Below are 57,671 nucleotides of genomic sequence, written 5' to 3'. Positions count from 1 at the left end.
CGGCCAGGGCTCCGGGGAGGACGACTGGGGCACGACCAACACCTAGTCCGATTCCCGCCGCAGTACGGGAGACGTTCAGCGGTGCGGCAGAATTCCAGGCATGGGGATAGTCGCAGGGTTGGACAGTTCGCCCGATTTCACGCGCATTGTGGTCTGTGACACGGACACGGGCGCCGTACTCAAGCAGGGGTATGCCCCGCATCCGCTGGAGAGCGCCGAGGGCGGCGGGCGGCCGGTCGATGTCGATCCGCAGGCCTGGCTGCTCTCCCTCGGCGAGGCCGCGGGCGGGGGGCTGCTCGAAGGCGTGCAGGCCATCGGCGTCTCCGCGCAGCAGAACGCGCTCGTGCCACTGGACCAGCACGGCAACACGGTGCGGCCCGCGCTCGTCGGCAACGACCGGCGGGCGCAGGTGGCCGCCGTCGACCTGATCGACGCTCTCGGCGGCCGCGAGGCCTGGGCGCACGCCGTGGGGTGTGTGCCGCAGTCCGCGCAGCCCGTGACGAAGCTGCGCTGGCTGGCCAGGACCGAGCCGGAGGCGGCGCGGCACGTGGCCGCCCTCATGCAGGCCCCCGACTGGCTGGTGTGGCAGCTCCTCGGCCGCCCGGCGCGGCGTACCACGGACCGCGGCGGGGCGTCCGGCACCGGCTACTGGTCGGCGGCGACCGGGGCGTACCGCCCGGACCTGGTCGAACTGGCCCTGGGGCACCAGGTGATGCTGCCCGAGGTGATCGGGCCCGCCGAGCCCTCGGGGACGACGCCCGAGGGGCTGCTGATCTCTGCCGGGACCGGCGAGACGATGGCGGCCGCCTTCGGGCTCGGCGTGCAGCAGGGCGACGCCGTGGTGTCGCTCGGGGCGTCGGGGTCGGTGATGGCGGTGCACCACGAGGCGCTGGTCGACGCGGGCGGGATGATCACCTCGCTCGCGGACGCCACGGGACTGCATCTGCCGGTGGTCCACACGATGAACGCCGTGCGCGTGCTGCGCGGCACCGCCGAGATGCTGGGCGTCGCGGATCTGGAGGAGCTGTCCGCGCTCGCCGTGAAGTCGACGCCGGGGGCGCACGGCCTCGTACTCCTCCCCTATCTGGAGGGCGAGAAGACGCCCAACCTGCCGCATGCCGCGGGGACGTTGACCGGTCTTCGGCGGGAGTCGATGAAGCCCGAGCATCTGGCGCGGGCCGCGTTCGAGGGCATGCTGTGCGGGCTCGGGGACGCGCTCGACGTGCTGCGCGGGCGGGGGGTGGAGGTGCGGCGGGTGTTCCTGCTGGGCGCCGCCGCCGAGCTGCCCGCCGTACAGGCGGTGGCTCCCATGCTCTTCGGTACGCAGGTCGTGGTGCCGCAGCCCGCGGACTACGCCGCGATCGGTGCCGCGCGCCAGGCCGCGTGGGCGCTGACCGGTCAACTGCCGTACTGGCAGGGGGCCGCGGCCCAGGTATTTGAGCCGGGCGAGGAGCTGGCGGTGGGTCAGGCGGTGCGGCAGCAGTACGCGACGGTGCGGGAGCAGTCGCACCCCGGGGCGTTCTCCTGATCACCCGGGGGCGTTCTCCTGACCTTTGCCTCGACCGGGCTCACACGCTCACACGACCCTTGAGTGAGCCCACTTCTTTACCCGGGCTGATTTTTGACCCGGTCATGGGTTAATCGGTTGCATCCCGAGGGGTCGGGTGCCGCAGGATAGGGGCGACCTCGCCAACTTGCCGACACCCGACTCCTCGAGAGACCGAGCGTGCTCATACGACTCCTGCGGACGTACCTGCGTCCGTACAAGAAACCGATCGCCCTGCTGGTGCTCCTGCAGTTCCTGCAGACCTGCGCCTCGCTCTATCTGCCCACCTTGAACGCGGACATCATCGACAACGGTGTCGTCGAGGGGGACACGGGCCACATCCTCACCTTCGGCGGCATCATGATCGCCGTCACCATCGTGCAGATGGTCTGCAACATCGGCGCCGTCTTCTACGGCGCGCGGACCGCTTCCGCGCTCGGGCGCGACGTCCGCGCCGCCGTCTTCGACCGCGTGCAGTCCTTCTCCGCGCGCGAGGTCGGGCAGTTCGGCGCGCCCTCGCTGATCACGCGGACCACCAATGACGTCCAGCAGGTGCAGATGCTGGTCCTGATGTCGTTCACGCTGATGGTGTCCGCGCCCATCATGTGCGTCGGCGGCATCGTGATGGCGCTTGGTCTGGACGTACCGCTCTCCGGTGTCCTGATCGCCGTCGTGCCCGTCCTCGGTATCAGCGTCAGCGTGATCGTGCGGCGTCTGCGGCCGCTGTTCCGCACCATGCAGGTGCGGCTCGACACGGTCAACCGCGTGCTGCGCGAGCAGATCACCGGCAACCGCGTCATCCGCGCCTTCGTCCGTGACGCGTACGAGAAGGAGCGCTTCCGGGAGGCCAATGCCGACCTGACCGACGTGTCGCTCGGCACCGGCAAGCTGCTCGCGCTGATGTTCCCGATCGTCATGACCGTCGTGAACATCTCCTCGATCGCGGTGGTGTGGTTCGGCGCGCACCGCATCGACGACGGCGGCATGGAGATCGGCGCGCTCACCGCGTTCCTCGCCTATCTGATGCAGATCGTGATGTCCGTGATGATGGCCACCTTCATGTTCATGATGGTGCCGCGCGCGGAGGTCTGTGCCGAGCGGATCGAGGAGGTTCTCGACACCGAGAGCAGCGTGGTGCCCCCGGCCGCCCCCGTGCGCGAACTGCGCAGCCACGGGCACCTGGAGATCCGGGCGGCGGGCTTCCGCTACCCCGGCGCCGAGGAGCCCGTCCTGAAGGCCATCGACCTGGTCGCCCGGCCCGGCGAGACGACCGCCGTGATCGGCTCGACCGGCAGCGGCAAGTCGACGCTGCTCGGCCTCGTGCCGCGGCTCATCGACGCGACCGAGGGGCAGGTGCTCGTCGGCGGCGTGGACGTGGGGACCGTCGAGCCGGCGCTGCTCGCCAAGACGGTGAGCCTCGTCCCGCAGAAGCCGTACCTCTTCGCCGGCACGGTCGCGACGAATCTGCGCTACGGCAATCCGGACGCGACGGACGAGGAGCTCTGGCACGCCCTTGAGGTGGCCCAGGCCAAGGGGTTCGTCGAGGGCCTGGAGGAGGGCCTCGACGCGCCCATCTCCCAGGGCGGCACGAACGTATCCGGTGGTCAGCGCCAGCGTCTGTCCATCGCGCGCACCCTCGTACAGCGCCCGGAGATCTATCTCTTCGACGACTCGTTCTCCGCGCTCGACTACGCCACCGACGCGGCGCTGCGCAGAGCCCTGTCCCAGGAGACCGCGGAGGCGACCGTCGTCATCGTCGCCCAGCGCGTCTCCACCATCCGGGACGCCGACCGCATCGTGGTCCTCGACGAGGGCCGGGTCGTGGGCACCGGGCGCCATCACGAGCTGATGGAGAGCAATGAGACCTACCGGGAGATCGTCCTCTCCCAGCTGACGGAAGCGGAGGCCGCGTAATGGCTGGTCCTGGCGGACCGATGATGGGCCCCGACTCCCGGTCGATGGACTTCAAGGGCTCCGGCAAGCGGCTGCTCGCGCAGTTCAAGCCGGAGCGCGCCACGATGTACGGGATGATCGCGGCCGGAATCCTGAGCGTCGCGCTCTCCGTGCTCGGCCCGAAGATCCTCGGCAAGGCGACCGATCTGCTCTTCGCGGGCATCGTCGGGCGTGACATGCCCGACGACCTGTCGAAGGAACAGGTCATCGAGGGCATGCGCGACAAGGGCGACGGCGGCACGGCGGACATGCTCACCGGCGTCGACTTCACGCCCGGCGAGGGCATCGACTTCGGCGCGATGGGCGAGGTCCTGCTGCTCGCGCTCGGCACGTTCGTGGTCGCCGGTCTGCTGATGGCCGTGGCGACCCGGCTCTCCAACCGCGCCATCAACAGGACCGTCTTCCGGATCCGTGGCGACGTACAGGAGAAGCTGTCGCGGCTTCCGCTGGCGTACTTCGACAAGCGGCAGCGCGGCGAGGTCCTGAGCCGCGCCACGAACGACATCGACAACATCAACCAGACGCTCCAGCAGACGATGGGCCAGCTCATCAACTCGCTGCTGACGATCGTCGGCGTCCTGGTGATGATGTTCTGGGTGTCACCGCTGCTCGCGCTGGTGGCGCTGGTCACCGTGCCGCTGTCGTTCTTCGTGGCGACGAAGGTCGGCAAGCGGTCGCAGCCGCAGTTCGTGCAGCAGTGGAAGACCACCGGCAAGCTGAACGCGCACATCGAGGAGATGTACACCGGGCACGCCCTGGTGAAGGTGTTCGGCCGGCAGGAGGAGTCGGCGAAGGCGTTCGCCGAGCAGAACGAGCAGCTGTACGAGGCCGGGTTCAAGGCGCAGTTCAACAGCGGTGTCATGCAGCCGCTGATGTTCTTCATCTCGAACCTCAACTACGTGCTCGTCGCCGTGGTCGGTGGCCTTCGGGTCGCGTCCGGGTCGCTGTCCATCGGTGACGTGCAGGCCTTCATCCAGTACTCGCGGCAGTTCTCCATGCCGCTCACGCAGGTCGCCTCAATGGCCAACCTCGTGCAGTCGGGCGTCGCCTCCGCCGAGCGGATCTTCGAAATCCTCGACGCGGAGGAGCAGGAGGCCGACCCGGTCCCCGGCGAGCGGCCGGAGAAGCTGCGCGGGCGGGTCGAGATGGAGCACGTGTCCTTCCGCTACGCCAAGGACAAGCCGCTCATCGAGGACCTCTCCCTGGTCGTGGACCCGGGCCACACGGTCGCCATCGTCGGGCCGACCGGCGCGGGCAAGACGACGCTCGTCAACCTGCTCATGCGGTTCTACGAGGTGACGGGCGGCCGCATCGCCCTGGACGGGGTCGACATCGCGAAGATGTCACGGGACGAGCTGCGGGCCGGGATCGGCATGGTCCTCCAGGACACCTGGCTGTTCGGCGGCACCATCGCGGAGAACATCGCGTACGGCGCGACGAAGGACGTCACGCGCGAGGAGATCGAGGAGGCGGCGCGCGCCGCCCACGCCGACCGCTTCGTGCGCACGCTCCCCGACGGGTACGACACGGTGATCGACGACGACGGCACGGGGGTGAGCGCGGGCGAGAAGCAGCTCATCACCATCGCGCGGGCGTTCCTGTCCGACCCGGTGATCCTGGTGCTCGACGAGGCGACCAGCTCCGTCGACACACGGACCGAGGTGCTCATCCAGAAGGCGATGGCTCGCCTCGCGCACGGGCGCACTTCTTTCGTCATCGCGCACCGGCTCTCCACGATTCGGGACGCCGACACGATTCTGGTCATGGAGGACGGGGCGATCGTGGAGCAGGGTACACATGACGCCCTGCTGGCGGCGGACGGGGCGTATGCGCGGTTGTACGCGGCCCAGTTCGCTGAGGCGGTGGCTGAGGTCGACTAGCGCCGTCGGTCAGTCCAGGTAACCCCTCAGCTGGTCCGCGAACGCGTGGTCGCGGAGTTTGTTGAGGGTCTTGGACTCGATCTGGCGGATGCGTTCGCGCGTCACGCCGAAGATGCGGCCGATCTCCTCCAGGGTGCGGGGCCTGCCGTCCGCGAGGCCGTAGCGCAGTTGTACGACCTTGCGTTCGCGCTCGCCGAGCGTGGAGAGGACCGCCTCCAGGTGCTCGCGGAGCAGCAGGAACGCGGCCGATTCCACGGGGGAGGTCGCGTCGCCGTCCTCGATGAGGTCGCCGAGCGCCACGTCGTCCTCCTCGCCGACGGGGGCGTGCAGCGAGACCGGCTCCTGCGCCAGGCGCAGCACCTCGCTGACCCGCTCGTGGGGCAGGTCGAGCTGGGCGGCCACTTCCTGGGGCGTGGGCTCGTACCCGCGCTCCTGGAGCATGCGGCGCTGGACGCGCACGACGCGGTTGATGAGCTCCACGACGTGCACGGGCACGCGGATCGTACGGGCCTGGTCCGCGAGGGCGCGGGACATGGCCTGCCTGATCCACCAGGTCGCGTACGTCGAGAACTTGTAGCCCCGGGCGTAGTCGAACTTCTCGACGGCCCTGATCAGGCCGAGGTTTCCCTCCTGGACGAGGTCGAGCATGGTGAGCCCGCGGCCCACGTAGCGCTTGGCGACGGAGACGACCAGGCGGAGGTTCGCCTCGATGAGGCGGCGCTTGGCCATCCGGCCCATGACGACCAGTTTGTCGAGGTCCAGGGCGAGTTGGGAGTCCAGGTCGGGGGTGTTGCTCAGCTTCTCCTCGGCGAAGAGGCCGGCCTCCACGCCGCGGGCGAGTTCGACCTCCTCCGCCGCGGTGAGCAGGGGGATCCGCCCGATCTCGCGCAGGTACTGGCGGAACAGGTCGGAGGACGGGCCGCCGGTGTCGGCGCGGCTGCGGGGGGCGGGCAGCTCGCTCGTCTCCGGTTCCAGGGTCAGGACCTCGGGGGCTTCGGCGGCCTCAGGGGCTTCAGGGGTTGCGGGGGCCTCGGGGGTGGGCCGTGCGCCCGGTGCTCCGGGGGCCTCGACCACCTCCTGCGTGGCCAGTGTCTCCGGGTGGCGGGGGGCGCGGCTCTGCTGAGGGACCGCTTCCAGGACGTCCGTATCCGTTTCCGTATCCGTATCCGCTTCGGCGCGCACGGCGGTTTCGGTCTGGGTGAGGGTCTGGGTCTGCACGGGGGCGACCTCCAGGGTGATCGCTGCTGAGGCGTGCGGCAACGGGAGAGGGACCACGGCCTCGCCGCTGTCCGTCCCGGACACGATGGGTGGAACCGCGGGGGTGTCGGGCCCGCTGTCTGCGGGCCGGCCGCGCTCCGAGGACTCAGGCACCGGAACCCAGTGTGGGGTACGACACACGGCCGCCACGAGGGGCGTGCGGTGACTTTTTGCGTCCAGTCCGTAACCGCCTGGTTACCCGCCGGGTAACCCTTGGCCCCAGGGCCACGCCTCTGGATGGCCTCCAGAAGGCGCGTAGAGCCCGCCTAGAGGGCGTCGACTCCGCGGTCGCGGAGCGCTTGGCCGTACTGCTGGAGGACCCACAACTCATTCTGCACGGCGGTCAGTTGCTGAGGGTCACCGCCCGCGCCCAGCCGGGCGAGGCTGCCCTGGACGTCGCGGATGCGGCGGTCGACGGCGCGCAGCCGGACCTGGACGAGTTGCACGCCCGCGTACACCTCGTCGACGGTCTTGCGCAGGATCGCCTCGACGGCCAGCTCGGTGACCATGCGCCGCACCGTGTCGTCGGGCGCCGCGTCGAGCACGCGCGCGAGGTAGGCCTGCGGCTCGGCGATGCCCGCGTCGGCGCCGCCCGCCTCCTCGATGCACTGGCGCACGGCGGCGTAGGGCGGGGCGGTGAACTCGTCCGCCCCATAGGCGTCGAAGGCCGGGGAGACCAACTGGGGGTACTGCAGGGCCAGTTTGAGCAGCTCGCGCTCCGTGCGGTGGGCGGGGCTGCGCAGGGTGAGCGCGGGGCCGCTGGGCGCGGGCGGTCCCTGCGCGTATGTCTGCTGGGGTCTGCCCTGCGGCTGCGCGGGGCCCCTGCCGCCGCGGTCGCGGGCCCAGCGGGCCAGCTGCGACACGCGCTTGACGACGAACTGGGTGTCCAGGATGCCGAGCATGCCGGCGAGCTGGACGGCCACTTCGTGCTGCGCGCCGCTGTTCTTGATGCGGGCCACGACGGGCGCCGCCTCGTCCAGGGCCGCGGCGCGCCCGGCGGGGGTCTCCAGGTCGTACCGGCCGACGATCTGGCGCAGCGCGAACTCGAAGAGCGGGGTGCGGGGCTGGACGAGGTCGGCGACCGCCTCGTCGCCCTTGGCGAGGCGCAGCTCGCAGGGGTCCATGCCTTCGGGGGCGATGGCGATGTACGTCTCGGCGGCGAACTTCTGATCGTCCTCGAAGGCGCGCAGGGCGGCCTTCTGGCCCGCCGCGTCACCGTCGAAGGTGAAGATCACCCGGGCGCTTCCGTTGTCCATGAGAAGGCGGCGGAGGATCTTGATGTGGTCGCCGCCGAAGGCCGTGCCGCAGGTCGCGATGGCGGTGGTGACGCCGGCGAGGTGGCAGGCCATGACGTCCGTGTACCCCTCGACGACGACCGCGCGGGAGGCCTTGGCGATCTCCTTCTTGGCCAGGTCGACGCCGTACAGCACCTGGCCCTTCTTGTAGATCGGGGTCTCGGGGGTGTTCAGGTACTTCGGGCCGTTGTCGTCGTCGCGCAGCTTGCGGGCGCCGAAGCCGACGACCTCGCCGCCGATGTCGCGGATGGGCCACATCAGGCGGCCGCGGAAGCGGTCGATGGGGCCGCGGCGGCCTTCCTGGGAGATGCCGGAGAGGGTCAGCTCCTTGTCGGTGAAGCCCTTGCCGCGCAGATAGCGCGTGAGGTGGTCCCAGCCCGCGGGGCTGTAGCCCACGCCGAAGTGCGCGGCGGCGGCCTGGTCGAAGCCGCGCTCGGCGAGGAACTTGCGGCCGATCCCGGCCTCGGGGCTCTCCAGCTGTTCCATGTAGAACCGGGCGGCGGCCTGGTGGGCCTCGACCAGGCGGATGCGCTCGCCGCGCTGGTGGCTGGGGTTGTACCCGCCCTCCTCGTACCGCAGCGTGATGCCCGCCTTGGCGGCGAGGCGCTCGACCGTCTCCGAGAACGTGAGGTGGTCGATCTTCATCACGAAGGCGATCGTGTCGCCGCCTTCCTGGCAGCCGAAGCAGTGGAAGAGACCCTTACTCGGGCTGACCTGGAAGGACGGGGACTTCTCGTCGTGGAAGGGGCACAGGCCCTTGAGGTTTCCACCCCCGGCGCTGCGCAGCTGGAGGTAGTCGGAGACCACGGCGTCGATCGGGACCGCGTCCCGAACCGCCTTCACGTCCTCGTCATTGATCCTGCCTGCCACGTAGGAATACTACGGCTCGCCTGTGACACTCCCTCCCGACCACCGCCCGGACCACCGTCCGGCCCGTCACACCAGGAGCGACTCCAGGGGGACGGACGGGTCCGCGAGGCGCTCGACGTCCGGCCGCGCGCCCGTGCGGATCAGCTCCTGGAGGGTCTCCGTGACGTCCCACACATTCACGTTCATCCCGGCGAGCACCCGCCCCTCGCGCAGCCAGAACGCGATGAACTCCCGCTTCCCCACGTCGCCGCGGGCCACCACCTGGTCGTACGTCCCCGGGGGCGCCCAGCCCGAGTACTCCAGGCCCACGTCGTACTGGTCGGAGAAGAAGTAGGGCACCCGGTCGTAGCGGACGTCCTGGCCGAGCATGGCGCGGGCCGCCGCCGGGCCGCCGTTCAGGGCGTTCGCCCAGTGCTCGACGCGCAGCCTGGTGTCGAAGAGCGGGTGGTGCAGGGCGGCCACGTCGCCGGCGGCGTAGATGTCTGGGTCCGAGGTCCGCAGGGAGGCGTCGACCACGATGCCGCCGCCGTGCGCGCGCTCGACGAGGTCGAGGCCCGCGGCCTCGGCGAGCGCCGTGCGCGGGGCCGCTCCGATCGCGGCGAGCACGTCGTGCGCGGGGTGCTCCTCGCCGTCGTCCGTGTGGACGGCGAGGACCATGCCGTCCTGGCCGATGATCTCGGTCAGTGACGCCCCGAAGTGGAAGCGCACCCCGTGCTCGGCGTGCAGGTCGGTGAAGACCTGGCCGAACTCGGGGCCGAGGACGGCGTGCAGCGGGGTCGGCTCGCGCTCGACGACGGTGACCTCCGCGCCGTACTCCCTGGCGGCCGCCGCGATCTCCAGGCCGATCCAGCCCGCGCCCGCGATCACCAGGTGGCCGTTGTCCCTGCCGAGTGCCGTGAGGACCTGCCGGAGGCGGTCGGCGTGGGCGAGGCGGCGCAGATGGTGCACGCCCGCGAGGCCCGTGCCCGGGATGTCGAGGCGGCGCGGCTCGGCGCCGGTGGCGAGCAGCAGCTTGTCGTAGTGGACGACCGTGCCGTCGCCCAGGCGCACGCTCCTGGCCTCGCGGTCGATGGCGACGACGGGCTGGCCCAGGTGCAGTTCCACGTCCGCCTGCGCGTACCACCCCGGTTCGTGGACGAAGACGCTGTCGCGCTCCTCCTTGCCGAGGAGGTAGCCCTTGGACAGGGGAGGGCGCTCGTAGGGGTGGTCACGCTCGTCACCGACGAGGATCACCCGGCCGGTGAAGCCCTCGGAGCGGAGGGTCTCGGCCGCCTTGGCGCCGGCCAGACCTCCTCCCACAATGACGAACGTCTGATGCGCGTCGACCACTTGTTGCCTCCTTGTCGCCTTGCCAACACAGGGAGCGTCCCGCACGGAGCGTGATGGCGGAAGGGGTCATGGCTCAATCCGGCCACTTTCCGTCACCCCCTGTGGTCACTTATCGGTCACTCACCGTCGCGCGCCGGGTGTCTGGCGTGCCGTGAGCCGCGCGTGCAGGGCGCGGGCCGCCGCGTCCGTGAGCGACGCGATCTGGTCGACCACGACGCGCTGCGCGGCCCGGTCGTCGGGCGCCGTGTCGTACAGCGCGCGGAACTGCGGGTCGAGCCCGTCGGGGGCGCGCGTGGTGAGCGCCTCGGCGAGCTCGGCGACCACGATGCGCTGGTCCGCGCGGATCCGCTCCTGTGCGGGGCGCTGCATCACATAGCGGTCGGCGACGGCCTTGAGCACCGCGCACTCGTGCCGTGCCTCGCGGGGCACGACGAGCTCGGCGGCGTACCGCGTGAGGGGGCCGTCGCCGTGGCGCACGCGCGTGGCGGTCTCCGCGGCCAGACAGAAGCGGCCGATGAGCTGGCTGGCGGCGTCCTTCAGCCGGGCCTGGGCGACGGCCGACCCGTCGTATCCATTCGGCCACCACTCCTGCTCCAGGAGGCGGTCGAGGGCTTGGGCGAGCTCTTCGGGGTCGGTGTCCTTGGGTACGTAGCGTCCGAGGGCCACGGCGTAGATGTCCTGCCGCTCGGGCTCGGCGTGCAGTGCGTTCGGGTCGATGTGCCCGGCGTGCAGGCCGTCCTCGAAGTCGTGGACCGAGTACGCGACGTCGTCCGACCAGTCCATGACCTGTGCCTCGAAACAGATGCGCTGCCCCGGGGCCTCCTTGCGGACCCAGTCGAAGACCGGCCGGTCGTCCTCGTAGACACCGAACTTCATGGACTCCGGGTCGGTGGGGTGGGCGCCGCGGGGCCAGGGGTACTTGGTGGCGGCGTCCAGGGCGGCGCGGGTGAGGTTGAGGCCGACGCTGACCAGGTCGCCGGTGGCCTCGGAGCGGACGAAGCGCTTCGGCTCGATGCGGGTGAGCAGGCGCAGCGACTGGGCGTTGCCCTCGAAGCCGCCGCAGTCCGCCGCCACCTCGTTCAGCGCCTGCTCGCCGTTGTGGCCGAAGGGCGGGTGGCCGAGGTCGTGGGAGAGGCAGGCGGTCTCCACCAGGTCGGGGTCGCAGCCGAGGGCGGCGCCCAGCTCGCGGCCCACCTGGGCGCACTCCAGGGAGTGCGTCAGCCGCGTACGGGCGCTGGCGTCCCAGGCCTGGCTCCTGGTGCCGGGCGTGACGACCTGGGTCTTCCCGGCGAGGCGGCGCAGCGCGGCGGAGTGCAGCACGCGCGCGCGGTCGCGCTGGAAGGCCGTACGCCCCGGCCTCTTGTCGGGCTCGGCGGCCCACCGCTCGACGGCGGCGTCGTCGTAGGCCTCGTGAGCCTCGTATCGAGCGTTCGGTGCGGTGCCGTTCGGTGCTGCGCCGTTCGGTGCTGTGCCTTCCATGCACCGACAGTAGACGCAAGCAGTGACAGAAAGGGACCTGGCTTTTCGTCAGACCGCGGTCAGCCGACGGGGTTCGGCCACGGGCGGGGCGGTGCGGGCCTGGTCGTAGCGGTGCAGGACGAGGCGGGCGAGCGCCGGGTGGGCGCCGAGCGGGGCCGCGGCGATCCAGGGCGCGGCGGCCGCGCTCTGGCCGGCGAAGCGGCCCGGGGCGGTGAAGTACGCGGCGACGGCGGCCCGGGTCCGGCCCTCGGCGGCCAGCGCTTCGAGCGCCTCGGGCACGGTACGGGTGCACGCCGCGGTGGGCGCGGCGTAGGCGGGAACGACGGGGACACCCAGCCGGTCGGCGAGCAGAGCGGCGGCGGTCTCGGTGTCGGCGGCCGACTCCGGGTCCCGGGAGCCGGCGGCGGCGAGGACGACCGCGTGGCGGCGGCGTGCGGCGGCGCCCAGGGGCCGCGCGGGCCAGCCCGCCTGGACGAGCCGGGTGTGCAGGGCCTCGGCGAGCAGCGGGTGCGGGCCGAGCGGGGCGGCCACGCGGGTATCGAGGTGGGGCGCGTCGGCGGCGGCCGCCGGGATGTCACGCTTCACATGCTGGCCGCGGCTCAGAAGCAGGGGCACGAGAACGGCCCGGCCCCCTCGCTGCGCGGCGAGGGTGTCGCCGAGCAGCGGCTCGTTCAGCTCGATGTGCCCGAGGCGGACGACGAGCCCGGGACGCTGCTCGCGTATCCGCTCGGCGAGGGTCGTGACAGTGGCGAGGGCGCGGGGGTCGCGGCTGCCGTGGCCGACGAGGACGAGCGCGGGGCGGCGGGCGGCGGGGCGGAGGCCGGGGCGGCGCGGGCCGGGGCGGCGTCTGCCGTCGGGTGAGACGAGGCCGAGCTGGCTGCCGAGCTGGCTGGTGATGCGGTCCATGAGTTGCGCCGTACTGTCGAGGTGAGTGCTGCCGGACTCGTCGCGGAGAGGGTTCGACGGCGTCATGGACCGAGGATGACCGGGCCAGATTGCGTAGGCGTTGCGCGGCCGTGACGAGTGTTTTCGCGGGGCTCACGGAGGGGGGTGGGGCGTGGTCAGGGGGCGGGCGTGAGGGGTGCGTGTAGGGGATGGGGTCAGGGGGGTTTCAGGGTTGCTTCCGGGGTGCGGGGCACGTTCGGCGGCGGCGGGGGCGTTTACCGTTGTGGCAGTGATCGGATCGGGGGAGATCCGGGGGCACGGGGGGCGGAACGCATATGGACCGGATGCACCAGACGGGTCGGATGGATCGGACGGGGTGGAGGGGGTGGGCACGGCTGCGAGGCCGGGGGGCGACGTGGCTGCGGCGGCCCGCTTGGCTGCGGCTTCCGCGTACACGCAAGGGACAGCGGCGGACCGTCCAGGCAGCGATGGCGCTCTGCGTGCTCGCGCTGCTGCCCGCGACCTGGCTGTTCGTCACGACGGACCGTGAGATCGGCACGGTCGCGGACGCGCCGCGCGCACCGGTCGCGGTGGTCTTCGGCGCCGGACTGTGGGAGGGCGAGCCCTCGCCGTATCTCGCGCACCGGCTGGACGCGGCGGCAGAGTTGTACCGGGCGGGTCGGATAGAGGTCGTGCTCGTCACGGGGGACAACAGCCGCGAGGAGTACGACGAACCGGACGCGATGCGCGCCTATCTGAACAAGCACGGCGTGCCGGACCGGCGGATCGTGAGCGACTACGCCGGGTTCGACACGTGGGACTCCTGCGTCCGCGCCAAGAAGATCTTCGGCGTGGACCGAGCGGTGCTGATCAGCCAGGGCTTCCATATACGCAGAGCGGTCGCGCTGTGCGATGCGGCGGGCGTCTCGTCGTACGGCGTCGGCGTGGACGCCGTGCACGACTCGACCTGGTACTACGGCGGCGCGCGGGAGGTGTTCGCGGCGGGCAAGGCGGCGCTGGACGCGGTGTTCCGGCCCGATCCAAGGTTCCTCGGCCAGCGGGAGCCGGGCGTGGAGCGGGCGCTGGCGTCACGGCGCTGAGCCCTGGGTGGCTCGGCCCCGGACCTCACAGCGAGGCGCGGCCATGGCTGAGATCGGCTTACCGCGTGCGTAACGCGAGCACGTCGGGGCACGTAACAAGCACGGCGGACGCTGGGCGGCATGCACTCCACGGCGACACCCGCGACACCGGCGACCTCCGCGACACCCGCGGCCACGGCGGTGACAGCGGCCACGGCGGTGACGGCGACCCACTGCCCGTACTGCGCGCTGCAGTGCGGGATGGGACTGACGACGGGCACCGGTGGCGGTGTGGAGGTCGTGGAGCGCGCGGCGTTCCCCGTGAACAAGGGCGCCCTGTGCGGAAAGGGACGTACGGCGCCCGCTCTGCTCTCCTCCCGGGTGCGCCTGACCGAGCCCCTCGTCCGATCCCACGCCACGGGCAAGCTCGCGCCGGCCACCTGGGAGGAGGCTCTCGACCGGATCGCCGGCGCGCTGTCCCGCGCGCGTACGGAACATGGCGCGGACGCGTGCGGGGTGTTCGGCGGTGGTGGGCTGACCAACGAGAAGGCGTATGCGCTGGGCAAGTTCGCGCGGGTGGTGCTCGGCACGTCGCAGATCGACTACAACGGACGGTTCTGCATGTCGTCGGCGGCGGCGGCCGGGCAGCGGGCGTTCGGGCTCGACCGGGGGCTGCCGTTCCCGCTGGAGGACATCCCGCGCACGGGCTGCGTGATCCTCGTCGGGTCGAACCTCGCCGAGACGATGCCGCCCGCCCTGCGGTACCTCACGGAGCTGAGGGAGAACGGCGGCACGCTGATCGTCGTGGACCCGCGGCGGACGCGGACCGCCGAGCAGGCCGACCTGCATCTGGCGCCGCGCCCCGGCACGGACCTCGCCCTGGCGCTCGGTCTGCTGCACCTGGTCGTGGCGGAGGGCCGCACGGACGAGGCGTTCATCGAGGAACGGACGAGCGGATGGAAGGAGGCACGGGCGGCGGCGATGGCGCACTGGCCCGAGCATGTCGAGCGGATCACCGGCGTGCCCGTGCCCCAACTGCGCGAAACCGTCCGTATGTTCTGCGACGCGGAGACCTCGATGGTGCTCACCGCGCGGGGGCCCGAGCAGCAGTCCAAGGGCACGGACACCGTCGGGGCGTGGATCAATCTGTGCCTCGCCACGGGCCGGGCCGGGCGGCCGCTGTCCGGGTACGGCTGCCTGACCGGGCAGGGCAATGGGCAGGGCGGGCGCGAACACGGGCAGAAGGCGGACCAGTTGCCCGGGTACCGCAAGCTGACGGACCCGGCGGCGCGGGCGCATGTGGCGGCGGTCTGGGGTGTGGACCCGGATGCGCTGCCGGGGCCCGGCAGGTCGGCGTACGAGCTGCTCGACGCGCTCGGCGGGGACGTCAAGACGCTGCTCCTGATGGGTTCCAACCCGGTGGTGTCGGCGCCGCGGGCCGCGCATGTGGAGGAGCGGCTGCGTTCGCTGGACTTCCTGGCGGTGGCGGACGTGGTGCTGTCGGAGACGGCCGAGTTGGCGGACGTGGTGCTGCCGGTGACGCAGTGGGCCGAGGAGACCGGGACGGTGACGAACCTGGAGGGGCGGGTGCTGCTGCGCCGCCAGGCGGTGTCCGCGCCCGCAGGGGTCAGAAGCGACCTGGAGGTGCTGCACGGACTCGCGGCGCGGCTCGGCCACGGTAAGGGTTTCCCCGTCGATCCGGAGGAGGTCTTCGAGGAACTACGACGAGCGAGCGCGGGCGGACCAGCGGACTACTCGGGGATCTCGTACGAGCGGCTGAGGGAGGGCGAGGGAGAGGGCGTGTTCTGGCCGTGCCCCGGCGGGGACGCCGATACGGGCACCGGTGCTGAGTCCGGGGAAGACGCCGGTAAGGGCGGCGCAACTGCGTCTCCGCATCCCGGGACGCCGCGGCTGTTCCTGGAGCGGTTCGCGACGCGGGACGGGCGGGCGCGGTTCGTGCCGGTTGTGCATCGGGCCGCCGCCGAGGAGCCGGACGAGGAGTATCCCGTGCTGCTCACCACCGGGCGGGTGCTCGCGCAGTATCAGTCGGGGGCGCAGACGCGGCGGGTCGAGGAGCTCAATTCCGCGGCGCCCGGCCCCTTCGTGGAGCTGCATCCGCGGCTCGCGGCGCGGCTCGGGATAACCGAGGGCGAGGCGGTCGCCGTGGTGTCGCGGCGTGGCCGGGCGGTGGCTCCGGCGCGGGTCACGTCGTCGATCCGTTCCGACACGGTGTTCATGCCGTTCCACTGGCCGGGCGAGGGGCGGGCCAATTCGCTGACGCATCCGGCGCTGGACCCCGTGTCGCGGATGCCGGAGTTCAAGGTGTGCGCGGTGCGGCTCGAACACGCGGACAGGGCCCGGGACGCGGTGCGCCCGGGCCCGTCAGGACAGGACTAGGAGGGGATCAGCAGGTGCGCCCGATGTACCAGGCGCCGTCCACGTTTCCGGCTTCGTCGAGCCAGGTGACGCCGGGGCCGACACACTTGATCGTGTTGGGACCCCAGTCGTCGATCTCGATCAGGACCTTCGAGCCGTCGCTCGTGCAGTGGTTGTAGTAGGCGTCGCTGTGGGTCTCGTAGAACCCGCAGGGGTTCTGGATGGCCGGCGAGGCGGCGGTGGCGGAGGCGCCGGCCGCCATCGACATGCCGAGGGCGAGCGTGACGGCTCCGACGAAAGCCGGCAGAGAACGACGGACTCGCATGAAGCGGCTCCTTCTTGGGGACAAGGTGCGCACGCACCGGTCGTGTGCTCCGTGCGGGGCACACGCAGAGCTTCGCGTTCGTGACTCCGGGTGGTCGCGCGATGTAGTCCGTATGAGTGATGGAGTACGTCAGATCGAGTGCGTCGGCGTTTGAGCTGCGGTTTTCGTCTTCTGGGCCGGGGGCCGGGTGTTGAAGGGGCGGACTCAACTTCCGTACGGGCGCGTCGCCTTGGCGCTGCGCAGGGCCCAGCCCCACCACGCCAGCTGGTCGAGCATGGCCTTCGCGGCGGCGTCGGCGCCCGCCGGGTCGCGGTGGTTGCCGTCGTCGTCGAAGAGGGCGCCGGCGTTGTGGAAGGAGACGGTGTCGCGGATGGTCACGGTGTGCAGCTCGGCGAAGACCGGGCGCAGGTGCTCGACGGCGCGCAGGCCGCCGGAGAGCCCGCCGTACGAGACGAAGGCCAGGGGCTTGGCCTCCCACTCGGCCTTGTGCCAGTCGATGAGGCCCTTCAGGGACGCCGGGTAGGAGTGGTTGTACTCGGGAGTGAGCACGATGAACGCGTCGGCGGCGGCCAGCTTCGGGGTCACCTTGGCGAGTTCGGCGGCGACGGCGGAGGACGGGTTGAAGGAGAGGGAGGTCGGCAGGTCGGACTCGGCCAGGTCGACGACGTCGACGGTGAGGTCGGAGCGTTCGCGGACCCGGGCGAGCAGCCACTCGGCGACGATCGGCCCGAAGCGGCCCTCGCGGTTGCTGCCCACGATGACGGCGACGCGCAGCGGCGCGTCACCCTCGACACCGCCACCAAAGGCAGCGGAGGTGGCGGAAGGGGTGGGCAGGGAGGGCGTGGTCTCAGTCATGGGGCAAGCCTCTTAGTTAAACCTTGGTTCAGGTCAAGCCCGTTCCGTGGCTAACCTGACCGCATGACCGCCCATCTCGCACCGGACGCCAAGGAAGCCACCGTCGGAGAGCTCGCCGCGCGCAGCGGAGTCTCCGCCTCCGCCCTGCGGTTCTACGAGCGCGAGGGGCTCATCAAGTCCCGCCGCACGACGGGCAACCAGCGCCGCTACAGCCGCGACACCCTGCGCAGGGTCGCCTTCATCCGCACCTCGCAGCGGCTCGGCATCCCGCTGGCCACCATCCGTGAGGTGCTCGGCCTGCTCCCCGAGGACCGCACGCCGACCCGCGAGGACTGGGCGAGGATCTCCGAGTGCTGGCGCGCGGACCTCGACACCCGTATCCGCATCCTCCAGCGGCTGCGCGACAACCTCACCGACTGCATCGGCTGCGGTTGCCTCTCGCTCGCCAAGTGCGCGCTGGCCAACCCGTGGGACGAGCTGGGCGAGCGCGGACCGGGGCCGCGCCGTCTGCTGGAGGAAGAGGACCCGTGCGCCACCGGGAGCCCGCCGGAACCTGAAGCCGTCTCGTAGCGTGTCCGCATGACAAAACCGGCGCTGGTGCAGCGTATTGAGATCGACGGACGTCCGGCCACCGCGGAGAGCCTGCTCTGGCCGGCCCTCGTCACCACCGGGCACTTCACCGCGATGCAGGTCAGGGGCGGCAAGGTGCGCGGCATCGACCGGCATCTGGCGCGGCTCGACGCGGCCACGCGCGAGCTGTTCGGGCGGGAGCTCGACGGGGAGCGGGTGCGCGGCGCGGTCCGGCACATTTTGCGCGGCGGCAGCGGCGGCAGCGACGGCCTCGGGGTCCTCGATGACGCGTCCGTACGTGTTTACGTCCACGCCCCCGACGGGGAGCCGTCCCTCATGGTCACCGTGCGGCCGCCCATCGAGCTGCCCGTCGGCATGGAGGGCCGGGCGCAGTCGCTGATGTCCGTGCCGTACCAGCGGCCGTTCGCCCACATCAAGCATCTGGGCGGCTTCGGGCAGGCCCGCCACGGCGAGCTGGCGCGGGGCGCCGGGTTCGACGACGCGCTGCTCACCGGCCCCGGCGGGGAGATCAGCGAGGGCGCCGTCACCAACGTCGCCTTCTTCGACGGCGCGCGGATCGTGTGGCCGGACGCGCCTCATCTGTCCGGCATCACGATGCAGCTGATCGAGGCGCGTCTGCCGGGCGCCGGGCTGCCCTCCCGGCACGCGCCCGTCACCCTCGCGGACCTGCCGTCGTACACGGCGGCCTTCGTCACGAACGCGTGGGGGGTCAGCCCGGTGCGGCGCGTGGACGACATCGCGTACGGCGTCGACGAGAAGCTGATGGCGACGGTGGCGGACATCTACGAGCAGGTGCCCTGGTCCACGATCTGAGCGCGCCACCGAGCGGCCCCCCGCCCACAGCCGCCACGCGGGGTCACGTACTCGCAGGCGCCGCGCGGGGTCACCCCTTCACAGCCGCCACGCGGGGTCACCCGCTCGCAGCCCCTGAGCGGGGTCGGCCGCTTACAGCCGCCGCACAGGATCACCTTTCACGGCTGCCGCATGGGGGCGCCCCTTCACAGCCGCCACGCGTGGCCGCCCACTCGCAGCCACCGCCCGGGGCCGCCCACTTACGCCCGCCGCGCCAAGGCACCCCCTTCACAGCCGCCACGCAGGGTCACCCACTCGCAGCCACCGCCCGGGGCCGCCCACTCGCAGCCGCCGCGCGGGGTCACCCATTCACAGCCGCCGTGCCCGCTCTTCGGATTCTTGCCGTCGGAAGCCGGTGACCTGCTGGAACGTAAGGCTCGCCGGGTTGAAAGGCGGCCATTCGGCAGCATTCTGGCGCTTCATCAGGAGGCGTGCGCCGTCGAGTGCCACTTACCTCGGTAAAGCGGGGTTCGACCGACGCAGCGGCACTTGGGGGTGTCGCGGGCCGTGTCCCGCGAAGGCCTCGGAGGAACAAGCACCATGCGCAACGCCCGCCTGCTGTCCGGTACCGCGCTCGCCGTAGCGGTGACGGGCGCCCTGGCCGCCCCCGCCACCGCCGCGCCGGCCGCACCAACCGTGCCCGCCGCGCCCGTCGGGGGCCTGGAGATCCAGCCGTCCACCGTCACCCCCGGCTCCGCCGTCACCGTGAACACCACCGCCTGCGGCCCCGGAGGGACCGCGACGGGCGACGCGAGCGCGGTCGGGGCGGGGACGTTCACCCTGGCGCCGGGCGCGCGCCCCGAGGACGCGGCGGGGCGGTTCGAGGTGCCGCCCTCCGCGCAGCCGGGGACGTACGAGATCGTCGTGAAGTGCTCCGGGGCCGGTGGCGCCGCCGTGAAGGACAAGCAGGTCGCGGGCGATCTGGTGGTGACGATCACCTCCACCGCGGCCGCCGGGGAGCGACCGCAGCCGCATCCCAAGGGACATGTGAAGACGGGGGTCGGCGGCGCGCTCGGTCCCGACCCCGTGCAGACCGCGGCGGGAGTGGCGGCCCTGGCCGTCGCCGCCGCGGGCGGTACCTGGCTCCTGCATCGCCGGGCGAGAGGCGACAGGATCTGACGGACACCCTCCGCTGTCCACCGGTACCGCCGCCCCTGCCCCCTCCCGGCCCGTGTCCCCTCGTGGGCGGGGAGGGGGACGAGGGACCCGGCCCGACCGACCCCGAGGGGGACATATGCGCGAGTCCGGTACGAGCAAGAGGACCGGCAACGCCGTCATAGCGACCGTCACCGTCGTGGCGCTCTGCTCCGGCGCGTGGCTCCTGAGCAGCGGCACCGCGTCGCACCCGCCGCCGCAGCCCTCCTCGGCGCAGGCCGCGCGGACCGGGCAGGAGGAGCAGGCCGGGCGGGAGGAGCAGGCCGGGCAGGAGGAGCAGGCCGCCCCTACTCGGCCCGGTGCCCAGCGCCCCGACCCGGGCACCGCGCCGCTCCCGCCGTCCCCGCCCGACCGGGTGCGGATCCCCGCGATCGGCGTCGACGCGCCCCTGATGGGGCTCGGCCTGACCCGGCAGGGCAGCCTCGACGTGCCGCCGCCCGAGCGGAAGAACCTCGCGGGCTGGTACGAGGCGGGCACCACGCCCGGCGAGCGGGGCACCGCGATCCTGGCGGGCCACGTCGACAACCAGGAGGGCCCCGCCGTCTTCTACGAGCTGGGCGCGCTGCGCAAGGGCCGCACGATCGAGGTCGAACGCAGGGACGGCAGCGTGGCCGTCTTCACGGTCGACGCGAACGAGGTGTACGACGCCAAGGACTTCCCCGACGAGAAGGTGTACGGCGCCGCTCCCCGGCCCGAGCTGCGGGTGATCACCTGCGGCGGGAAGTACTCGAAGCGGACCGGCTACCAGGGCAACGTGGTGGTCTTCGCGCATCTGACGGCGGTGCGCTGAAAAAGCTGCTCACTCACGCCACCCACTGCTCGTACGCCATCTTCACCACGAGCCCGAAGACGGTGGTCAGGAGCACGACCCGGACGAAACCGCTGCCCTTCTTCAGCGCGGTGCGCGCGCCGAACATGCCGCCCGCGAGGTTGAAGACGGCCATCAGTGCGGCCAGTCGCCACAGGATCGCGCCCTGCCAGGCGAACATCGCGAGGGCACCGGCGTTGGTGCAGCAGTTGACGATCTTGGCGGTGGCCGAGGCGGAGACCATGTCGAGATGGAGCACGGCGGTCAGGGCGAGCACGAGGAACGTGCCCGTGCCGGGTCCGATCAGACCGTCGTAGAAGCCGATGCCGAGCCCCGCGAGGCCGATCGCGGCGAGGATCCGCTTCGGCGAGGCCGGTTCGGCGGAGGGCGCGGTGCCGAAGGCGGGCCGCAGGATGACGAAGGCGCCGACGGAGACCAGCACCACCATGATCACGGGCTTCAGTACGTCGGTGCTCATCCCCGCCGCGAAGAAGGCGCCGACCATCGACCCGGCGAGCGCGGCGAGACCGATTCGTACGGCGATGGCCACGTCGACCGGGGTCTTCCTGACGTACGTCACGGCGGCGCCCGCCGTCCCGACGATCGCCACGGCCTTGTTGGTGCCGAGGGCGTGCGCGGCCGGGGTGCCGCCCGGCAGCCCGAGCAGCAGAGCGGGAAGCAGCAGCAGTCCGCCACCGCCGACCACGGCGTCGATCCAGCCGGCCGCGAGGGCGGCGAGGCAGAGGACGACGACCGTGGTCAGGGATATGTCAGGCATGATCGCGACCTTATGGAGGCGGAGAGCGCGCCGTCCACGAAAGCCCGGAGAGTTGAGGATCTCCTGAGACTTCCGAACGGGCGGGTGGGAGAGCATCCGCCCACGAAGCGGCGGCACAGGCACAGGCCAGGCCCAGGCCCAGCCCCCTCACACCACCACCCGGCGGACGCTGAGCGCTCCGTTCCAGCAGAGAAACAACCCGGCCCCGACCGGGAAACACCCACCCCGCAGGCTGCTGAACATGACAGACACGGCAGTGGTGATCGGCGCGGGCCTGGCCGGCACCCGCGTAGCGGAACGCCTCGTCGCCGACGGTGGTGCCGACGGTGCCAAGGGCACCGACACCGTACTCATCGGCGAGGAGGACCACGCCCCGTACAACCGCGTCCTGCTCGCGGAGGTCCTCGCGGGCCGCTACGGCGCGGACGTGATCACCCTGCCGAGCCCCCGGGCCACCACCCTCCGCACCCGAGTGGTCCGCGTCGACCGCGCGGAGCGCCGCGTGCACTGCGAGGACGGCACCGTCGTCCCGTACGGCACCCTGATCCTCGCGACCGGCTCCAACCCCGTCCTGCCGCCCCTGCGCGGCCTCTTCGCGCCCGGCGCCCGCGAGCTGCCGGGCGGGGTGCACGCCTTCCGGACGATGGACGACTGCCTGGCCCTGTCCGCCGCCGTGACGCCGGGCACCCGCGTCGTCGTCATCGGCGGCGGGCTCCTCGGTGTCTCGGCGGCCCGCGCCCTGGCCCGGCGGGGCGCGCAGGTCGTCCTCACCCAGCAGGCCGAGCGGCTCATGGAGCGCCAGCTCGACCCGGCCTCCTCGGAGCTGGTGCGGGCGCACCTCACCGGCCTGGGCGTCGAGGTGCACACCGAGTGCCGGGTGCGCGGCGTCGGCGTCACGGACGGCGCCGTACGCCACGTGGAGCTGGCCGACGGCTACGCGCTGGACACCGACGTGACCGTCCTGGCCTGCGGCGTACGCCCCCGCACCGGTCTGGCGCTGGCCGCCGGTCTCGACGTACGCAAGGGCATCGTCGTGGACGACCGGCTGTGTACGTCGGATCCGCACATCAGGGCGATCGGCGACTGCGCGGAGCACGCGGGCCGCGTCTACGGCCTGGCGACCCCGGCGCTCGAACAGGCCGACGCGCTCGCCGACGCCCTCACCGACAAGAGCACCAACAAGAGCACCAACAAGAGCACCGACGGGACCACGGGCACGAGCACCGGCAAGAGCACGGGCACGAGCACCGGCAAGAGCGCCGCCCCCTACACCGGCAGCCGCATGCTCACCCGTCTCACCCTGGCGGGGCCAGGACCCCTGGACCTCGCCGCGTTCGGCGACCCCGAGCCGCAACCCGACGACGACGTCATCCAGCTCGCCGACGCCACCCGCGGCACCTACCGCAAGGTCGTCGTCCGCGGCGACCGCCTCGTCGGCGGCGTCCTGCTGGGCGACCTCGCCTCGGTGGGCGCGCTGGCCCGCGCCTGGGAGGCCGACGACCCGCTGCCCGACGACGACAGTCCCCTGCTCCACCTGCTCACCCATCCCCAAGCTCTCGACTCCGTTCGAGCAGGGCAGACCCCCATCGGAGGCCGCTGACATGCCGACACCCCAGCCGAACACCGCACAGACCCAGCACCGCCCCACGATCGTGCTCGTCGGCCACGGCATGGTCGGCCAGCGCTTCCTGGAGGCCGCCGTCGAGCGCGGCCTCGCGGCGAGCCACCGGATCGTGGTGCTGTGCGAGGAGCCCCGCCCCGCCTACGACCGCGTCCAGCTGACCTCGTACTTCTCGGGCCGCACCCCCGACGAACTCTCCCTCACCGACCATGACTTCCTCGATCTGCACGGCATCGAGCTGTACGTCGACGAGCCCGCCGAGAGCTTCGACCGCGAGGCGAAGACGGTCACGGCCCGCTCCGGCCGCACACTCACGTACGACACGCTCGTGCTGGCCACCGGCTCCTACCCGTTCGTGCCGCCCGTGCCGGGCAAGGACGCGACGGGCTGCTTCGTGTACCGCACCATCGAGGACCTGCTGGCGATCGAGGAGTACGCGAAGCAGCGCGCCACGACCGGCGCGGTGGTCGGCGGCGGTCTGCTGGGCCTGGAGGCGGCGGGCGCGCTGCGCGGTCTCGGCCTCGCCACGCACGTCGTGGAGTTCGCGCCGCGGCTGATGCCGGTCCAGGTCGACGAGGGCGGCGGCGCGGCGCTCCTCCGCACCATCACCGGCATGGGCCTGACCGTGCACACGGGCACCGGCACGCAGGAGATCGTGACGGGCGAGGACGGCGCGGTCAGCGCCATGAAGCTGTCCGACGGCAACGAACTCGCCACCGACCTCGTGGTGTTCTCCGCGGGTGTCCGCCCGCGCGACCAGCTCGCCCGCGAGCACGGCCTCACGGTCGGCGAGCGCGGCGGCATCACCGTCGACGAGCGGTGCCGCACCAGCGACCCGGACGTGTACGCGATCGGCGAGTGCGCGCAGGCGGCGGACGGCCGCGTGTACGGCCTGGTCGCACCCGGATACGAGATGGCGCAGACAGCGGCCGCCGCCATCGCCGCCGAGGAGGGCAGCTTCACCGGCGCCGACCTGTCCACCAAGCTGAAGCTGCTCGGTGTCGACGTCGCGTCCTTCGGCGACGCGCACGGCACGGCGGACGGCTGCCTCGACGTCGTCTACTCCGACTCGCGCTCGGGAACGTACAAGAAGCTGGTGATGGGCGCGGGCGGTGAGCTGCTCGGCGGCATCCTGGTCGGTGACGCGGATTCGTACGGTCTGCTGCGCCCCCTCACCGGGACCGTGCCGCCGCTGCCCGCCGAGCAGTTGGTGCTGCCCGAGGGCGCGGGTGCCCCCGTCGCGCTCGGCCCGGAGTCGCTGCCCGGTTCGGCGGTGATCTGCAGCTGCCACAACGTCACCAAGGACGCCATCCAGGCGTGCGCCACGCTGCCCGAGGTGAAGAAGTGCACCAAGGCGGGTACGGGGTGCGGAAGTTGCGTGAAGGTCATCGGGCAGCTGCTTCCCCAGTCCGGCGACAAGGGGCTGTGCGGCTGCTTCGCCCAGACCCGCCAGGAGCTGTACGAGATCGTGCGCGCCCTGCGGATCACGTCGTTCCGCGCGCTGCTCGACGGGCACGGCCGTGAGGCGGCGCGCGGCGGCGAGGGCTGTGAGGTGTGCAAGCCGACGGTCGGCTCGATCATCGCCTCGCTGGCCCCGACGATCGGCGCCGAGGGATACGTCCTCGACGGTGAACAGGCGGCCCTCCAGGACACCAACGACCACTTCCTCGCCAACCTCCAGAAGAACGGCTCGTACTCGGTGGTGCCCCGCATCCCCGGCGGCGAGATCACCCCCGAGAAGCTCATCGTCATCGGCGAGGTGGCGCGCGACTTCGGCCTCTACACGAAGATCACCGGCGGTCAGCGCATCGACCTCTTCGGAGCCCGGGTCGAGCAACTCCCGATGATCTGGACGCGGTTGGTGGACGCGGGCTTCGAGTCCGGACACGCGTACGGCAAGGCGCTGCGCACGGTGAAGTCGTGCGTCGGCCAGACCTGGTGCCGCTACGGCGTGCAGGACTCCGTGCGCATGGCCATCGACCTGGAGCTGCGCTACCGGGGACTCAGGGCACCCCACAAGCTGAAGTCGGCGGTCTCCGGCTGCGCCCGCGAGTGCGCCGAGGCGCAGTCCAAGGACTTCGGGGTGATCGCCACGGCGAGCGGCTGGAACCTGTACGTCGGCGGCAACGGCGGCGCCACGCCGCGCCACGCCGATCTGCTCGCGCAGGACCTGAGCGACGCCGAACTGGTCCGCCTCATCGACCGGTTCCTGATGTTCTACATCCGCACCGCCGACCGCCTGGAGCGCACCGCCGCCTGGTTGGAGCGGATCGACGGCGGCCTCGACCACGTACGCGACGTGGTCGTCCACGACTCGCTCGGCATCTGCGCCGAATTGGAGGCGCTGATGGCCGACCACGTCACGCACTACCGCGACGAGTGGGCCGAGACCCTCGACGACCCGGAGCGCCTCGCCCGCTTCGTCTCCTTCGTGAACGCGCCGGGCGTGCCGGACCCGACGGTCGGCTTCGTCCCGGAGCGGGACCAGATCAAGCCGGACCTGCCCCTGCTCTCCATCAGCCCGCGGCCCCTGGAAGGAGCCTCCCGATGAGCGCCATGCCCTCCACCCCCGACACCCGTGTGCAACTCCGTGTGTCCGACGACTGGTTCGAGGTCTGCGAGCGCGCCCGGCTGACGCCCGGCCGGGGCCTCGCGGCCCTGCTGCCCGACGGCAGCCAGGCCGCGCTCTTCCTCGACCGGGAGGGGCGCGCGTACGCGATCGACAACCGCGACCCGTTCACGGGCGCCGCGGTGCTCTCCCGGGGCCTGCTCGGCTCCCAGGGCGGCCGGCCGTTCGTCGCCTCGCCGCTTCTCAAGCAGCGGTTCGACCTGGAGACGGGGCGGTGCCTGGACGACGACGAGGTGGCGGTCACCGTCCATCCCGTACGCATCGCTTGACCCGTACGCATCGCTTGACCCGTACGCATTACTTGATCGTACGTATTACTTGACCCGTACGCATTGCTTGACCGATCGTTCCAGAAAACCGTAGAGTCTCGTTCGTGGCCAGGACCAAGGAATTCGACCCGGACGCCGCGCTGCAGTCAGCCCTGGAGCTGTTCTGGCGGCGCGGCTACGAGGCGACGTCGATGGCGGACCTCGTCGAGGCGCTCGGCATCGGGCGCGCCAGCATCTACGCGACCTTCGGCAACAAGCACGAGCTGTATCTGAAGGCCCTTGAGCGGTACGCCGAGATCCAGAATCCCCGCCTGCTGGCCGCGCTGTCCCAGCCGGGCCCCGCACTGCCCGCGGTGCGCGAGGTCGTGCGCCGCTTCGGCGGCGAGGCATCCTCGGAGGAGGACCGCCGCTGCGGCTGCTTCATCACCAACACCGCGGCCGAACTCGGCCCCCACGACGACGCGGCCCTGCGCCGCGTCGAGCGGAACTGGGAGCACATCGAGACCCTGCTGCACTCCGCGCTGGTCCGGGCGCGGGCCCAGGGCGAGCTGCCCGAGGACCGCGATCCGCTGACGCTCGCCCGCATGCTGCTCGTCCTGATGCAGGGGCTGCGCGTGGTCGGCAAGGTGTCCGGGGATCCGGCGCGGGTGCGGGACGCGGTGGAGCAGGCGCTGAAGCTCCTTGAGTAGAGGAGCGGTTCCACCCCCTTCTCCTCCATGCCCGGCTTCCTTCCCTCTCCATGCCCTACTGCCCAATTTTCCATGGCCTGATAATTGACCGACCGGTCAAGAAAAGAGCGCTCTGTCATGACTGAAGCAACCCGTATCCGCTTCACCGGCCGCACCGCCCTCGTCACCGGCGGCGGCTCCGGCCTGGGCCGTGCCACCGCCCTCGCGTTCGCCGCCGAGGGGGCGAACGTGGTCGTGGCCGGGCGCACCGAAGCCTCCCTGAAGGAGACCGTCGCGCTCATCGAGGGCGCCGGCGGCACCGCCCTCGCCGTCACCGCCGACGTCTCGCGCTCGGCGGACCTCGCCGGCCTGGTCGCCGCGGCCGTGGACCGCTTCGGCTCCCTGGACGTGGCCGTCAACAACGCGGGCGTCCTGCGTGCCGGGCAGCCGGTCGCCGAGCTGCCCGAGGAGGACTGGCGCACGATGCTCGACATCAACGTCACCGGCGTCCTGCTGGCCCTCCAGGCCGAGGTCCGGCAGATGCGCACGCAGGCCGCGGGCGGCGCGATCGTCAACATCGGCTCGACCCTGGGCGCCCACACGAGCGTCCCCGGCACGGCCGCCTACGGGGCGACCAAGGCGGCCGTCTCCGCGCTGAGCCGCGCGGCCGCCGCGGAGCACATCCGGGACGGGGTCCGCATCAACACCGTCAGCCCGGGCTCCTCCGACACCTCCATGTCGTTCCGCCCCGGCGAGACCGAGGCCGACCGGGCGGCGCGTATGAAGGAGCAGACGCCGCTGGGCCGGGTCTCGACGACCGAGGAGGTCGCCGCGGCCGTGCTGTACCTGGCGTCGGACGAATCCGGCTCCGTGGTCGGCGCGGACCTGGTCATAGACGGAGGCGCGGCGGCCTGATCCGGTCCGTACGCGGCCCTATGCGGCCCTATGCGGCTGTACGCAGTTCCACCGCCGCCAGCGGGACGAAGCCGGGGCCGTCCCCGGCGGTGGACGCGTCCTTGCCGCCGACGCGCCGCAGCATGGCGAGCGCGATCCGCTCCCCCTGCGCCTTCGCGCGGTCCGCGTCCGGGCCGTGGTGCAGCCCGTCGACCGCGGCGTGCCACAGCTGCACCCAGCGGCCGAAGTGCTCGGCGGTGAGCGGGCGCGCCGCGTGCAGGGCGGCGTGCGGGGCGAAGGCGTCGCGGCGGTAGTCGGCGGTGCGCCAGAGCGCGCGCTCCCAGAAGTCGGTGATGCGCGGCAGGTGGACATCAAGGTCGGTCCCGGCGATCTCCGTGAAGAACGGCCCGATCAGCGGGTCGGCGAACGCGGCCGCGTAGAAGCGGCGGAGCAGTACGTCGAGGTCGGCGCGGGTGGCGATGTCCATAGCCCCAGTCTTCCCACCCGCCCCACCCTCATCCAGAGCCGAAGGTCCCCCTGGCCTGTGTTCACCGCCATGGGCGGCCCGCGTTCGCCGCCACGAGCGACCCACGCCACCGCCCCGCCGGCGGCAGCCCGGACGCCCACCCACCACGAGCCGCTCCTCCGCACCCGCCTCGTCCGGCGCCTCGTCCAGCGCCTCGTCCAGCGCCTCGACCAGCGCCTCGACCGGGAGCCGGTGCCGCCCTCCCCCTACCGCAGGCCCCGCTCCCCTCGCCTACCGCAGATCCGACGCCTCGAACACGCCCCGCGCCGCCGCCCCGTCCACACGTGTCGTCAGTCGCCGCAGTTCGGCGCAGCCCGTTCTGAGCAGTCCCGCCTCGCGCGCGTAGCGGGCGCCGCGGTCAAGGCGGTGGAGCAGCAGCGGGTTGTCGATGAGGATCTGCGGGTCGAGTTCGACGCGGTTGCCGAGTGAGTCGCACAGGACCAGGCGCGCGGCGACGCCCTCGCTGTAGCGCACGGCGGTCAGCAGACCGGTGCAGACGTGCCTGCGGCGCCCGAGGCCCTGGACGGCGAGCCAGCCGGGGCCCGCCGTCACCCGTACGGGGTGCAGCACCACGTACAGCAGCGTGGCGAGCCCCGCCCACAGGGCGAGTCCGGCCACGCCGACGCTGCGGTCGTCGGCCAGGTCGAGGAGGATCAGGAGCACGAAGAGCGCCGCCGCGCAGAAGACGGCGGTCCGCACGTGCGCCGCCCGGCTCCGGTCGGTCACCGTGTCGTCCGCCCCCGCCCCCGTCCCCGCCCCCGGCGCGACGCCGCCGCGCCGGGCGGCGCCCCATGTCGTCCTGTTGTGTCCCATGTGCGGCACCGTAAGGCGGCCCGCGCGGTCGCGGCGTCGGCGTTGACGCGTCGCATACACGGAAGAAGCGGACCTTGACGAGGCGCTGACGGAGACACCCGGCGCTGACGGCGACACTCGGCCGCAACACGTCTGTCGTAATCACCGCGCATGGTTGATCGTTGGGCCGACACGTCGACACGTACAGGAACACCGACACACGCAGGGGGACGACCAGTATGACCATCAGCCGCAGGACACTGCTCGGGACCGGCGCGTCGCTGGGGCTGCTCACCGCGTGCGGGTCCAACACCGGCCGCGGCGGCGGAGGTTCGGGCGGCAAGGGCCCGCGGCTCGCGCAGTGGTACCACCAGTACGGCGAGGCGGGCACCGAGCAGGCCGTGAAGCGGTACGCCGCCGCGTACGAGAAGGCGGACGTCAGCGTGCAGTGGCGGCCCGGGAACTACGACGAGCAGACCGCCGCGGCCCTGCTGACCGACTCCGGACCCGACGTCTTCGAGGTCAACGGCCCGACACTGGACCAGATCCGGGGCGGGCAGGTCGTCGATCTGACCGACCTCTTCGACGGTGTGAAGGACGACTTCAACCCGGTGGCGCTCGCCCCGAAGACGTACGACGGGAAGATCTGGGCGGTCCCCCAGGTCGTCGACATGCACCTGCTCTACTACCGCAGGAGCCTGCTCGACGACGCGGGCGTGCGGCCGCCGCGGAGCCTGGACGAGCTGGTCGACGCGGCGAAGGCGCTGACGACGAAGACGGTCAAGGGTCTCTTCCTCGGCAACGACGGTGGGGCGGGGGCGCTCGGCATCACCCCGCTGTACGCGGCGGGCCTCTCCTCCGTCACACAGGACGGCGAGGTCGGCTTCGACGACCCGGCGGCCGCCCGCACCCTCGGCAAGCTGCGCCAGCTGTACGCCGACAAGTCGCTGCTGCTCGGCGCGCCCGCCGACTGGTCGGACCCGTCGGCGTTCACGCAGGAGCTGACCGCCATGCAGTGGTGCGGCCTGTGGGCGCTGCCCGCCGTACGCAAGGAGTTCGGTGACGACTTCGGCGTCCTCGCGCTGCCCGCCGACGGGCCCGGCGGGAAGCCCGCGCTGCCCGTCGGGGCGTACGGCGCCGCCGTGAGCGCCCGCAGCGATCACAAGAAGGAGGCGAAGGACTTCCTGAAGTGGCTGTGGATCGACAGGACGGAGTACCAGGAGGACTTCGCGCTCTCCTACGGCTTCCACATCCCGGCCAGGCTCTCCCTCGCGAAGAAGGCCGGCAAGTTGAAGGAGGGCCCGGCCGCGGACGCCGTGCGCTACTCCACCGAGTACGGCTACGCCGAGCCGCTGCTGTGGACACCCGCGAGCCGCACCACGTACCAGGACGCGCTGAGCCGGATCATCAAGTCCGGCGCGAATCCGGAGAGCGAGCTGAAGTCGGTGGTGCGCGAGGTGCGGGCGGAGCTCGACCGCGTCAAGAAGAAGCCGTGAGGCGGGTGCTCGGCACCCAGAACCGCACCCTGTGGTTCTGGGTCTTCGTCGGTCCCTTCGCGCTCGGCCTGGTCCTCTTCACGTACGTACCGCTCGCCTGGAGCGTGTACCTCAGCTTCTTCGACGCCCACAACACGGTCTCGCCCGACGCATTCGTCGGTCTCGACAACTACACGTCGATGCTGCGGAACGACGCGTTCACCGACAGCCTCGTCACCTTCGCGGTCTTCTCGGCGTTCATCGTCCCGACGACCTTCGTGCTGTCGCTCGCGCTCGCCTTGATGGTGAACCGCGTCCGCCGCGCGCAGGCGTTCTTCCGGTCGGTCTTCTTCCTCCCGGCGGCGTGCAGCTACGTCGTGGCGGCGATGGTCTGGAAGCTGTCGATCTTCAACGGGGTGCGGTTCGGGCTCGCCAACACCGTCCTCGGCTGGTTCGGCGCCGAGCAGATCGCCTGGCTCTCGACCACGGAACCGCCCTGGTACTGGCTGGTCATCGTCACCGTACGGCTCTGGCTGCAGGCGGGCTTCTACATGATCCTGTTCCTTGCGGGCCTCCAGAGGATCTCCCCGACCCTCTACGAGGCGGCGGCCGTGGACGGGGCGCGGCCGGGCTGGCAGGTCCTGCGCCACATCACGCTTCCGCAGCTGCGCGCGACCTCGATCGCCGTGACGCTGCTGCTCGTCATCAACGCCTTCCAGGCCTTCGACGAGTTCTACAACCTGCTCTCCGACTCCCGCGGCTATCCGCCCTACGCCCGCCCGCCGCTCGTCTACCTCTACTACACGGCGCTCGGCCAGGGGCAGAACCTCGGGCTCGGCAGCGCGGGCGCGGTGATCCTCGCGCTGATCATCGCGGTGGTGACGGTCGGCCAGGCGCGCTGGTTCGGCCTCGGCAGGAAGGAGGACTGAGAAGGATGGACGACGCCCTGGTCCGGGTGGGCCGCGCGCTGCGGGTCGTACTGCTCATCGCCCTCGCGCTGCTGTTCCTGATCCCCTTCTACCTCCTCGTACGCAACGGCCTCGCGTCCGAGGACGACATCACGTCCCCCGACTGGACCTTCTTCCCCTCCACCCTGCACTGGTCGAACCTCTCCGAGCTCTTCGACGACCCGACCGTGCCGATGGCGCGCGCCCTGCTCAACTCGACGCTGATCGCGGTCGCGACGACCCTCGGCACGCTCGTCCTCGCCTCGCTCGCCGGATACGGTCTTGCGCGCATCCCCTACCGCCACGCCGACCGCGTCTTCTACGCGATCCTCGGCACGATGATGGTCCCGGCCGCCGTCACCTTCGTACCGAGCTTCGTCCTGGTCTCGTCGCTCGGCTGGGTCTCGACCCTGCGCGGCCTGATCGTCCCGACGCTCTTCTCGGCCTTCGCGTGCTTCATCTTCCGGCAGTACTTCCTGGGCTTCCCCCGGGAGCTGGAGGACGCGGCGCGCGTGGACGGGCTCGGCTACTGGCGTACGTACTGGCGTGTGGTCGTCCCGAACTCCCGGCCCGTCTTCGCGGCCGTCGGCACGATCGTGTTCATCGGCGCGTGGAACTCCTTCCTGTGGCCGCTGGTGATCGGCCAGGACCGCGATGCGTGGACGGTCCAGGTGGCGCTGGCCACCTTCACCACGTCGCAGGTCATCCGCCTGCACGAGCTGTTCGTGGCGGCTGCCGTGTCGATCGTGCCGCTGCTGGTGGTCTTCCTGTTCTTCCAGCGGTGGATCGTGGCGGGGGTGGAGAGGTCGGGGATCGACGACTGAGGTCGGGCCGTCACCCGCCAACCGCCGTGAGCAACGCCAGCGGCGCCGCCGCCGAGCGGGATTCCAGGACGCAGGCGTGCGGGTACGGGACCGGTACCGGATACGCCGCCCTGTCGTAGCCCGCGAGGACCTCCGGGAGGCGGCCGCCGGCGGTGGTGGCGGCGGAGAGCAGGCCGTGGGCGACGGTGCGGGCCTCGTCGTGCAGGCCGTAGCGGGCGAGGCCCAGCGCGATCAGCGCGTTGTCGTGCGGCCACACCGAACCGCGGTGGTACGACAGCGGATGGAACGCCGCCTGCCCGGCCGCGACCGTCCGTACGCCCCAGCCCGAGAAGAAGTCCGGCTCCAGGAGCCGCCGGCCCACCGCCTCGCCGTACTCCTTGTCGAGCAGCCCGGACCACAACAGGTGCCCGGCGTCCGAGGCCAGCGCGTCGACCTGGCGGCCCTCGCCGTCCAGGGCGAGCGCGGGAAAGCCCTGCCCCGGCATCCAGAAGTCCCGCTGGAAGCGGTCCCGCAGATCGCCCGCCGCCTGGGCGAGCAGATCCGCGTACACCTCGTCGTGCCAGACGGTCCGCGCGAGCCGGGCGGTGCGGCACAGGGCGTCGTACGCGTAGCCCTGCGCGCCCGCCGCCATGACGGGCCCGCTCGCGCGGCTGCCGTCGGCGGAGCAGATCGCGCCGGGTGAGTCCTTCCAGTTCTGGTTGGCGAGGCCGCCCTTGTCCGCGCGGTAGACGAGGTAGCCGCGCGAGGTGAGTCCGCCGTGGTCGAGCATCCAGCCGACGGCGGCGCGCGCGGCCGGCTCCAGGCGGCGGGCGAGCGCGAGGTCCGCCGTCTGCTCCGTGTACGCGCCGAGCAGCACGAGGAAGAGCGGCGTCGCGTCGACCGAGCCGTAGTAGCGGCCGAACGGCACCTGCCCGAAGTGCGCAAGCTCGCCGTGCCGCACCTCGTGGACGATCTTGCCGGGCTGGGCGACCGCGCCCCCGTGGATCCGGGTGGCCTGCGTCGCGGCGAGCGCGGGCAGCGTCGCGGCGGCCAGGCCCGGTACGTACGGCAGCGCGAAGAGCGAGGTCAGCAGGGCGTCGCGGCCAAGGAGCGTGAGGTACCAGGGCACTCCCGCGCCCGGCACGCTCAGCTCCTCGCCGTCCGGGCCCGTCGCCGGGACCTGGAGCACCGCGAGGTCCGCGAGGCCCCGCGCGCAGGCGTCGGCGAGCGCGGGCCACCGGGTGGGCAGGGTGACGCCGGGCGCGAAGTCCGCCTGCAACGCCTCCAGTTGACGTACCGCCTCGGCGGGCGAGTCGGGCAGGTCGGGCCCGGCCGCCCCATGCGGATACGCGGCGGCACGCAGTGCCACCTCGGTCGAGCCGTGCGGATCGACCTCCAGCGTCCATACGAGGCGACGCGCGCCGCCGCCGGTCTCCTCGACGGCGTCCGGAGCGGGGTCGGCGGTCACCGTCGTCCGCGCCGACCATTCACCCCGCCGGTAGCCGAACTCGACACCCCGCACGCCCTCGCCGTCGCCGCTGTCACCGCCGCCGTCGCCGCCGCCGAGCGGCCGCCGGGACCTGACGGCGCCCGGCTTGGCGTACGTACGGTGATCGGCGCGCAGTTCGAACTGATCGGTGAAGTCGGCGTCCACGGTCAGCGCGAGCCGCACCCGGGTCGGCACCGGGCGGTTGCTCACGACCCGCAGCGACTCGACGAACGCGCCGTCACAGACCGCCTGTTCGCGTACGAGCGTGTACGCGGGCGGCTCCTGGCGGCCGCCGCGCGGTACGAGCACGCAGCGCGCCGCTCCGGTCACGGCGGCCGCGGTCTCCACCGGGGCGAGGACCTCGGGCACGGCCCCGTCGACGGTCAGCTGCCAGCGGCTCAGATGACGCGCGTCCCGTACGAAGAGGCCGTCCGGGCCCGCGCCGCCGCCGCGCGCCCCGCCGACCCCGCTGATGTCGCCGCCCGTGCCGACGGCCACGAATGTCCGTCCCCGCACCAGCAGCCGATGCCGTTCACTCATGCCCCCACCCCTTCTCCCGCGAGCCCCCTGCGGAGAACCCGCCGCGCCGGTCGTGCAGCAGGTCCAGCGTCAGCGCGGCCGTCCAGCCGAAGCCGCGTGCGCCGCATCCCGCGCCGGTGTACGGATCCACGTACTCGGCGAAGCCGGACGCGCCCGCCACGTCGAGCAGGGACTCGCGCAACCCGTCCGCCAAGCTCTCCTCCCCGTGCAGCCGGAGCCCTCTCTCCACAAGCCAGTTGGTGTTGAACCACGCCGGGCCGCGCCAGTAGCGCCGCGGGTCGAAGGCGGGTGCGGTCAGGTCGTGGCTCGGCACGAGCCGGGTCGCGCCGCCGAGCCCGAAGTGCGGGCCGCGGACGGTGCGCACCAGGGCGGCGGCGATGCCGGGCGGCAGCGCGGGCAGCACGAGGGGGATCAGGCCGGTGACGCCGCGTTCGGTGATGAGTTCGCCGGAGCGCAGGTCGCGGCAGAGGAACAGCTCCCTGGCCGGGTCCCACAGGCGGGCCACGAGGGTCTCCGTCAGCTCCCGGGCCCGCTCCTTCCTCGCCCGCGCCCGCTCCGGCGGCTCGCCCAGCTCGTCCCCGATCAGGGCAAGGGCGTACTCCGAGGCGATCAGCAGGGCGTTGAAGGAAGGGTCCTCCACGGAGAACGCGCCGGGGTCGGCGGTGTCGGCATACCCCCGGTCGCGGTACTCCGCGGCGAGCCGCACATACCGCCCGTAGTCCGCGTCGGTCGGCCGGTCCTCGGGCGCCCCGTGGTCCAGGTCGGCGCGGCGGAAGGCACCGGGTGCCGCGGGCTCGACGCGGCCCAACGGTCCGTCCCAGCACGGGCTGTTGTCCATGCCCTGCTCCCACGGGTGCAGCACGGCGGCGAGTCCCGCGCCGCCCGCGTCCCTGGCGTCCAGCAGATAGCGGTGCCAGGCGGTGAGGCGGGGCCGGACGCGGGCGAGGAAGGAGCGGGCCCGGGACAGTCCGGGGTCGGCGCGGTGCACGAGCCAGGCGGCGAGCGCGTGCACCGGGGACTGCACGATGCCGGAGGTCTGCACGCCGCCGGGGGCGCCGGCCGGGCGGCCGGCGGTGGTCGAGCGCCAGAAGTCGGGGCTCGGGAAGTAGGCGTCGAGGGGGACGGCGTCGTTGAACACGATGTGCGGGACGCGGCCGTCGCCCCACTGGGCCGACAGCAGCGTCTCCAGCTCCAACTGGGCGCGCAGCGGGGAGAGATGGCGCAGCCCGATCGCGATGAACGCGGAGTCCCAGGACCACTGGTGCGGATAGAGCGCCCGCGACGGCACGGTCGACGTCCCCGTCCAGTTGGCCCACAGCACCTCGGCCGCGCGCTCCCGCAGCGGATCGGTGGTGCGGCGTGCGGGCGGGTGCGCGGGCGGATGTGCGGGCGGGCGAGTGGTCGTGCTGCGGTCCACGCGGATCTCCCCGAGGGCTGTCGACGTCCCGTCAGTTCCAGGTCGGCCACCATAGAGTTACGCCTACTTAGTACGCAAAACCCAATATGTAACGCTGAGTTGACGAGCACAAGGGGTGCGGGTAAGGAGTGCGGGTGCGGGGCCCGTCGGGCGACCTGAGGTACGGCTCGGGGCGGGACCGCCCGTACGGTGAGCGCCGGACGGATACACGTTCGAACGGGGAGGGGTACATGGGAGGCAGGGGAGACGGCGTCGCCGACAGGGAGCGCGCCATGGCCGCGCAAGGCCCGGCGTCGGCCGCCGCTGAATCGGCGCCCTCCGCCCCCACCACCTCCGCCTCCCGCTCCCGGCCCCGGGCCGCCGCCGGTCAGCCCGGCGCCGGGGAGTTGCTGGAGCTCATACGCACGGGGCGGGCCACCACGCGCGGGGCGCTGCAGGAGGTCACCGGGCTGTCGCGGGCCACGGTGGGGCAGCGGCTCGGGCGGTTGTTCCGGGCCGGGTGGGTGCGGGAGGGCGGCGGGGGGCCGGTGGATTCGCCGCTCGGGGGGCGGCCCGCGATCCGGCTGGAGTTCGACGAGGCGCATGCCGTCGTGCTCGCCGCCGACCTGGAGACCCGGCACGCCCGTACCGCCCTGCTCACCCTCGGCGGCGAGATCATCGCCGAGCGGGCCGGTCCCCTCGCCGTCGAGGACGGGCCCGACGCGGTCCTCGACGAGCTGGGCGCCCGCTTCGGCGAGCTGCTGCGCGAGACCGGGCACCCCGCCGCGTCGGTCTGCGGCATCGGGCTCGCCGTACCTGGTCCGGTCGACACCGGGACGGGCCGCGTCGTCCAGCCGCCGATCATGCCGGGCTGGGACGGCTACGACATACGGGGCCGCCTGCGCCGGGCGGTCGCCGAGCACACGCGACCGGGTACGCGCATGGGCGGCACCCCTGCCACCGAACACGCTCAGCCGAGCACGCGCATGGGCGCCGCCCCTGCCGCCGAGCACGCTCAGCCGGGCACACCCACGCGAGCCGCCCCCGCCACCACACGCACTCAGCCGGGCACACCCACGGAAGCCGCCCCCGCCGCCGAACACACGCCCGCGGGCACACCCACGGGCGGCGCCCCCACCACCACACACACTCAGCCGGACACACCCACGGAAGCCACCCCCGCCACCGAACACGCTCAACCGGGCACACCCACGCGAGCCGCCCCCGCCACCACACACACTCAGCCGGACACACCCACGAAAGCCACCCCCACCGCCGAACACGCTCAGCCGGGCACACCCACGCGAGCCGCCCCCGCCGCCGAACACACGCCCGCGGGCACACCCACGGGCGGCACCCCCGCCACCACACACGCTCAACCGGGCACACCCACGAAAGCCACCCCCGCCACCACACACACTCAGCCGAGTACACCCACCGGAGCCGCCCCCGCCGCCGAACACACGCCCGCGGGCACACCCACGGGCGGCGTCCCCACCAGCCTCCCCATCCCTGCCGACCTCCCCGGCCTCCCCGCTCTCGCCGGGCTTCCCGACCTCCCCGACCTCCCCGACCTCGCCGAGCTTCCCGTCCTCGTCGACAACGACGCCAACCTCATGGCGTACGCCGAACAGCACGCCCACTACCCGGACTGCGCCGCCTTCGCCCTGGTCAAGGTCTCGACGGGGATCGGCGCGGGCGTCGTGGTGGACGGCGCGGTCTACCGCGGCATCGACGGCGGCGCCGGCGACATCGGCCACATCCGGGTGCCCGAGGGAGCGGACGCACTGTGCAAGTGCGGCTCCTACGGCTGTCTCGCCGCCGTCGCCAGCGGCCGCGCCGTGGCCCGCAGACTGACGGAGGCGGGCATACCGGCGGCCTCCGGCTCAGATGTGCGGGCACTCCTCGAGGCGGGGAACCCGGAGGCCGTGGGGTTTGCGCGCGAGGCGGGACGGCAGGTCGGCGAGGTCCTGGCGACCGTGGTGACGCTCCTCAACCCGGGCGTTCTGATGATCGCCGGAGATCTGGCCGGAACTCCCTTCCTCACCGGCGTCCGTGAACTGCTCTACCAGCGGGCGCTGCCCCGCTCCACCGCCCACCTGGACGTCGTCACCTCGCGCCTGGGCGAGCGCGCGGCGCTGATCGGCGCGGGAACACTCGTGGTGGAGCACTTGTACGCCCCGCGGCGGGCGGAGGAGAGGCTCGCCGCGCTGGGCCTGTGACGCGACCCCGAAGCCCGCCTCGCCGCATCTCCCCCAGTGACCGGGAGCGTCCGGATGGTGACATGGAGACGCTTCGGACAGCGTGATTCTCGCCACCCCTGATAGACCTTGCGCTCACATGAGCACTCAAAGCGCGGCTGCACTTCTCCAAGGAGTGGCACTCAGTGCCAATGCTCGATCATTCAGGACGTGAACTCACATCTGAGATCTTTCCGCTCGTTTGAGCGTTTCGCAGGTTCTACGGGGGTTGCGTCTTCAAGAGTTGAAGGCACGCGCCCACGTCCCCCTACCGCTGAGTCACTTTCGATCTAGCGGCGGACGGGTGGTTACGGCCGCATGACGCGCAAGTGGACGTACCCACACGCCTTCGATCTGGGTATGTTCCTCGCCGTCAGGGCAGCCACCGAGTCCTCGAGGAGTCGAGACCCGTGTCGGAAAACAAAGATCTCCACGTAGCTCACACGAGTGAGACGACCGAGGCGACCGAGGGGGTGAAGTTCGTTTACGACTTCACCGAGGGCAACAAGGAACTCAAGGACCTTCTCGGCGGCAAGGGCGCGAACCTCGCCGAGATGACCAACCTCGGGCTGCCCGTCCCTCCGGGCTTCACCATCACCACCGAGGCGTGCAAGACGTACCTCGACAGCGGTGAGGAGCCGGCGGCGCTGCGCGACGAGGTCAGTGCGCACCTCGACGCCCTGGAGAAGAAGATGGGCAAGAAGCTGGGTCAGGCCGACGACCCGCTGCTCGTCTCCGTCCGCTCGGGCGCCAAGTTCTCGATGCCCGGCATGATGGACACGGTCCTGAACATCGGGCTCTCCGACAAGTCCGTCACCGGGCTCACCAAGCAGTCCGGCGACGACCGCTTCGCGTGGGACTCCTACCGCCGGCTCATCCAGATGTTCGGCAAGACCGTCCTCGGCGTCGACGGCGACCTGTTCGAGGACGCGCTGGAGAAGGCCAAGGAGGCCAAGAAGGTCACCGTCGACACGGACCTCGAAGCGGCCGATCTGAAGAAGCTGGTCACCAAGTTCAAGAAGATCGTCAAGACGGAGGCCGGGCGGGACTTCCCGCAGGACCCGCGCGAGCAGATGGACCTCGCGATCCGTTCGGTCTTCGAGTCGTGGAACACCGACCGCGCCAAGCTCTACCGCCGCCAGGAGCGCATCCCGCACGACCTCGGCACGGCCGTCAACGTCTGCTCGATGGTCTTCGGCAACCTCGGCCCCGACTCCGGCACGGGCGTCGCGTTCACCCGCGACCCGGCCAGCGGCCACCAGGGCGTGTACGGCGACTACCTGCAGAACGCGCAGGGCGAGGACGTCGTGGCGGGCATCCGCAACACCGTGCCGCTCGCCGATCTGGAGCAGATCGACAAGAAGTCGTACGACCAGCTCATGCAGATCATGGAGACCCTTGAGACGCACTACAAGGATCTCTGCGACATCGAGTTCACCATCGAGCGCGGCCAGCTGTGGATGCTCCAGACCCGCGTCGGCAAGCGCACCGCCGGTGCCGCCTTCCGCATCGCGACGCAGCTCGTGGACCAGGGTCTGATCGACGAGGCCGAGGCGCTGCAGCGCGTCAACGGCGCGCAGCTCGCCCAGCTGATGTTCCCGCGCTTCGACGACGGCGCCAAGGTCGAGCAGCTCGGGCGCGGGATCGCCGCGTCGCCGGGTGCCGCGGTCGGCAAGGCGGTCTTCGACTCGTACACCGCGATCAAGTGGTCGCGCTCCGGCGAGAAGGTCATCCTGATCCGCCGCGAGACCAACCCCGACGACCTCGACGGCATGATCGCCGCCGAGGGGATCCTGACCTCCCGCGGCGGCAAGACCTCGCACGCCGCCGTGGTGGCGCGCGGCATGGGCAAGACGTGTGTCTGCGGCGCGGAGGACCTGGAGGTCGACACCAAGCGGCGCCGGATGACGGTCGGCACGACCGTCGTCGAGGAGGGCGACGTCGTCTCCATCGACGGCTCGACGGGCAAGGTCTACCTCGGCGAGGTGCCGGTGGTCCCCTCCCCCGTCGTCGAGTACTTCGAGGGCCGCATGCACGCGGGCGCCGACGACGCCGACGAGCTGGTCGCCGCCGTGCACCGGATCATGGCGTACGCGGACCGTGTACGGCGCCTGCGGGTGCGCGCCAACGCCGACAACGCCGAGGACGCGCTGCGCGCCCGCCGCTTCGGCGCGCAGGGCATCGGCCTGTGCCGCACCGAGCACATGTTCCTCGGTGAGCGCCGCGAGATGGTCGAGCGGCTGATCCTCGCCGACGCGGACGACGAGCGCGAGGACGCGCTGAAGGAGCTGCTGCCGCTCCAGAAGCGGGACTTCGTCGAGCTGTTCGAGGCGATGGACGGCCTGCCGGTCACCGTCCGCCTGCTGGACCCGCCGCTGCACGAGTTCCTCCCGGACATCACGGAGCTGTCCGTGCGCGTCGCCCTCGCCGAGTCCCGCAAGGACGCCAACGAGAACGACCTGCGCCTGCTCCAGGCGGTCCACCGTCTGCACGAGCAGAACCCGATGCTGGGCCTGCGCGGTGTGCGCCTCGGCCTCGTCATCCCCGGCCTGTTCACCATGCAGGTGCGGGCCATCGCCGAGGCGGCCGCCGAGCGGAAGAACGCCAAGGGCGACCCGCGCGCGGAGATCATGATTCCGCTCGTCGGCACGGTCCAGGAGCTGGAGATCGTCCGCGAGGAGGCCGAGCAGGTCATCGCGGAGGTGATCGAGTCCACCGGCGTCGACCTGAAGCTCGCGCTCGGCACGATGATCGAGCTGCCGCGCGCCGCGCTGACGGCCGACCAGATCGCGGAGGCCGCCGAGTTCTTCTCCTTCGGTACGAACGACCTCACGCAGACCGTCTGGGGCTTCTCGCGGGATGACGTGGAGGCTTCGTTCTTCACCGCGTACCTGGAGAAGGGCATCTTCGGGGTCTCCCCCTTCGAGACCATCGACAAGGACGGCGTCGGCAAGCTGGTGCGGGACGCGGTCGAGGCCGGCCGCCGGACCCGCCCCGACCTGAAGCTCGGCGTCTGCGGCGAGCACGGCGGCGACCCGGAGTCCGTGCACTTCTTCCACGAGGTGGGCCTGGACTACGTCTCCTGCTCGCCGTTCCGCATCCCGGTGGCCCGCCTGGAAGCGGGCCGCGCGGCCTCACACTCGACGGGCAGCGACCACCGGTAGGCGTTCGGCGCCGGTAGATGCTCCGGGGCTGTCGCCGTGTCCCCGACCCTCAACCGATGCGGCGGCGGCTCCGGTCCACGATGAAGGGGCGGCACCCTGTGCGGGGGTGCCGCCCCTTCGGTGCGGTTGGACCTCAACGCATTCCGGGCAGGCGACGCAATTCGTCGACCTTCATCAGCCGGGCGAGAAGGAGATACCCCAGGGCTGTCACGAGCACTCCGGCAGCCAGTGCCACGGCCGTAGGCCACGTTCCACCACCCAGGTCCGCGCACGCACGCGCTACGACCCAGCCCAGCCCGGCAGCCGGGCCCGCGGCGCAGAACACCTTTGCGTAGGTGCGGCGCAGGCCGCCGTCGTCGATGCGGCCCCCGAGCCGTCTGCGCAGCAGATACGCGGTGAGGGCGAGACCGGCCACGTAGGAGAGGGTGTAGGCCGCGGCCATGCCGACCACCGCCCACCGGGCAGGCAGCAGCAGATGGCAGGCCGTGGCCAGGGCAATGTTCACCCCCGCGATCCAAGCCGCCATGAAGAACGGAGTGCGGGTGTCCTCGAACGCGTAAAAGCCGCGCAGCAGAAGGTACTGGGCAGAGAACGGGATGAGCCCGAGCCCGAACGCCTGCAGCATGTAGCCCAACGGGCGGACCGAGTCGGCGTCCGCCGCTCCGTGGGCGAACAGCAGTGACGCGATCTGCGGCCCCAAGGCGAGGAAGAGGAAGGCAGCCGGCACGATGACCACGCCGCTGATCCGCAGCACCCGGGAGAGGTCCGCGCGCAGATCCGGGATGCGCCCCTCGGCGGCGGCCCGGCTCATACGTGGCAGCAGCGCCGTCACCAGGGACACCGTCACGATCGACTGCGGCAGCATCCAGATGGTCTGCGCGTAGGTGTAGGCCGAGTAGCCCGCGCCGGCCTGCGGCAGCTCCTGGTCGGCGGCGTTGGCGTAGTTCGTGACGACGGTCAGGGCGACCTGGTTGGCCAGGACGAACAGCAGCGTCCACTTCGCCGCGTGGACGCTCTTGCCCAGGCCGGTGCCCCGCCAGTCGAATCGCGGGCGGAACCGGAAACCGGCCGCCCGGGCGAACGGGATCAGCGCCAGGGCCTGTACGGCGATGCCCGTCGTCGTCCCGATCCCCAGCAACCACACCTGGTCGGCGGTGATGTCCTCCACCCGGTCGGGCACCGCCATCAGCCCCAGATAGGCGGCGAACATGCCGACCAGCACGACATTGTTCAGCACCGGGGTCCACATCATCGCGCCGAACTTCTCGCGGGCGTTCAACACCTGCCCATAGATGCTGAACAGGCCGTAGAAGAAGATCTGCGGCAACAGGAACCGGGCGAACGTCACCGTCAGCTGGAACGCCTCATGGCTGTCCGGGGTGTCCCGCATGTACAGGCCCACGATCTGCGGCGCCGCCCACACTGCCAGCGCCGTCCCCACACCCAGCACGCACACCACGAGCGTGACCAACCGCTGCTCGTAGGCCCGACCGCCGTCGGGCTGCGTCGTCCTGGCCCGCACCAGTTGCGGCACCAGCACGGCATTGAGCGCGCCGCCGATCAGCAGCGTGTACAGACTCGTCGGCACCGTGTTCGCCGTGTTGTACGTACTGGCCAGCAAGCCCGTGCCCAGCGCCGCGGCCTGCAGCACCTGACGGATCAGCCCCGTCGCTCGTGACACCACGGTGCCAACGGCCATCAGTAAGGACGAACGAGCCAGCCCGCCCTTGTCCTTCTTCCGCCGGGCGGCATGCCGCCCCCTTCTCTGCTGCTCCTGCGGCATGGTCTGCACCGCGGAGTTCTCCCCCTGCACCATGCCGTCAACTTATGTCCTCGAAGTTCCACGGCCCCAATCTGCCCGCTTCTGCCCAACGGAGCACTCAGGTCAGGTGGCGCTACGTGCGTTACGTGCGTTACGCGATCTCCCGCATCGTCGCCAGTGCGTGGCTGGAGGATTCCACCATGTCGCGGACCATGTCGTCCGGGTGCCTGGGGGCGTGGGGGGAGAGGGAGTTGAGGCTGTAGCCGTCCGGGGCCAGGGTGGTGAGGGTTGTGGCGATGACGTGGCGCAGGTCCGGGAAGGCGGGGGCGGCGGCCAGGGACTTGGCGAGTCCGTCGGTGGGCGTGCCCGTCGCCTCCAGGATCGCGTGCGCCGAGACCGCCTCCACCTCGGCGAGCGCCGCCAGCCTTCGCTCAAGGGTGGGGTTCGGGAGGGCCTTTCGGGCCTTGGCCGCCTCGCGCAGATAGCGGTGCAGGAGCAGGTGGAGCGTGGCGCCCGGCGGTGGGGGCGCGGGGTCGAGCGCCTGGAGGATCGACGTCAGCCAGTCGGCCAGGCCCCGTCCCGCCAGGCCCAGTTCGGGCCAGGTGGTGGCGCGGAGCTGCTCGCCGAGGTAGTGGGCCCGTTCGAAGGCGTTGCGGCCCGATGTCATGGGGTGCGGAGCGTCGACCGGCCCGTATGTGCTCTCCAGTGCGGGGGCGCGGCGTTCCGCGAGGGTGCAGAAGAGCGACAGATGGACGTACACGTGGAAGGCCGCGATGGAGCGGTGCGGGTCCCATCGGTTGGTTCCGGCCAGGCCCGGTGAATTCCAGAGCGAGGTCAACTGCCGTACCTCGTCGGGGAGTCCGTGGTCGTTTTCCACATCGCGTACGAGCAAGGAGTGCGCGTGCCGGAAGTCGTAGAGCTTCTGGTGCAGCGATTCGTGCAGAATATGCTCCGCGACCCACCACGGGTTCGTGAGCAGTTTCTGGTTCAGGAAGAAAATTCCGGCCATTCGGAACTGGGACGTGGAGGATTTCCTCGTCCAGGCACCGACACCAGGGGAAATACCGATCACATGGGTGTGGTGCAGGGCGCTGCGGGACGTCTCGGGAAGGATTTCCCGGAGCAGTTCCGCGGATTTCCGCAGTACCGCGACATCGGCGGGAGTGGGTGCGCAGATCTGGTCGGTGAACTCCCTTGCGATCAGCATCCGGAAAGCCTGCGCGAAGACGTCGTCGCGGCGCTCCGGATGCCAGAACCAGGCCGGGCCCGCCGCCGGGTCGAGGCGCTGCGCCTCGGTGGCGCCCGCCTCCGACGGCCCGTCGGCGGCCCCGGTGTCGAGGTGGTGTGCGGTCGCGTCGAGGATCTCCTCGCAGAGCGCGAGGGGCAGCACGACCTCGGCACCCACCGTGACGCGGGCCAGCGACTGCTGGATGACACAGCGGACGACGGGATCGCCCAGGGCACGGTACTCCTGATGCCGGTCGGCGCCGGCGAGTGCGTCGAGGAGGCGCCGGGCGGCGGGGAGCCGGTCGGCGATCTTCTTCAGACGGTGCAGGTGGGCGCCGCGCATCTGTTCGTGCACATAGGAGCTGTCGCCGAACGGTCGACCCTGCGACAGAACGGCATCGAACGCGGACATCTCTGTCATGGGAATCGACCTCTGCCCTGATCGGTGAACGGTGCGTGATCGGTGCGTGATCGGTGATCGGTGCGTGGAAGGGTCAGACTTCCGCGGCGTGGTCGTGGTCGTGGTGGTCCGGCAACTGCGGCTGGACGACGGCGCGCAGTGCGTCGTGCTGCGCTTGCATCTCCTGGGCTTCCTCCTCCGAGATCTCACGGCCGAAGACGAGGGTCACCGCGGTGAGAGCCTGCGCGGTTTCCGGCTCTTGGGGGGATTCCGGTTCCTGGGGGGATTCCGATTCGCTCATGACGACTCCGTTCAAACGGAAAGGAAGAGTCTCCTTCGACAGGCAATCTACGAGCGGAGTTCGGGGTGGTCAACGAGAACAGGTGGTTCGAATTCTGGTCGCCCGCCGGAACAAGCCACGCGATTTTAATGGCCAAAGCTCATCACGGGTGGGCCGCCAGGGGATGGTGTGCGCCATGGTTCGGCTGAGCACGGTGCCGACGCCGAGCTATACCTTGAAATCGTCCCAAAATGTACGGCGCCTCTGCCTGTGGAGATCGTTTCCCTTCCTGTTCCGGTCTGTCGTTAACGGCACGATTACGAAAGGTGATAGTTCCGGCCCATGGGCTACGGTCCTCATGACTGAGCGGGAGGAAAGGAGAAAGAGGCCATCATGACTCAATTCGATTTTCCGCAGGGCCAAGGCGAACAGGCGCGAAGGACCGCGCGTCCGAGCCGGGTCACCCTGACCTTCGACCACCCTCTGACCACGGCCGAGGTGGACCGGCTCCAGCGGAGCACCGACGCACAGGCCGCCGTGCGGGTGCCGCCCGGCGTCGCCCTGGCCCACGACCGCGAACGGGAACTGGGGTTCGACAAGTCGTCGGACCCCGAGGTCGGCGCGCTCCTCGCCGTACTCGCGGCGGCGGTGCCCGCGGGCGGGCGCATCCTGGAGACGGGGACCGGGGCGGGGATGGGCCTGGCCTGGATCGCGCACGGGCTCGGGGCGCGCGAGGACGTCGAGGTGCTCAGCGTGGAGCTGGACGCCGAGCGGGCCGCGGCGGTGCGCGCCGCGGGGCTGCCGCCCGGGGTGTCCGTCCTGGTGGGCGACGCCCTTGAACTCATCGCCGACCAGGGCACGTTCGATCTCGTCTTCGCCGACACCCCGAGCGCCAAGACGACGGGCCTCGCCGACGTCGTCGACGCTGTGCGGCCCGGCGGCACGCTGCTGATCGACGACATCGCCGACGCCACCCACCCCGAGAGCTACACCCGGATCACCGCCCTGCGCGAGCGGCTCTTCGGCGACCCCCGCCTGGTCGTCGCCGAACTCACCTGCGCCACCGGCATGTTCCTGGCCACGCGACGCCGACCGAACTGACGCCTACGCGCCGGTCGGCCCACCGGCGGCGCACCGAGCGGACCACCGGCCGCGCGCCGAGCAGCCCGACGGCCACGCGCCGGGCGGACCGCCAGCCACGCGCCGGTCGGATCGATGGTCGCGCACCGGACGGACCACCGGTCGCACGCCGAGCGGACCGACGGCCGCGCACCGGACGGACCACCAGCCACGCGCCGGACGGACCACCAGCCACACGCCAGACGGACCACCAGCCGCGCGCCGAGCGGACCGACGGCCGCGCACCGGACGGACCGGCAGCCACGCGTCGGGCTGATCAGCCCCCCGACGTGTCCAGCTCCGCTTCCTCGCTCACGCCCGCGCAGTCGTACGGGTCCTTCAGCCAGCCGTCCGGCAGGACCACGCGGTTGTTGCCGGACGTACGGCCGCGTGGGCCGTCCGCGCCCGTCGGCCACTCCTGGTCGAGGTCGAGCTCACCGAGCCCGTCCTCCAGTTCGGCCAGCGAGGAGGTGATCGCGAGACGCTTGCGCATCTCCGAGCCGACCGCGAAGCCCTTCAGATACCAGGCCACATGCTTGCGGAAGTCGATGACGCCGCGCGACTCGTCGCCGATCCACTCGCCGAGCAGCGTCGCGTGGCGGAGCATCACGGCCGCGACCTCGCGCAGGCCCGGCGCCTCGGGCGCGCCCGTGCCCTCGAAGGCCGCCACCAGGTCACCGAAGAGCCAGGGGCGGCCGAGGCAGCCGCGGCCGACGACGACGCCGTCGCAGCCCGTCTCGTCCATCATGCGGACCGCGTCGGCGGCCGACCAGATGTCGCCGTTGCCGAGCACCGGGATCTCCGGCACATGCTCCTTGAGGCGGGCGATGGCGTCCCAGTCGGCCGTGCCGCCGTAGTGCTGGGCGGCCGTGCGGCCGTGCAGGGCGATCGCCGTGACGCCCTCCTCGACCGCGATGCGGCCCGCGTCCAGGAACGTGATGTGGTCGTCGTCGATGCCCTTGCGCATCTTCATGGTCACGGGGAGGTCCCCGGCGCCGCTGACGGCCTCACGGAGGATGGCGCGGAGCAGAGGACGCTTGTACGGAAGCGCCGAGCCGCCGCCCTTGCGGGTCACCTTGGGGACCGGGCAGCCGAAGTTCAGGTCGATGTGATCGGCCAGGTCCTCCTCCGCGATCATGCGGACGGCCTTGCCGACGGTCGCCGGGTCGACGCCGTACAGCTGGATCGAGCGCGGCTTCTCCGTCGCGTCGAAGTGGACCAGCTGCATCGTCTTCTCGTTGCGCTCCACCAGGGCGCGCGTCGTGATCATCTCGCTCACGAAGAGACCCTTGCCGCCGGAGAACTCCCGGCACAACGTCCTGAACGGCGCGTTCGTGATGCCCGCCATGGGGGCGAGCACGACGGGCGGCTGCACGGTGTGCGGGCCGATGGACAGGGGCTGGGACGGCATCGCGGCTCTCCGGGACGGACGACGGGACCCTCCATTGTCCCTCACTCCCGCGACAGCTCCGCCAGCCGTCCTCCCTGTGCCGGCTCCGCCAGCCAACCTGAGCGGCCGGGCCGGGCCGGGCCGAAATCCTTCCGGAAAGCTACCGTCGAATACATGCCCGATGAACTTACCCACCGCCGACGGCTGCTCGTCCTCGCGATCTGCTGCATGAGCCTGCTGATCGTCAGCCTCGACAACACCGTCCTGAACGTCGCCCTCCCCACCATGCGCGAGGAGTTCGACGCGAGCGTCTCGGGCATGCAGTGGACCATCGACGCGTACACGCTCGTCCTCGCCTCGCTCCTCATGCTCGCCGGCTCCACCGCCGACCGCATCGGCCGCCGCAAGGTCTTCCAGGCGGGCCTGATCGTCTTCACCCTCGGTTCGGTGCTCTGCTCACTCGCACCCAACCTCGAATCCCTCGTGGCGTTCCGCATGATCCAGGCGGTGGGCGGCTCGATGCTCAACCCCGTCGCCATGTCGATCATCACCAACACCTTCACCGAACCGCGCGAGCGCGCCCGCGCCATCGGCGTCTGGGGCGGCGTCGTCGGCATCTCCATGGCGGCGGGCCCGCTGATCGGCGGGCTCCTCGTGGACACGGTCGGCTGGCGCTCGATCTTCTGGATCAACCTGCCGGTCGGCCTCGCCGCGCTCTTCCTGACCATGCGGTACGTCCCCGAGTCCCGCGCCCCTCGGCCCCGCCGCCCCGACCCGATCGGGCAGCTCCTGGTGATCGTGCTGCTCGGCGCGCTGACGTACGCGATCATCGAGGCGCCCACCATCGGCTGGACGTCACCGCTGATCCTCGCCTTCGCCGGCGCGGCGCTGCTCGCCCTGCTCGGCCTGCTCGCCTACGAACCGCGCCGCGCCGATCCCCTCATCGACCTGCGTTTCTTCCGGTCGGCGCCGTTCAGCGGGGCCACGGTGATCGCGGTGTGCGCCTTCGCGTCGCTGGGCGGCTTCCTCTTCCTGTCGACGCTGTTCCTCCAGGACGTACATGGCCTCGACGCGCTGCACGCGGGGCTGTGGATGCTGCCGATGGCGGCCATGACATTGGTCTGCGCGCCGCTCTCGGGCCGCCTGGTCGGCAGCCGCGGGCCGCGCCTGCCGCTGCTCGTCGCGGGGGTGGCGATGACGGTCTCGGGCGTCCTCTTCGCCGCGTTCGAGGCGGAGAACGAGGTCGGCACGCGCTTCGTCGGCTACGTCCTCTTCGGTCTCGGCTTCGGCTTCGTCAACGCCCCTATCACCGACACCGCGGTCGCCGGAATGCCCCGCGCCCAGGCGGGCGTCGCCGCGGCGGTCGCCTCCACCAGCCGCCAGATCGGCCAGACGCTGGGCGTCGCGGTGATCGGCGCGGTCCTGGCGTCGGGCGTCGCGTCGTCCTCGTACGCGACCGACTTCACCGAGGCGAGCCGCCCCGGCTGGTGGATCATCGCGGGCTGCGGCTTCGCGGTACTGGTGCTCGGGGCGCTGACGAGCGGACGGTGGGCGCGGGGGACCGCCGAGCGGACGGCGGAGCGGCTGGCAGGGGCGGACACGGGACCGGACCGGGCGTCACAAACGGCCTGACCATCCGCGGTCCGCCGTCTGCCATCCGCCGTCCGCCATCTGCCAACCGCCGTGGCAGGGCCAGTGGCCGTCAGCCCTTTTCCTGTGCGGCGCTCCTGGCGATCTCCAGTGCACGGGACTGCGTGAGGTGGGCATCACCGACCGATCTCGGATAGGCGGTTCCGACGATCCGCAGGTGATTCTCCACCAGTGCGACGAGTTGGCTTTCGGTGGCTTCTCCGGGAACGTCCAGGAGCTTCATCAGGTACGCCTGGAGATACCCACGCTGTAGCGGAACAGAGCCGTCTTCGTGTTTCCGCAGGTCCTTCCTGACGGTACCTTCCCCCTTACCTCCCGTGTCCGCGGACTCCAGGGTCGCTCCGGGGATGTAATTGATATAGGTGAGGAGCGCGTTGATCGCTTTCTGGAGAACCAGCGGCTGCCGCCTCATGGAGATCTCGTCACCCTGGGAGGCCGCGCGCGAGACATTCCCCAGGGCTGCCGCGAGCGCCTGGAAGTCGGCCTTGGCCGTTGCCAGCCGTTGCAGCTGATGTCTGCCTTGATCGTCATCGGCAGGCCGGAACGCCTGGCCTACGGTGCTCTCCATGTGCTGGGCCTCGTTGAAGGCATGCGTGACGATGAAGTACGCCGCCTCATCGAGGGTGCGTCCGATGAGTCCCTTGCGGATGCTGTCCATGTGGGCGATCCACGCAGTGGTGTGCGCCCCCATGGTGCTGGAGAAGGGGGAAGGACTACGACCCTCGGAATGAAGTGCACTGATCCGGCCGCCCTCCACCTCGATCTGAGAGGTGAGATATTGCCTCTCGGAATCCTGTTCCGGCTGTGCGGCATTCCCCTGGGGGGTGGCCTGTGCCGAGGAGCCCGTACGGGATGAACTGGTCGGTCCGGCGGCGCCTCCCAGGGTCGCCGCCTCCATCATTTCGGCCAGATCGGTCATGGTCGCGCTCAGTTTGGCCGTGCTCCGGCTGACCCGTCCCTGCGTAGGGGCAGGGGGCTGCGGAACGGGCGGCACCTTCCCTCCGTTGAACTCCAGAGCCCGCGCCAGCTGCGACCACGTGTCGCATTCGGTCTTGAGAGTGCCGGAGGAGTGCTTGTCGTTGTGCGCTCCTCTCGCGTAGAGACCTTCGATGTTCTGGGTACTGGATGCCAACCGGTCAAGGTAGAAATACCTGTTCTCCTGCCTCCGGCCCTCTATTACGGGACCGATTTCCGTATTGAATGCGGTCACTGCCGCTTCCTGACTTCCGAGGACGCTCGCGATCCCGCCCGGGTAGGCCATTTCCACAGACATCAGGTGCTGCCCGATGATGGTCTCCGCCCGTGCCGCCGGGGGCAGATCCGGGTTCATCCCTGGCGCGAGCCTGGCCAGGACGGCCGGATCGTGCTCGGTGGCGACGATCGCGACCCCGTCCCGGTCCATGAGTTTCCATATCGCTTCCTTGACAGCTTCCGGATTCGACGCATTACCGGAGAAGGCCGCAGACAGGACCTGGTTTGATCCGGCCTCCGCCTTCCCTTTTCCTGCGGCTCCTTGCGAGACTGCCGCCACATTCATCGTGGTGAACGGGATGAGCTCACGGAAGTGCAGAAATTCCCCCACCATCTTCTGGACGAGGGGGAACTGCCGCGCCGGTGAATCATTCCCGGCCAGCAGAGAAGCGATGGTCGCCTCCAAGGCCGCGTACGCACTCTGACATTCAGCCCTTTTGTCCTCCGGAAGATCGCCGATCGCTTTCGCGCCGGGGAGGTCGAGGGTCTTCCGGGCGAGCTCCTGGAGATTGGCCGCGGCTTGCTGCGGGCTTCGGTTCACCACGGCCCTCTTGACCGCTTCCTGCTGGACGACGAAAGCAGTGGAGTGGTCACCCATGGTGTTGGAGTACGGCGACTTGGGCCGTCCCGCGAAGTGGATCTCCGAGACGGCCTCGCCGTCCACCGAGTCCACCTGGGCGGCGACCGCCCGCTGCACCGTACCCACGTCTCCGGACGGGCTCGGCGACCTACGCTCCGGAGCGGATACGGACACGGACGCGGGCACGGACGCGGACACGGACGCGGACACGGACGCGGGCACGGACGCGAGCACGTTCGCGGACGCGGACATGACGCGCGTGGCGTTCGTCTCGGCCTCGCGTTCGTAACGGTCGGCGGGGTCGGAGATCCTGAGGCCGTCCCCGCTGTCGGTACCGGCGACGGGGCCTTGGCGCTGCTGGATGACGTGGGTGAGTTCGTGGGCGAGGGTGTGCGCGTCGTCGCCCCCTTGCCCGATGACGATGTGGCTGCCGCTGGTGTAGGCACGGGCGCCGACTTCGGCGGCGGAGGCTCTGGCGGCCGTGTCGTTGTGGATACGGACGTCGGAGAAGTCGGCGCCGAGCCTGCTCTCCATGTCGGTGCGGGTGGCGTCGTCCAGGGGGCGTCCGGCGGTGCGCAGGACGGCATGGACGGCGGAGCGCTGGACCGCGGGCTGCTCGTCCTGCTGGTGGCCGGCCTGACGGAGCAGCTGGACCACGGCGGCGTTGCCGGCCGTGGCCTGAAGGCTCAGCAGACCGTGCGGATCATGCGGACCCTGCGGGCCGTGCGGATCGTGCGGCGGCGCGGGTGACGGGCTGTGGGCCGGGGTGCGGCCGCTGCCGGTTCCGGCGCCCCGGACATTCTGGTGATCGTGCAAAGGAGCCTCGCCTCTGGTGCGGTTTCGTCGACTCTTCGTGCATACGCGGCGAGGGGCACCGATGCCCAGGTACGGGCGGGCAGTGTGAACTGACCGGACGGGCACCGTCGTAGGCGCCCAGGGCGCAACACGCCCTAGAGTCCCTCCCCCGTGGGCCGGTGCTCCACGTACTCGATCAGCGTGCCGTCCCGGTGGCGGGCCGTGAAGCCGGAACCGGTGGGGACCTTGACCAGGGGGTCGGTGATCTCGGCGCCCTCGGCCGCCAGCCGGTCCAGGTACGCCTGCGCCGAGTCGACGAGCAGCGTGCCGTTCGTGGCGCGGAAGGGGGCCAGGGTCTCCTCCGTGCCCTCGATCAGGAGGAACGGCCCGACCGCGGCGAGGGCGAGGTTCCGTTCCGGGTACGTGAACCACATGTCGCGTTCCGTGCCGAGCAGGCGCTCGTACGAGGCCGCGACGGCGTCCAGGGTGCCGGGGCCGGTGTAGACGCGGATGAGGGCGCGGGGTTCGGTGAGGCCGGAGGAGTCGTTGTGGCGGCGCCACATCGTGGGGGTGGGGCTCGCGGGGCTTGTCGTCTCGGTCATGGGTTCAGCCTCCGTCCCCCGGGCGGCCCCGGCCAGACAGGCGTCTGTAGGGGTGAGTCCAGGTCATAGGCTTGGGCGCATGGCTACAGCGGCTGCGGTGCGAGAGGCGGCGGTCAGGCGCGAGTTGGGCGGTTTCCTGCGGGCCCATCGCGAGCGGCTGAGCCCCGGCGAGGTGGGGCTGCCGAGTACGGGTCGTAGGCGTACGTCGGGGCTGCGGCGCGAGGAGGTCGCCGTGCTGTCGGGTGTCTCCGTGGCCTGGTACACGTGGCTGGAGCAGGGCCGCGTGGACACCTCGCGGCAGGTCCTGAACGCCGTGGCCCGCACGCTGCGTCTCGATGGCGCGGCCCACCGGCACGCGCTCGCGCTGGCGGGTTTCACCGCGCGACCGCAGGAAGCAGAGGCCGAAGCGGATGCTGAACAGGAAGCAAGGGCCGAAGCGGACGCTGAAGCGGATGCCGCCCGCGATCCGAACCTCCGCGCCGTCCTCGACAGTTGGCCCGCCAGCCCGGCCCTCCTCCTCGGCCCCGCGCTGGACATCCTCGCCTGGAACCGCGCGTACGCCGAGCTGTGGCCGGACCCCGCCACGCTGCCCGAGGAGCGGCGCAATCTGCTGCTCCTGCTCGTCGGCGACGCACGGCATCAGCGGCTGCTGCCCGGCTGGGAGCCGGTGGCCATGGACCTGTACCGGCACTTCCGCACCCGCGCCGACCGGCGCCCCCAGGCGGCGGCCCTCCGGAACACCGCCGCCCGACTGCACGCCGAGCGCCCGGACTTGGCGGCGTGGTGGGCCTGCCGCTCGGTGGGCGACTTCGCCTCACGGACGGTCGAGATCACCCCGGGGGACGGGACCGCGCCCCGCGCGTACGGCATGACGCTGCTGCTCGCACCGCAGCCGCAGGACGACGCCGCGATTCTCGTACAGACGCCCGGCCCCGGAAACGGTCCCGGAAACGGTCCCGGAAACGGGAAGCCCCCGGCTCCGTAACCGGAACCAGGGGCTTCCCGCTGAAGGCGTACGCCCGTCAGCAGCCCACGAGCCGCGTCGCGAGGTAGCCCTCGATCTGGTCGAGGGAGACGCGCTCCTGCTTCATCGAGTCGCGCTCGCGCACGGTCACGGCGTTGTCGTCGAGGGTGTCGAAGTCGACGGTGACGCAGTACGGCGTGCCGATCTCGTCCTGGCGGCGGTAGCGGCGGCCGATGGCGCCCGCGTCGTCGAACTCGATGTTCCAGTTCTGCCGGAGGGCGCTGGCCAGGCCCTTGGCCTTCGGCGACAGCTCCGGGTTGCGGGAGAGCGGCAGGACCGCGACCTTCACCGGGGCGATGCGGTGGTCGAAGCGCATGACCGTCCGCTTCTCCAGCTTGCCCTTGGCGTTGGGCGCCTCGTCCTCGATGTAGGAGTCGAGGAGGAAGGCGAGCATCGTGCGGCCGACACCGGCCGCGGGCTCGATGACGTACGGAGTCCAGCGCTCGCCGGCCTCCTGGTCGAAGTAGGACAGGTCCTGGCCCGACGCCTTGGAGTGTGCGGTCAGGTCGTAGTCCGTGCGGTTGGCGACGCCTTCCAGCTCGCCCCACTCGTTGCCGCCGAACTGGAAGCGGTACTCGATGTCAGCGGTGCGCTTGGAGTAGTGGGAGAGCTTCTCCTTCGGGTGCTCGAACCACCGCATGTTCTCCTCGCGCAGGCCCAGGCCGGTGTACCAGTTCCAGCGCTGCTCCATCCAGTATTCCTGCCACTGCTCGTCCTCGCCCGGCTTGACGAAGAACTCCATCTCCATCTGCTCGAACTCGCGGGTGCGGAAGATGAAGTTGCCGGGCGTGATCTCGTTGCGGAAGGACTTGCCCATCTGCGCGATGCCGAAGGGCGGCTTGCGGCGCGAGGTCTGCTGCACCTGGCCGAAGTTGGTGAAGATGCCCTGCGCGGTCTCGGGGCGCAGATAGGCGACGGAGCCGCTGTCCTGCGTGGGGCCGAGGTGCGTGGCGAGCATGCCGGAGAACTGCTTGGGCTCGGTGAACTGGCCCTTGGTGCCGCAGTTGGGGCAGTTGATGTCCGCCAGGCCGTTGGCCGGGGGACGGTTGTGCTTGGCCTCGTAGGCCTCTTCCAGGTGGTCGGCGCGGTGGCGCTTGTGACAGGAGAGGCACTCGGTGAGCGGGTCGGAGAAGGTCGCGACATGGCCGGAGGCCTGCCAGACCTCGCTCGCCAGGATCACCGACGAATCGATGCCGACGACGTCCTCGCGCGAGGTGACCATGTAACGCCACCACTGGCGCTTGAGGTTCTCCTTCAGCTCGACGCCCAGGGGTCCGTAGTCCCAGGCGGCGCGCTGGCCGCCGTAGATCTCGCTACAGGGGAAAACGAAGCCACGGCGCTTGCTCAGGCTGACGATGGTGTCGATCTTGTCGGCGGCCACGGTGCTCTCTTCATAAGACGGTGGGCGAGGCGAATGCCTCAGGTTACCGGCGGCCTGACCCCCCTAATCAAATCGGTTCCCGGCAGGGGCCTCGGCGGAGGTCACACCGACCGCTTGTTGACAATCGTTTCCACATTTGTTGAAAATGAGTGTCATGAACGTACGACGACGCCTCATACCCACCGCCGCCCTCGCCTCCGCGACGGTCCTCGGCCTCACGGCGCTGACCGCCTGCTCCTCCTCCGCCGCGGACGACAAGGACGGCAAGCTCGACGTGGTGGCGTCGTTCTACCCCATGCAGTACCTCGCGGAGCAGATCGGCGGCGGCCACGTCTCCGTCACCAACCTCACCGAGCCCGGCCAGGAGCCGCACGACCTCGACGTCTCCGCCAAGCAGCGCGGGCAGCTGGAGGAGTCCGACGTCGCCGTGTACCTCAAGGGCCTCCAGCCCGCCGTGGACGACGCGATCGACCAGTCCGGCATCAAGACCAAAGTCGACGCCGCCTCCCTCACCAGCATGGAGAAGCACGGCGACGAGGTCGACGGGCACGGCCACGAGGAAGAGGGCCACGAGGAAGAGGGTCACGAAGGCCACGACCACGGGCACGACCACGAGGGCTCCGACCCCCACATCTGGCTGGACCCGGTGAAGTACGCCGAGGTCGCCGAGGGTGTCGGCAAGGCCCTGGAGAAGGCCGACCCGGACAACGCGGCGACGTACAAGAAGAACACCGCGAAGCTCGTGAAGAACCTCGATGGCCTGAACAAGCGCTTCGAAGACGGCCTGAAGAACACCAAGGGCGCCAAGGGCGCCAAGCCGGACTCCAAGGTCTTCATCACCACCCACGCCGCCTTCGGCTACCTCGCCGAGCGCTACGGCCTCATCGAGGAGGCCATCAGCGGCCTGGACCCCGAGGCCGAGCCGAGCGCCAAGCGCGTCAAGGACCTCCAGAAGATGGCGGAGGAGGACGGCGTCACCACGGTGTTCTACGAGACGCTCGTCAGCGACAAGACGGCCAAGACCCTGGCGAAGGACGCGAACCTCAAGACTGATGTACTCGACCCGATCGAGGGCATCACCGACAAGTCCAAGGGCGACGACTACATCCAGGTCATGGAGTCCAACCTCAAGGCCCTGCAGAAGGCCCTGGGCGCCAAGTGACCCCACCCCCTGTGGCTACGGAGGCACGAGCCATGACCAAGTCCGCTGATTCGTCCCGTGACTCGGGTGAGCCCGTCATATCCCTGCGCAAGGTGACGGCCGAGCTCGGCTCGCGCCCCGTGCTGCGCGGCATCGACCTCACCGTGGGGCGCGGCGAGGTCGTCGCCCTGCTCGGCGCCAACGGCTCCGGCAAGTCCACCGCGGTGCGCACGGTCATCGGCCAGGTCCCCGTCACCGGCGGTGAGATCGACCTCTTCGGCACCCCGCGCCGCCGCTTCCGCGACTGGGCGCGCGTCGGGTACGTCCCGCAGCGCACCACCGCCGCGGGCGGCGTCCCCGCCACGATCAGCGAGGTCGTCACCTCCGGGCGCCTGGCCCGCACCCGCTTCGGCGTGCTCCGCAAGGCCGACCGCGCGGCCGTGGCCCGCGCCATCGACCTGGTGGGCCTCGCCGACCGCGCCAAGGACTCCGTGAACGCGCTCTCCGGCGGCCAGCACCAGCGGGTGCTGATCGCCCGCGCGCTGGCCTCCGAACCGGAGTTGCTGATCATGGACGAGCCGATGGCGGGCGTCGACCTGGCCAGCCAGGAGGTCCTCGCGGCCACCCTGCGCCGACAGGTGGCGCAGGGCGCCTCCGTGCTGCTCGTCCTCCACGAACTGGGTCCCCTGGAGCCGCTGATCGACCGCGCCGTGGTCCTGCGCGACGGCTGCGTGATGCACGACGGGCCGCCCCCGCACGCGGTCGGCCAGCACGCCCTGCCGGGCCACGACCACGTACATCCGCACACCGCAGACGCGGAGCCGGTCCGTACCGGCCTGCTCACCTAAGGACCCTAAGGACCACGGCGATGGAAATCCTCGACTACGCCTTCATGCAGCGGGCGCTGCTCGCCGCCGTCCTGGTCGGCATCACCGCGCCCGCCGTCGGCATCTACCTCGTCCAGCGCCGCCAGGCCCTGATGGGCGACGGCATCGGCCACGTGGCGATGACCGGCGTGGGCCTCGGCTTCCTGCTCTCGGCGTCGCCGGTGTGGATGGCGACGGCGGTCGCGATCGTCGGCGCCGTCGTGATGGAGCTGATCCGCTGGTACGGGAAGACGCGCGGCGACATCGCCCTCGCGATGCTGTTCTACGGCGGTATGGCGGGCGGTGTGATGTTCATCAACCTCGCCCCCGGCGGGTCGAACGCGAACCTCCAGTCGTACCTCTTCGGCTCCCTCTCGACAGTCTCCGAGGAGGACGTCACGGCGATCTGTCTGCTCGCCGCCTTTGTGGTCCTGGTCACGGTCGGGCTGCGCCGGCAGCTCTTCGCCGTCAGCCAGGACGAGGAGTTCGCGCGCGTGACCGGTCTTCCGGTGCGGGCGCTGAACCTGCTGACGGCGGTGACCGCGGCGGTCACGGTCACCGTCGCCATGCGGGTCGTGGGGCTGCTCCTGGTCTCCGCGCTGATGGTGGTGCCGGTGGCGGCCGCCCAGCAGCTCACCCGGAGCTTCAGGGCGACGTTCGTGGTCTCGGTGGCGATCGGCGTCGCGGTGACGATCGGCGGCACGGCGACCTCGTACTACCAGGACGTGCCGCCCGGCGCGACGATCGTGCTGCTCACCATCGGTGTCTTCATCGCCCTGACGGTGCTCGCGACGCCGCTGGCCAGGCGCAGGGCGCGGGCCGCGGCCGCCGCGCGGGCGGCCGGTGACCCCGCGGAGTGCTCGGTCCCGGCGCAGCCGATGGCCAGGACCTGACCCTGGTCCCTGCCGACCTGGCACAATGGCCCGGCAGGCCCAGACCAGAGCGCAGACGCGAGGAGACAACCGTGGGAGCCCCGGTTCGAGGCAGGTCCACCCGCCAGCGTGCGGCGGTGGCCGCGGCACTCGACGACGTGGACGAGTTCCGCAGTGCGCAGGAGCTGCACGACATGCTCAAGCACAAGGGCGACTCGGTCGGACTGACCACGGTCTACCGCACGCTCCAGTCGCTGGCGGACGCCGGTGAGGTCGACGCGCTGCGCACCAGCGAGGGCGAGACGGTCTACCGCCGCTGCTCGACCGGCGATCACCACCACCACCTGGTGTGCCGCGTCTGCGGCAAGGCGGTCGAGGTCGAGGGCCCGGCGGTGGAGACGTGGGCCGAGGCGATCGCCGCCGAGCACGGCTTCGTGAACGTGGCGCACACGGTGGAGATCTTCGGGACGTGCGTGGACTGCGCGAGCAAGTAGCGGTACGTACGTGAGTGAGGGCCCACGAGCCTCCAGGGCCGTCCGCAGGGCGCCGACGAGGCCCCGGTACG

General features: G+C 71.3%; 45 protein-coding genes and 2 pseudogenes (1 of these 47 running past the window's edge). 28 read left to right on the top strand and 19 right to left on the bottom strand.

Annotated features, from left to right (window positions below; genetic code table 11):
• From ACWDVB_RS29030 to ACWDVB_RS29015, 4 genes are all read left to right on the top strand, one after another.
• On the top strand, window positions 1-46 hold the final stretch of the coding sequence (locus tag ACWDVB_RS29030; protein ID WP_451513016.1) for a YtxH domain-containing protein. Its footprint begins 257 nt before the window's first position; 46 of the gene's 303 nt are visible here — the last part of the coding sequence; the start codon falls outside the window, past its left edge; it ends in the stop codon at window positions 44-46.
• Between the two features lie 54 nt (window positions 47-100).
• Entirely contained in the window at window positions 101-1,528 is a 1,428-nt protein-coding gene (locus ACWDVB_RS29025) for an FGGY family carbohydrate kinase (RefSeq protein WP_451513017.1), read from the top strand.
• A gap of 198 nt (window positions 1,529-1,726) precedes the next feature.
• Complete coding sequence (locus ACWDVB_RS29020; RefSeq protein ID WP_451513018.1) at window positions 1,727-3,460, top strand: ABC transporter ATP-binding protein; 1,734 nt, start codon at window positions 1,727-1,729, stop codon at window positions 3,458-3,460.
• Complete coding sequence (locus tag ACWDVB_RS29015; RefSeq protein ID WP_451513019.1) at window positions 3,460-5,379, top strand: ABC transporter ATP-binding protein; 1,920 nt, start codon at window positions 3,460-3,462, stop codon at window positions 5,377-5,379. Before ACWDVB_RS29020 ends, ACWDVB_RS29015 begins: the two co-directional genes overlap by 1 nt.
• 9 nt (window positions 5,380-5,388) lie before the next feature.
• Here the strand turns inward: ACWDVB_RS29015 and ACWDVB_RS29010 are convergent, their stop codons facing one another.
• The 5 genes from ACWDVB_RS29010 to ACWDVB_RS28990 form a co-directional block, all read right to left on the bottom strand.
• Entirely contained in the window at window positions 5,389-6,750 is a 1,362-nt protein-coding gene (locus ACWDVB_RS29010) for an RNA polymerase sigma factor (protein ID WP_451513020.1), read from the bottom strand.
• 152 nt (window positions 6,751-6,902) lie between these two features.
• On the bottom strand, window positions 6,903-8,801 hold the full coding sequence (gene dnaG / locus ACWDVB_RS29005; protein WP_451513021.1) for a DNA primase: 1,899 nt from the start codon (window positions 8,799-8,801) through the stop codon (window positions 6,903-6,905).
• A 66-nt stretch (window positions 8,802-8,867) separates the two neighbouring features.
• Window positions 8,868-10,130 (bottom strand): NAD(P)/FAD-dependent oxidoreductase, encoded by a 1,263-nt coding sequence (locus ACWDVB_RS29000; RefSeq protein ID WP_451513022.1) that lies wholly within the window; start codon window positions 10,128-10,130, stop codon window positions 8,868-8,870.
• Window positions 10,131-10,250: 120 nt separating this feature from the next.
• Window positions 10,251-11,609, bottom strand: coding sequence for a deoxyguanosinetriphosphate triphosphohydrolase (locus tag ACWDVB_RS28995; RefSeq protein ID WP_451513023.1), 1,359 nt, complete (start codon window positions 11,607-11,609; stop codon window positions 10,251-10,253).
• Between the two features lie 48 nt (window positions 11,610-11,657).
• On the bottom strand, window positions 11,658-12,581 hold the full coding sequence (locus ACWDVB_RS28990) for a sirohydrochlorin chelatase (protein WP_451513024.1): 924 nt from the start codon (window positions 12,579-12,581) through the stop codon (window positions 11,658-11,660).
• A 275-nt stretch (window positions 12,582-12,856) separates the two neighbouring features.
• On the opposite strand from ACWDVB_RS28990, the gene ACWDVB_RS28985 reads away from it, so the two are divergent.
• Entirely contained in the window at window positions 12,857-13,594 is a 738-nt protein-coding gene (locus ACWDVB_RS28985; RefSeq protein WP_451513025.1) for a SanA/YdcF family protein, read from the top strand.
• 240 nt (window positions 13,595-13,834) lie between these two features.
• On the top strand, window positions 13,835-15,970 hold the full coding sequence (locus tag ACWDVB_RS28980; RefSeq protein ID WP_451513222.1) for a molybdopterin oxidoreductase family protein: 2,136 nt from the start codon (window positions 13,835-13,837) through the stop codon (window positions 15,968-15,970).
• Window positions 15,971-15,977: 7 nt separating this feature from the next.
• Here ACWDVB_RS28980 and ACWDVB_RS28975 read toward each other — a convergent pair whose 3' ends face one another.
• Both ACWDVB_RS28975 and ACWDVB_RS28970 read right to left on the bottom strand, forming a co-directional pair.
• The gene (locus tag ACWDVB_RS28975) at window positions 15,978-16,274 is read right to left on the bottom strand and encodes a DUF6355 family natural product biosynthesis protein (RefSeq protein WP_451513026.1); all 297 of its coding nucleotides are present in this window, start codon (window positions 16,272-16,274) and stop codon (window positions 15,978-15,980) included.
• Window positions 16,275-16,478: 204 nt separating this feature from the next.
• Complete coding sequence (locus ACWDVB_RS28970; RefSeq protein ID WP_451513027.1) at window positions 16,479-17,129, bottom strand: NADPH-dependent FMN reductase; 651 nt, start codon at window positions 17,127-17,129, stop codon at window positions 16,479-16,481.
• Between the two features lie 63 nt (window positions 17,130-17,192).
• Here ACWDVB_RS28970 and soxR point away from each other — a divergent pair, with 63 nt between their 5' ends.
• From soxR to ACWDVB_RS28950, 4 genes are all read left to right on the top strand, one after another.
• Window positions 17,193-17,699 carry a redox-sensitive transcriptional activator SoxR gene (gene soxR, locus ACWDVB_RS28965; protein ID WP_451513028.1) on the top strand — a complete coding sequence of 169 codons (507 nt, stop codon included), beginning with the start codon at window positions 17,193-17,195 and terminating at the stop codon, window positions 17,697-17,699.
• A 9-nt stretch (window positions 17,700-17,708) separates the two neighbouring features.
• Window positions 17,709-18,533 (top strand): aminotransferase class IV, encoded by an 825-nt coding sequence (locus ACWDVB_RS28960; RefSeq protein WP_451513029.1) that lies wholly within the window; start codon window positions 17,709-17,711, stop codon window positions 18,531-18,533.
• Window positions 18,534-19,112: 579 nt separating this feature from the next.
• A complete protein-coding gene (locus tag ACWDVB_RS28955; protein WP_451513030.1) occupies window positions 19,113-19,691 on the top strand; it encodes a hypothetical protein in 579 nt (192 codons plus the stop codon).
• Between the two features lie 115 nt (window positions 19,692-19,806).
• Window positions 19,807-20,517: a class F sortase gene (locus ACWDVB_RS28950; protein WP_451513031.1), complete on the top strand. Its 711-nt coding sequence runs from the start codon at window positions 19,807-19,809 to the stop codon at window positions 20,515-20,517.
• A gap of 13 nt (window positions 20,518-20,530) precedes the next feature.
• Here ACWDVB_RS28950 and ACWDVB_RS28945 read toward each other — a convergent pair whose 3' ends face one another.
• Entirely contained in the window at window positions 20,531-21,313 is a 783-nt protein-coding gene (locus ACWDVB_RS28945) for a sulfite exporter TauE/SafE family protein (RefSeq protein ID WP_451513032.1), read from the bottom strand.
• A 241-nt stretch (window positions 21,314-21,554) separates the two neighbouring features.
• Between ACWDVB_RS28945 and ACWDVB_RS28940 the strand changes: the two genes are divergently transcribed.
• The 5 genes from ACWDVB_RS28940 (at window position 21,555) to ACWDVB_RS28920 (ending at window position 27,415) form a co-directional block, all read left to right on the top strand.
• Window positions 21,555-22,913, top strand: a complete 1,359-nt coding sequence (locus tag ACWDVB_RS28940; protein ID WP_451513033.1) for an NAD(P)/FAD-dependent oxidoreductase — start codon at window positions 21,555-21,557, stop codon at window positions 22,911-22,913.
• Window position 22,914: 1 nt separating this feature from the next.
• Window positions 22,915-25,485: a nitrite reductase large subunit NirB gene (gene nirB / locus ACWDVB_RS28935; RefSeq protein ID WP_451513034.1), complete on the top strand. Its 2,571-nt coding sequence runs from the start codon at window positions 22,915-22,917 to the stop codon at window positions 25,483-25,485.
• Window positions 25,482-25,832: a nitrite reductase small subunit NirD gene (gene nirD / locus ACWDVB_RS28930; RefSeq protein WP_451513035.1), complete on the top strand. Its 351-nt coding sequence runs from the start codon at window positions 25,482-25,484 to the stop codon at window positions 25,830-25,832. The genes nirB and nirD overlap by 4 nt, the downstream gene beginning before the upstream one ends.
• 104 nt (window positions 25,833-25,936) lie before the next feature.
• Window positions 25,937-26,521 (top strand): TetR/AcrR family transcriptional regulator, encoded by a 585-nt coding sequence (locus tag ACWDVB_RS28925; RefSeq protein ID WP_451513036.1) that lies wholly within the window; start codon window positions 25,937-25,939, stop codon window positions 26,519-26,521.
• A 117-nt stretch (window positions 26,522-26,638) separates the two neighbouring features.
• Entirely contained in the window at window positions 26,639-27,415 is a 777-nt protein-coding gene (locus ACWDVB_RS28920; RefSeq protein ID WP_451513037.1) for an SDR family NAD(P)-dependent oxidoreductase, read from the top strand.
• 28 nt (window positions 27,416-27,443) lie between these two features.
• Here ACWDVB_RS28920 and ACWDVB_RS28915 read toward each other — a convergent pair whose 3' ends face one another.
• Entirely contained in the window at window positions 27,444-27,881 is a 438-nt protein-coding gene (locus tag ACWDVB_RS28915; RefSeq protein WP_451513038.1) for a group III truncated hemoglobin, read from the bottom strand.
• 270 nt (window positions 27,882-28,151) lie between these two features.
• Entirely contained in the window at window positions 28,152-28,733 is a 582-nt protein-coding gene (locus tag ACWDVB_RS28910; protein WP_451513039.1) for a hypothetical protein, read from the bottom strand.
• Between the two features lie 218 nt (window positions 28,734-28,951).
• Here ACWDVB_RS28910 and ACWDVB_RS28905 point away from each other — a divergent pair, with 218 nt between their 5' ends.
• Genes ACWDVB_RS28905 through ACWDVB_RS28895 form a run of 3 tightly spaced genes read left to right on the top strand, consistent with a single transcriptional unit; the run spans window position 28,952 to window position 31,958 of the window.
• Window positions 28,952-30,208 (top strand): ABC transporter substrate-binding protein, encoded by a 1,257-nt coding sequence (locus tag ACWDVB_RS28905; protein ID WP_451513040.1) that lies wholly within the window; start codon window positions 28,952-28,954, stop codon window positions 30,206-30,208.
• Entirely contained in the window at window positions 30,205-31,116 is a 912-nt protein-coding gene (locus ACWDVB_RS28900; RefSeq protein WP_451513041.1) for a carbohydrate ABC transporter permease, read from the top strand. Before ACWDVB_RS28905 ends, ACWDVB_RS28900 begins: the two co-directional genes overlap by 4 nt.
• 5 nt (window positions 31,117-31,121) lie before the next feature.
• Window positions 31,122-31,958, top strand: a complete 837-nt coding sequence (locus ACWDVB_RS28895; protein ID WP_451513042.1) for a carbohydrate ABC transporter permease — start codon at window positions 31,122-31,124, stop codon at window positions 31,956-31,958.
• A gap of 10 nt (window positions 31,959-31,968) precedes the next feature.
• Here ACWDVB_RS28895 and ACWDVB_RS28890 read toward each other — a convergent pair whose 3' ends face one another.
• Window positions 31,969-33,966 (bottom strand): amylo-alpha-1,6-glucosidase, encoded by a 1,998-nt coding sequence (locus ACWDVB_RS28890; protein WP_451513043.1) that lies wholly within the window; start codon window positions 33,964-33,966, stop codon window positions 31,969-31,971.
• A complete protein-coding gene (locus tag ACWDVB_RS28885) occupies window positions 33,959-35,383 on the bottom strand; it encodes an MGH1-like glycoside hydrolase domain-containing protein (protein ID WP_451513044.1) in 1,425 nt (474 codons plus the stop codon). Before ACWDVB_RS28885 ends, ACWDVB_RS28890 begins: the two co-directional genes overlap by 8 nt.
• A 272-nt stretch (window positions 35,384-35,655) precedes the next feature.
• Between ACWDVB_RS28885 and ACWDVB_RS28880 the strand changes: the two are divergent.
• The 3 genes and pseudogenes from ACWDVB_RS28880 to ppdK all read left to right on the top strand — a co-directional run.
• A pseudogene (locus tag ACWDVB_RS28880) lies at window positions 35,656-36,288 on the top strand (ROK family transcriptional regulator); the annotation flags it as partial.
• Between the two features lie 657 nt (window positions 36,289-36,945).
• Window positions 36,946-37,584, top strand: a pseudogene (locus tag ACWDVB_RS28875) (ROK family protein); the annotation flags it as partial.
• Between the two features lie 428 nt (window positions 37,585-38,012).
• A complete protein-coding gene (ppdK, locus tag ACWDVB_RS28870; RefSeq protein ID WP_451513045.1) occupies window positions 38,013-40,766 on the top strand; it encodes a pyruvate, phosphate dikinase in 2,754 nt (917 codons plus the stop codon).
• Window positions 40,767-40,899: 133 nt separating this feature from the next.
• On the opposite strand, the gene murJ is transcribed toward ppdK, so the two are convergent.
• The 3 genes from murJ to ACWDVB_RS28855 form a co-directional block, all read right to left on the bottom strand.
• Window positions 40,900-42,582, bottom strand: a complete 1,683-nt coding sequence (murJ, locus tag ACWDVB_RS28865; RefSeq protein WP_451513046.1) for a murein biosynthesis integral membrane protein MurJ — start codon at window positions 42,580-42,582, stop codon at window positions 40,900-40,902.
• 97 nt (window positions 42,583-42,679) lie between these two features.
• A complete protein-coding gene (locus ACWDVB_RS28860; protein WP_451513047.1) occupies window positions 42,680-44,176 on the bottom strand; it encodes a hypothetical protein in 1,497 nt (498 codons plus the stop codon).
• 73 nt (window positions 44,177-44,249) lie between these two features.
• Window positions 44,250-44,456, bottom strand: coding sequence for a hypothetical protein (locus ACWDVB_RS28855; RefSeq protein ID WP_451513048.1), 207 nt, complete (start codon window positions 44,454-44,456; stop codon window positions 44,250-44,252).
• Between the two features lie 372 nt (window positions 44,457-44,828).
• Between ACWDVB_RS28855 and ACWDVB_RS28850 the strand changes: the two genes are divergently transcribed.
• The gene (locus tag ACWDVB_RS28850) at window positions 44,829-45,536 is read left to right on the top strand and encodes an O-methyltransferase (protein ID WP_451513049.1); all 708 of its coding nucleotides are present in this window, start codon (window positions 44,829-44,831) and stop codon (window positions 45,534-45,536) included.
• A 295-nt stretch (window positions 45,537-45,831) separates the two neighbouring features.
• Here ACWDVB_RS28850 and dusB read toward each other — a convergent pair whose 3' ends face one another.
• Window positions 45,832-46,965 (bottom strand): tRNA dihydrouridine synthase DusB, encoded by a 1,134-nt coding sequence (gene dusB / locus ACWDVB_RS28845; protein WP_451513050.1) that lies wholly within the window; start codon window positions 46,963-46,965, stop codon window positions 45,832-45,834.
• Between the two features lie 153 nt (window positions 46,966-47,118).
• On the opposite strand from dusB, the gene ACWDVB_RS28840 reads away from it, so the two are divergent.
• On the top strand, window positions 47,119-48,576 hold the full coding sequence (locus ACWDVB_RS28840; protein ID WP_451513051.1) for an MFS transporter: 1,458 nt from the start codon (window positions 47,119-47,121) through the stop codon (window positions 48,574-48,576).
• A gap of 70 nt (window positions 48,577-48,646) precedes the next feature.
• On the opposite strand, the gene ACWDVB_RS28835 is transcribed toward ACWDVB_RS28840, so the two are convergent.
• Both ACWDVB_RS28835 and ACWDVB_RS28830 read right to left on the bottom strand, forming a co-directional pair.
• A complete protein-coding gene (locus ACWDVB_RS28835) occupies window positions 48,647-51,241 on the bottom strand; it encodes an eCIS core domain-containing protein (protein WP_451513052.1) in 2,595 nt (864 codons plus the stop codon).
• 134 nt (window positions 51,242-51,375) lie between these two features.
• Window positions 51,376-51,822 carry a VOC family protein gene (locus ACWDVB_RS28830; protein WP_451513053.1) on the bottom strand — a complete coding sequence of 149 codons (447 nt, stop codon included), beginning with the start codon at window positions 51,820-51,822 and terminating at the stop codon, window positions 51,376-51,378.
• Window positions 51,823-51,901: 79 nt separating this feature from the next.
• Between ACWDVB_RS28830 and ACWDVB_RS28825 the strand changes: the two genes are divergently transcribed.
• Window positions 51,902-52,807, top strand: coding sequence for a helix-turn-helix domain-containing protein (locus ACWDVB_RS28825; protein WP_451513054.1), 906 nt, complete (start codon window positions 51,902-51,904; stop codon window positions 52,805-52,807).
• Between the two features lie 37 nt (window positions 52,808-52,844).
• On the opposite strand, the gene ACWDVB_RS28820 is transcribed toward ACWDVB_RS28825, so the two are convergent.
• Window positions 52,845-54,227: a glycine--tRNA ligase gene (locus tag ACWDVB_RS28820; RefSeq protein ID WP_451513055.1), complete on the bottom strand. Its 1,383-nt coding sequence runs from the start codon at window positions 54,225-54,227 to the stop codon at window positions 52,845-52,847.
• Window positions 54,228-54,381: 154 nt separating this feature from the next.
• Between ACWDVB_RS28820 and ACWDVB_RS28815 the strand changes: the two genes are divergently transcribed.
• The 4 genes from ACWDVB_RS28815 to ACWDVB_RS28800 are packed head-to-tail and all read left to right on the top strand — an operon-like array spanning window position 54,382 to window position 57,600.
• On the top strand, window positions 54,382-55,389 hold the full coding sequence (locus ACWDVB_RS28815) for a metal ABC transporter substrate-binding protein (RefSeq protein ID WP_451513056.1): 1,008 nt from the start codon (window positions 54,382-54,384) through the stop codon (window positions 55,387-55,389).
• Between the two features lie 32 nt (window positions 55,390-55,421).
• Entirely contained in the window at window positions 55,422-56,216 is a 795-nt protein-coding gene (locus tag ACWDVB_RS28810; RefSeq protein WP_451513057.1) for a metal ABC transporter ATP-binding protein, read from the top strand.
• A 20-nt stretch (window positions 56,217-56,236) separates the two neighbouring features.
• A complete protein-coding gene (locus ACWDVB_RS28805; RefSeq protein WP_451513058.1) occupies window positions 56,237-57,127 on the top strand; it encodes a metal ABC transporter permease in 891 nt (296 codons plus the stop codon).
• Window positions 57,128-57,144: 17 nt separating this feature from the next.
• Window positions 57,145-57,600, top strand: a complete 456-nt coding sequence (locus tag ACWDVB_RS28800) for a Fur family transcriptional regulator (protein ID WP_451513223.1) — start codon at window positions 57,145-57,147, stop codon at window positions 57,598-57,600.
• Window positions 57,601-57,671: the final 71 nt, after the last annotated feature.

The organism is Streptomyces sp. NPDC003379, from assembly GCF_053589195.1.
This window is presented reverse-complemented; position numbering and strand designations above follow the sequence as displayed.

Bases quoted from the DNA above. Each gene is read 5' to 3' on its own strand.
- nirB (WP_451513034.1), top strand. From the start codon at position 22,915: ATGCCGACACCCCAGCCGAACACCGCACAGACCCAGCACCGCCCCACG.
- ACWDVB_RS28985 (WP_451513025.1), top strand. From the start codon at position 12,857: ATGGATCGGACGGGGTGGAGGGGGTGGGCACGGCTGCGAGGCCGGGGG.
- ACWDVB_RS28890 (WP_451513043.1), bottom strand. From the start codon at position 33,966: ATGAGTGAACGGCATCGGCTGCTGGTGCGGGGACGGACATTCGTGGCC.
- ACWDVB_RS28830 (WP_451513053.1), bottom strand. From the start codon at position 51,822: ATGACCGAGACGACAAGCCCCGCGAGCCCCACCCCCACGATGTGGCGC.
- ACWDVB_RS28960 (WP_451513029.1), top strand. From the start codon at position 17,709: ATGACAAAACCGGCGCTGGTGCAGCGTATTGAGATCGACGGACGTCCG.
- ACWDVB_RS28815 (WP_451513056.1), top strand. From the start codon at position 54,382: ATGAACGTACGACGACGCCTCATACCCACCGCCGCCCTCGCCTCCGCG.
- ACWDVB_RS28850 (WP_451513049.1), top strand. From the start codon at position 44,829: ATGACTCAATTCGATTTTCCGCAGGGCCAAGGCGAACAGGCGCGAAGG.
- ACWDVB_RS28860 (WP_451513047.1), bottom strand. From the start codon at position 44,176: ATGACAGAGATGTCCGCGTTCGATGCCGTTCTGTCGCAGGGTCGACCG.
- ACWDVB_RS29015 (WP_451513019.1), top strand. From the start codon at position 3,460: ATGGCTGGTCCTGGCGGACCGATGATGGGCCCCGACTCCCGGTCGATG.
- ACWDVB_RS28840 (WP_451513051.1), top strand. From the start codon at position 47,119: ATGCCCGATGAACTTACCCACCGCCGACGGCTGCTCGTCCTCGCGATC.
- ACWDVB_RS28975 (WP_451513026.1), bottom strand. From the start codon at position 16,274: ATGCGAGTCCGTCGTTCTCTGCCGGCTTTCGTCGGAGCCGTCACGCTC.
- ACWDVB_RS28980 (WP_451513222.1), top strand. From the start codon at position 13,835: ATGGGACTGACGACGGGCACCGGTGGCGGTGTGGAGGTCGTGGAGCGC.
- ACWDVB_RS28895 (WP_451513042.1), top strand. From the start codon at position 31,122: ATGGACGACGCCCTGGTCCGGGTGGGCCGCGCGCTGCGGGTCGTACTG.
- ACWDVB_RS28855 (WP_451513048.1), bottom strand. From the start codon at position 44,456: ATGAGCGAATCGGAATCCCCCCAGGAACCGGAATCCCCCCAAGAGCCG.
- ACWDVB_RS28995 (WP_451513023.1), bottom strand. From the start codon at position 11,609: ATGGAAGGCACAGCACCGAACGGCGCAGCACCGAACGGCACCGCACCG.
- ACWDVB_RS28955 (WP_451513030.1), top strand. From the start codon at position 19,113: ATGCGCAACGCCCGCCTGCTGTCCGGTACCGCGCTCGCCGTAGCGGTG.
- ACWDVB_RS28920 (WP_451513037.1), top strand. From the start codon at position 26,639: ATGACTGAAGCAACCCGTATCCGCTTCACCGGCCGCACCGCCCTCGTC.
- ACWDVB_RS28905 (WP_451513040.1), top strand. From the start codon at position 28,952: ATGACCATCAGCCGCAGGACACTGCTCGGGACCGGCGCGTCGCTGGGG.
- ACWDVB_RS28970 (WP_451513027.1), bottom strand. From the start codon at position 17,129: ATGACTGAGACCACGCCCTCCCTGCCCACCCCTTCCGCCACCTCCGCT.
- ACWDVB_RS28805 (WP_451513058.1), top strand. From the start codon at position 56,237: ATGGAAATCCTCGACTACGCCTTCATGCAGCGGGCGCTGCTCGCCGCC.
- ACWDVB_RS28915 (WP_451513038.1), bottom strand. From the start codon at position 27,881: ATGGACATCGCCACCCGCGCCGACCTCGACGTACTGCTCCGCCGCTTC.
- ACWDVB_RS28910 (WP_451513039.1), bottom strand. From the start codon at position 28,733: ATGGGACACAACAGGACGACATGGGGCGCCGCCCGGCGCGGCGGCGTC.
- ACWDVB_RS28950 (WP_451513031.1), top strand. From the start codon at position 19,807: ATGCGCGAGTCCGGTACGAGCAAGAGGACCGGCAACGCCGTCATAGCG.
- nirD (WP_451513035.1), top strand. From the start codon at position 25,482: ATGAGCGCCATGCCCTCCACCCCCGACACCCGTGTGCAACTCCGTGTG.
- ACWDVB_RS28940 (WP_451513033.1), top strand. From the start codon at position 21,555: ATGACAGACACGGCAGTGGTGATCGGCGCGGGCCTGGCCGGCACCCGC.
- dusB (WP_451513050.1), bottom strand. From the start codon at position 46,965: ATGCCGTCCCAGCCCCTGTCCATCGGCCCGCACACCGTGCAGCCGCCC.
- ACWDVB_RS28825 (WP_451513054.1), top strand. From the start codon at position 51,902: ATGGCTACAGCGGCTGCGGTGCGAGAGGCGGCGGTCAGGCGCGAGTTG.
- murJ (WP_451513046.1), bottom strand. From the start codon at position 42,582: ATGGTGCAGGGGGAGAACTCCGCGGTGCAGACCATGCCGCAGGAGCAG.
- ACWDVB_RS29025 (WP_451513017.1), top strand. From the start codon at position 101: ATGGGGATAGTCGCAGGGTTGGACAGTTCGCCCGATTTCACGCGCATT.
- ACWDVB_RS28810 (WP_451513057.1), top strand. From the start codon at position 55,422: ATGACCAAGTCCGCTGATTCGTCCCGTGACTCGGGTGAGCCCGTCATA.
- soxR (WP_451513028.1), top strand. From the start codon at position 17,193: ATGACCGCCCATCTCGCACCGGACGCCAAGGAAGCCACCGTCGGAGAG.
- ACWDVB_RS28945 (WP_451513032.1), bottom strand. From the start codon at position 21,313: ATGCCTGACATATCCCTGACCACGGTCGTCGTCCTCTGCCTCGCCGCC.
- ACWDVB_RS28990 (WP_451513024.1), bottom strand. From the start codon at position 12,581: ATGACGCCGTCGAACCCTCTCCGCGACGAGTCCGGCAGCACTCACCTC.